At 71.4% G+C, this 56,805-nt stretch carries 52 protein-coding genes and 2 pseudogenes (1 of these 54 only partly in view); 32 read left to right on the top strand and 22 right to left on the bottom strand.

The features are described 5' to 3' along the window. The 6 genes from dnaK to JL475_RS24085 form a co-directional block, all read left to right on the top strand. Positions 1-133: the final stretch of a molecular chaperone DnaK gene (gene dnaK / locus JL475_RS24110; protein WP_202280007.1), read on the top strand. It extends 1,718 nt beyond the left edge of the window; the window shows 133 of its 1,851 coding nt (coding positions 1,719-1,851); its start codon lies off the left edge, out of view; its stop codon occupies positions 131-133. Next, a complete protein-coding gene (gene grpE / locus JL475_RS24105) occupies positions 130-801 on the top strand; it encodes a nucleotide exchange factor GrpE (protein ID WP_109377146.1) in 672 nt (223 codons plus the stop codon). Before dnaK ends, grpE begins: the two co-directional genes overlap by 4 nt. Positions 802-891: 90 nt before the next feature. Next, entirely contained in the window at positions 892-2,082 is a 1,191-nt protein-coding gene (gene dnaJ / locus JL475_RS24100) for a molecular chaperone DnaJ (RefSeq protein WP_202280006.1), read from the top strand. A 5-nt stretch (positions 2,083-2,087) separates the two neighbouring features. Beyond that, positions 2,088-2,540 carry a heat shock protein transcriptional repressor HspR gene (locus tag JL475_RS24095; RefSeq protein ID WP_202280005.1) on the top strand — a complete coding sequence of 151 codons (453 nt, stop codon included), beginning with the start codon at positions 2,088-2,090 and terminating at the stop codon, positions 2,538-2,540. 343 nt (positions 2,541-2,883) lie between these two features. Further along, a complete protein-coding gene (locus tag JL475_RS24090) occupies positions 2,884-4,002 on the top strand; it encodes a sugar ABC transporter substrate-binding protein (protein WP_202280004.1) in 1,119 nt (372 codons plus the stop codon). Positions 4,003-4,228: 226 nt separating this feature from the next. Beyond that, positions 4,229-5,260: a helix-turn-helix transcriptional regulator gene (locus tag JL475_RS24085; protein WP_202280018.1), complete on the top strand. Its 1,032-nt coding sequence runs from the start codon at positions 4,229-4,231 to the stop codon at positions 5,258-5,260. Here the strand turns inward: JL475_RS24085 and JL475_RS24080 are convergent. After that, the gene (locus tag JL475_RS24080; RefSeq protein WP_202280003.1) at positions 5,223-6,218 is read right to left on the bottom strand and encodes a LuxR C-terminal-related transcriptional regulator; all 996 of its coding nucleotides are present in this window, start codon (positions 6,216-6,218) and stop codon (positions 5,223-5,225) included. The genes JL475_RS24085 and JL475_RS24080 overlap by 38 nt on opposite strands. 23 nt (positions 6,219-6,241) lie before the next feature. Further along, positions 6,242-7,228, bottom strand: a complete 987-nt coding sequence (locus JL475_RS24075) for a helix-turn-helix transcriptional regulator (protein ID WP_202280002.1) — start codon at positions 7,226-7,228, stop codon at positions 6,242-6,244. Positions 7,229-7,384: 156 nt separating this feature from the next. Between JL475_RS24075 and JL475_RS24070 the strand changes: the two genes are divergently transcribed. The 4 genes from JL475_RS24070 to JL475_RS24055 all read left to right on the top strand — a co-directional run bounded on the left by JL475_RS24070 (position 7,385) and on the right by JL475_RS24055 (position 11,829). Next, positions 7,385-7,540 carry a hypothetical protein gene (locus tag JL475_RS24070; protein ID WP_202280020.1) on the top strand — a complete coding sequence of 52 codons (156 nt, stop codon included), beginning with the start codon at positions 7,385-7,387 and terminating at the stop codon, positions 7,538-7,540. Positions 7,541-7,545: 5 nt separating this feature from the next. Then, the gene (locus JL475_RS24065) at positions 7,546-7,881 is read left to right on the top strand and encodes a hypothetical protein (protein WP_202280001.1); all 336 of its coding nucleotides are present in this window, start codon (positions 7,546-7,548) and stop codon (positions 7,879-7,881) included. A gap of 652 nt (positions 7,882-8,533) precedes the next feature. Then, on the top strand, positions 8,534-11,131 hold the full coding sequence (gene clpB / locus JL475_RS24060) for an ATP-dependent chaperone ClpB (protein ID WP_202280000.1): 2,598 nt from the start codon (positions 8,534-8,536) through the stop codon (positions 11,129-11,131). Between the two features lie 173 nt (positions 11,132-11,304). Beyond that, positions 11,305-11,829 carry a YbjN domain-containing protein gene (locus JL475_RS24055; RefSeq protein ID WP_202279999.1) on the top strand — a complete coding sequence of 175 codons (525 nt, stop codon included), beginning with the start codon at positions 11,305-11,307 and terminating at the stop codon, positions 11,827-11,829. A 122-nt stretch (positions 11,830-11,951) separates the two neighbouring features. Here the strand turns inward: JL475_RS24055 and JL475_RS40225 are convergent. The 5 genes and pseudogenes from JL475_RS40225 to JL475_RS24035 all read right to left on the bottom strand — a co-directional run. Next, positions 11,952-12,335: pseudogene (locus tag JL475_RS40225) on the bottom strand (serine hydrolase); the annotation flags it as partial. Further along, complete coding sequence (locus tag JL475_RS40220; RefSeq protein WP_237408091.1) at positions 12,308-12,661, bottom strand: serine hydrolase domain-containing protein; 354 nt, start codon at positions 12,659-12,661, stop codon at positions 12,308-12,310. The pseudogene JL475_RS40225 and the gene JL475_RS40220, both read right to left, overlap by 28 nt. A gap of 97 nt (positions 12,662-12,758) precedes the next feature. Further along, a pseudogene (locus JL475_RS24045) lies at positions 12,759-13,193 on the bottom strand (aminotransferase class I/II-fold pyridoxal phosphate-dependent enzyme); the annotation flags it as partial. A 41-nt stretch (positions 13,194-13,234) separates the two neighbouring features. Beyond that, positions 13,235-14,548, bottom strand: coding sequence for an SWIM zinc finger family protein (locus JL475_RS24040; RefSeq protein WP_202279998.1), 1,314 nt, complete (start codon positions 14,546-14,548; stop codon positions 13,235-13,237). Continuing rightward, entirely contained in the window at positions 14,545-17,388 is a 2,844-nt protein-coding gene (locus JL475_RS24035) for a DEAD/DEAH box helicase (protein WP_202280017.1), read from the bottom strand. Before JL475_RS24035 ends, JL475_RS24040 begins: the two co-directional genes overlap by 4 nt. 295 nt (positions 17,389-17,683) lie before the next feature. On the opposite strand from JL475_RS24035, the gene JL475_RS24030 reads away from it, so the two are divergent. Next, positions 17,684-19,855, top strand: a complete 2,172-nt coding sequence (locus tag JL475_RS24030; RefSeq protein ID WP_202279997.1) for a plasmid pRiA4b ORF-3 family protein — start codon at positions 17,684-17,686, stop codon at positions 19,853-19,855. A gap of 69 nt (positions 19,856-19,924) precedes the next feature. Here JL475_RS24030 and JL475_RS24025 read toward each other — a convergent pair whose 3' ends face one another. The 4 genes from JL475_RS24025 to JL475_RS24010 form a co-directional block, all read right to left on the bottom strand. Further along, on the bottom strand, positions 19,925-20,185 hold the full coding sequence (locus JL475_RS24025; RefSeq protein WP_067029017.1) for a Txe/YoeB family addiction module toxin: 261 nt from the start codon (positions 20,183-20,185) through the stop codon (positions 19,925-19,927). 9 nt (positions 20,186-20,194) lie between these two features. Then, positions 20,195-20,452, bottom strand: coding sequence for a type II toxin-antitoxin system Phd/YefM family antitoxin (locus tag JL475_RS24020; RefSeq protein WP_037676836.1), 258 nt, complete (start codon positions 20,450-20,452; stop codon positions 20,195-20,197). A 164-nt stretch (positions 20,453-20,616) separates the two neighbouring features. Continuing rightward, positions 20,617-21,810 (bottom strand): pyridoxal phosphate-dependent aminotransferase, encoded by a 1,194-nt coding sequence (locus JL475_RS24015; RefSeq protein ID WP_202279996.1) that lies wholly within the window; start codon positions 21,808-21,810, stop codon positions 20,617-20,619. A gap of 388 nt (positions 21,811-22,198) precedes the next feature. Further along, on the bottom strand, positions 22,199-23,449 hold the full coding sequence (locus JL475_RS24010) for a hypothetical protein (RefSeq protein ID WP_307825141.1): 1,251 nt from the start codon (positions 23,447-23,449) through the stop codon (positions 22,199-22,201). Between the two features lie 586 nt (positions 23,450-24,035). Here JL475_RS24010 and JL475_RS24005 point away from each other — a divergent pair. From JL475_RS24005 to JL475_RS23970, 8 genes are all read left to right on the top strand, one after another. Next, positions 24,036-24,290 (top strand): hypothetical protein, encoded by a 255-nt coding sequence (locus JL475_RS24005; protein WP_202279995.1) that lies wholly within the window; start codon positions 24,036-24,038, stop codon positions 24,288-24,290. Positions 24,291-24,654: 364 nt separating this feature from the next. Further along, entirely contained in the window at positions 24,655-25,173 is a 519-nt protein-coding gene (locus tag JL475_RS24000) for a DUF2617 family protein (RefSeq protein WP_202279994.1), read from the top strand. A gap of 89 nt (positions 25,174-25,262) precedes the next feature. Beyond that, complete coding sequence (locus tag JL475_RS23995) at positions 25,263-26,873, top strand: polyamine aminopropyltransferase (RefSeq protein WP_202279993.1); 1,611 nt, start codon at positions 25,263-25,265, stop codon at positions 26,871-26,873. 96 nt (positions 26,874-26,969) lie between these two features. After that, positions 26,970-27,848 carry an SRPBCC domain-containing protein gene (locus tag JL475_RS23990; protein ID WP_202279992.1) on the top strand — a complete coding sequence of 293 codons (879 nt, stop codon included), beginning with the start codon at positions 26,970-26,972 and terminating at the stop codon, positions 27,846-27,848. Between the two features lie 72 nt (positions 27,849-27,920). Next, entirely contained in the window at positions 27,921-28,736 is an 816-nt protein-coding gene (locus JL475_RS23985) for an aldose 1-epimerase (RefSeq protein ID WP_202279991.1), read from the top strand. Positions 28,737-28,756: 20 nt separating this feature from the next. Further along, positions 28,757-29,305: an orotate phosphoribosyltransferase gene (gene pyrE / locus JL475_RS23980; RefSeq protein WP_202279990.1), complete on the top strand. Its 549-nt coding sequence runs from the start codon at positions 28,757-28,759 to the stop codon at positions 29,303-29,305. A gap of 179 nt (positions 29,306-29,484) precedes the next feature. Continuing rightward, entirely contained in the window at positions 29,485-30,516 is a 1,032-nt protein-coding gene (gene fbaA, locus JL475_RS23975) for a class II fructose-bisphosphate aldolase (RefSeq protein WP_202279989.1), read from the top strand. Positions 30,517-30,579: 63 nt separating this feature from the next. Further along, a complete protein-coding gene (locus JL475_RS23970) occupies positions 30,580-32,112 on the top strand; it encodes an MFS transporter (RefSeq protein WP_202279988.1) in 1,533 nt (510 codons plus the stop codon). A 21-nt stretch (positions 32,113-32,133) separates the two neighbouring features. Here the strand turns inward: JL475_RS23970 and JL475_RS23965 are convergent, their stop codons facing one another. After that, complete coding sequence (locus JL475_RS23965) at positions 32,134-32,556, bottom strand: DUF3151 domain-containing protein (RefSeq protein WP_202279987.1); 423 nt, start codon at positions 32,554-32,556, stop codon at positions 32,134-32,136. 16 nt (positions 32,557-32,572) lie between these two features. Next, positions 32,573-33,772 (bottom strand): PP2C family protein-serine/threonine phosphatase, encoded by a 1,200-nt coding sequence (locus tag JL475_RS23960; protein ID WP_237408089.1) that lies wholly within the window; start codon positions 33,770-33,772, stop codon positions 32,573-32,575. Between the two features lie 171 nt (positions 33,773-33,943). Between JL475_RS23960 and JL475_RS23955 the strand changes: the two genes are divergently transcribed. From JL475_RS23955 to JL475_RS23935, 5 genes are all read left to right on the top strand, one after another. After that, positions 33,944-34,774, top strand: a complete 831-nt coding sequence (locus JL475_RS23955) for a tryptophan 2,3-dioxygenase family protein (RefSeq protein WP_202279986.1) — start codon at positions 33,944-33,946, stop codon at positions 34,772-34,774. Beyond that, positions 34,767-35,981, top strand: a complete 1,215-nt coding sequence (gene kynU / locus JL475_RS23950) for a kynureninase (RefSeq protein WP_202279984.1) — start codon at positions 34,767-34,769, stop codon at positions 35,979-35,981. The genes JL475_RS23955 and kynU overlap by 8 nt, the downstream gene beginning before the upstream one ends. 213 nt (positions 35,982-36,194) lie before the next feature. Further along, the gene (locus JL475_RS23945; protein ID WP_202279982.1) at positions 36,195-37,064 is read left to right on the top strand and encodes an alpha/beta hydrolase; all 870 of its coding nucleotides are present in this window, start codon (positions 36,195-36,197) and stop codon (positions 37,062-37,064) included. 130 nt (positions 37,065-37,194) lie between these two features. Next, positions 37,195-38,556 (top strand): sensor histidine kinase, encoded by a 1,362-nt coding sequence (locus JL475_RS23940; RefSeq protein WP_202279980.1) that lies wholly within the window; start codon positions 37,195-37,197, stop codon positions 38,554-38,556. Then, positions 38,553-39,233, top strand: a complete 681-nt coding sequence (locus JL475_RS23935) for a response regulator transcription factor (RefSeq protein ID WP_202279978.1) — start codon at positions 38,553-38,555, stop codon at positions 39,231-39,233. The genes JL475_RS23940 and JL475_RS23935 overlap by 4 nt, the downstream gene beginning before the upstream one ends. Here the strand turns inward: JL475_RS23935 and JL475_RS23930 are convergent. Beyond that, positions 39,203-39,643, bottom strand: coding sequence for an ATP-binding protein (locus tag JL475_RS23930; protein WP_202279976.1), 441 nt, complete (start codon positions 39,641-39,643; stop codon positions 39,203-39,205). The two genes, JL475_RS23935 and JL475_RS23930, sit on opposite strands and share 31 nt — an antisense overlap. A gap of 226 nt (positions 39,644-39,869) precedes the next feature. Here JL475_RS23930 and JL475_RS23925 point away from each other — a divergent pair, with 226 nt between their 5' ends. The 4 genes from JL475_RS23925 (at position 39,870) to JL475_RS23910 (ending at position 43,164) form a co-directional block, all read left to right on the top strand. Next, positions 39,870-40,721 (top strand): helix-turn-helix transcriptional regulator, encoded by an 852-nt coding sequence (locus tag JL475_RS23925; RefSeq protein ID WP_202279974.1) that lies wholly within the window; start codon positions 39,870-39,872, stop codon positions 40,719-40,721. After that, positions 40,721-40,909 carry a DUF397 domain-containing protein gene (locus tag JL475_RS23920; protein ID WP_202279972.1) on the top strand — a complete coding sequence of 63 codons (189 nt, stop codon included), beginning with the start codon at positions 40,721-40,723 and terminating at the stop codon, positions 40,907-40,909. Before JL475_RS23925 ends, JL475_RS23920 begins: the two co-directional genes overlap by 1 nt. After that, entirely contained in the window at positions 40,906-41,844 is a 939-nt protein-coding gene (locus JL475_RS23915) for an aminoglycoside phosphotransferase family protein (protein ID WP_307825139.1), read from the top strand. Before JL475_RS23920 ends, JL475_RS23915 begins: the two co-directional genes overlap by 4 nt. Before the next feature lie 99 nt (positions 41,845-41,943). Then, positions 41,944-43,164 (top strand): cytochrome P450, encoded by a 1,221-nt coding sequence (locus tag JL475_RS23910; protein WP_202279968.1) that lies wholly within the window; start codon positions 41,944-41,946, stop codon positions 43,162-43,164. Positions 43,165-43,371: 207 nt separating this feature from the next. Here JL475_RS23910 and JL475_RS23905 read toward each other — a convergent pair whose 3' ends face one another. The 4 genes from JL475_RS23905 to JL475_RS23890 all read right to left on the bottom strand — a co-directional run bounded on the left by JL475_RS23905 (position 43,372) and on the right by JL475_RS23890 (position 48,662). Next, positions 43,372-44,310, bottom strand: coding sequence for a sigma-70 family RNA polymerase sigma factor (locus tag JL475_RS23905; RefSeq protein WP_202279967.1), 939 nt, complete (start codon positions 44,308-44,310; stop codon positions 43,372-43,374). Positions 44,311-44,320: 10 nt separating this feature from the next. Further along, complete coding sequence (locus JL475_RS23900) at positions 44,321-45,511, bottom strand: NAD(P)/FAD-dependent oxidoreductase (protein WP_202279966.1); 1,191 nt, start codon at positions 45,509-45,511, stop codon at positions 44,321-44,323. A gap of 500 nt (positions 45,512-46,011) precedes the next feature. After that, positions 46,012-47,673, bottom strand: coding sequence for an ABC transporter permease (locus JL475_RS23895; protein ID WP_202279965.1), 1,662 nt, complete (start codon positions 47,671-47,673; stop codon positions 46,012-46,014). Then, positions 47,670-48,662, bottom strand: coding sequence for an ABC transporter ATP-binding protein (locus JL475_RS23890; protein WP_202279964.1), 993 nt, complete (start codon positions 48,660-48,662; stop codon positions 47,670-47,672). Before JL475_RS23890 ends, JL475_RS23895 begins: the two co-directional genes overlap by 4 nt. Positions 48,663-48,765: 103 nt before the next feature. Here JL475_RS23890 and JL475_RS23885 point away from each other — a divergent pair, with 103 nt between their 5' ends. Then, complete coding sequence (locus JL475_RS23885; protein ID WP_202279963.1) at positions 48,766-49,275, top strand: GbsR/MarR family transcriptional regulator; 510 nt, start codon at positions 48,766-48,768, stop codon at positions 49,273-49,275. 73 nt (positions 49,276-49,348) lie between these two features. Continuing rightward, positions 49,349-49,939 carry a Uma2 family endonuclease gene (locus tag JL475_RS23880; protein ID WP_202279961.1) on the top strand — a complete coding sequence of 197 codons (591 nt, stop codon included), beginning with the start codon at positions 49,349-49,351 and terminating at the stop codon, positions 49,937-49,939. A 9-nt stretch (positions 49,940-49,948) separates the two neighbouring features. Here the strand turns inward: JL475_RS23880 and JL475_RS23875 are convergent, their stop codons facing one another. Continuing rightward, positions 49,949-50,806, bottom strand: coding sequence for a diacylglycerol kinase family protein (locus JL475_RS23875; RefSeq protein WP_202279959.1), 858 nt, complete (start codon positions 50,804-50,806; stop codon positions 49,949-49,951). A gap of 185 nt (positions 50,807-50,991) precedes the next feature. Between JL475_RS23875 and JL475_RS23870 the strand changes: the two genes are divergently transcribed. Beyond that, the gene (locus JL475_RS23870) at positions 50,992-52,275 is read left to right on the top strand and encodes an adenylosuccinate synthase (protein WP_202279958.1); all 1,284 of its coding nucleotides are present in this window, start codon (positions 50,992-50,994) and stop codon (positions 52,273-52,275) included. Between the two features lie 101 nt (positions 52,276-52,376). Here JL475_RS23870 and JL475_RS23865 read toward each other — a convergent pair whose 3' ends face one another. From JL475_RS23865 to JL475_RS23855, 3 genes are all read right to left on the bottom strand, one after another. Further along, on the bottom strand, positions 52,377-53,027 hold the full coding sequence (locus tag JL475_RS23865; RefSeq protein ID WP_202279956.1) for a hypothetical protein: 651 nt from the start codon (positions 53,025-53,027) through the stop codon (positions 52,377-52,379). A gap of 211 nt (positions 53,028-53,238) precedes the next feature. Then, positions 53,239-53,964, bottom strand: coding sequence for a GntR family transcriptional regulator (locus JL475_RS23860; RefSeq protein WP_202279954.1), 726 nt, complete (start codon positions 53,962-53,964; stop codon positions 53,239-53,241). A gap of 148 nt (positions 53,965-54,112) precedes the next feature. Continuing rightward, on the bottom strand, positions 54,113-55,468 hold the full coding sequence (locus JL475_RS23855) for an aspartate aminotransferase family protein (RefSeq protein ID WP_202279952.1): 1,356 nt from the start codon (positions 55,466-55,468) through the stop codon (positions 54,113-54,115). Positions 55,469-55,774: 306 nt separating this feature from the next. Here JL475_RS23855 and JL475_RS23850 point away from each other — a divergent pair. Continuing rightward, positions 55,775-56,805 (top strand): serine/threonine-protein kinase (locus JL475_RS23850; RefSeq protein WP_237408097.1); only part of this gene is annotated, 1,031 nt, incomplete at its 3' end.

The following is a 56,805-nucleotide window of genomic DNA, read 5'->3' as shown; positions in this document are numbered from 1 at the left end:
GTACGCCGACGCCCAGGCGGCCCAGGCCGCGGGTGGCGCCGGAGCCGACGCGGGTGCCGGCGGGGCCAGGGCGGACGACGACGTGGTCGACGCCGAGATCGTGGACGACGAACGTAAGGACGGTGCGGCGTGACCGAGGAGACCCCGGGCTTCGACGAAAAGTCGCAGCAGCCCGACGTCCCCTCAGGCGTTCCGGCCGACGACGCCGAGCCGAAGGCCGCCACCCCCTCCGCGGAGGAGGCGGCGGCCCCGGCCGGGGACTCGGGTCCCGACGCCGGGCTGGTGGCCCAGCTGGACCAGGCTCGTACGGCGCTCGGTGAGCGCACCGCGGACCTCCAGCGGCTCCAGGCCGAGTACCAGAACTACCGCCGCCGGGTCGAGCGCGACCGGATCGCGGTCAAGGAGGTCGCCGTGGTGAACCTCATGACCGAGCTCCTGCCCGTGCTCGACGACGTCGGCCGCGCACGGGAGCACGGCGAACTGGTCGGCGGGTTCAAGTCCGTCGCCGAGTCGCTGGAGTCGACCGTGGCGAAGATGGGCCTGCAGCAGTTCGGCAAGGAGGGCGAGCCCTTCGACCCGACGATCCACGAGGCCCTGATGCACTCCTACGCCCCGGACGTCACCGAGACGACGTGCGTGGCGATCCTGCAGCCCGGGTACCGCATCGGTGAGCGCACCATCCGCCCCGCGCGGGTGGCCGTGGCCGAACCGCAGCCGGGCGCTCAGCCGGGCAAGCCGGCCGAGGAGGAGACCGAGGCGGCCGCGGACGAAAAGGAGACCGGTGGCCCTCAGGAGGGCTGACGCCTCAGCGGGCGTGAGGAAGCCGGGGCGGGCCGGGCAGGCAGGACCTGCCGGGCCGCCCCGGCGGGCAAGGAAGGAGGGACGTCGGGGATGAGCACCAAGGACTTCATCGAGAAGGACTACTACAAGGTCCTCGGCGTGCCTCAGGACGCCACCGAGGCCGAGATCAAGAAGGCGTACCGGAAGCTCGCCCGCGAGTACCACCCGGACGCCAACAAGGGCAACGCCAAGGCGGAGGAGCGGTTCAAGGAGATCTCCGAGGCGAACGACGTCCTCGGCGACCCCAAGAAGCGCAAGGAGTACGACGAGGCCCGGTCGCTCTTCGGCGGCGGCGGCTTCCGGCCGGGACCGGGGGCGGGCGGCGCCGGGTCGTTCAACTTCGACCTGGGTGACCTCTTCGGAGGCGGCCAGGGAGGACAGGGCGGCCAGGGCGGCGCCGGCGGGTTCGGCGGCGGGATCGGCGACGTCTTCGGCGGGCTGTTCAACCGCGGCGGCACCGGCACCACGCGGACCCAGCCCCGGCGCGGCCAGGACATCGAGTCCGAGGTCACCCTGAGCTTCACCGAGGCCATCGAGGGGGCGACGGTCCCGCTGCGGATGTCCTCCCAGCAGGCCTGCAAGGGCTGTTCGGGCACCGGCGACAAGAACGGCACACCGCGCGTGTGCCCGACCTGTGTCGGCACCGGGCAGGTCGCCCGGGGCAGCGGCGGGGGTTTCTCGCTCACCGACCCGTGCCCGGACTGCAAGGGCCGCGGCCTGATCGCGGAGAACCCCTGCGACATCTGCAAGGGCAGCGGCCGGGCCAAGTCCTCGCGGACGATGCAGGTGCGCATCCCGGCGGGCGTCAGCGACGGCCAGCGCATCCGGCTGCGCGGCAAGGGCGCACCGGGCGAGCGCGGCGGCCCGGCGGGCGACCTGTACGTCGTCGTGCACGTCGGCAGTCACCCGGTGTTCGGCCGCCGGGACGACAATCTCACCGTCACCGTTCCGGTCACCTATCCGGAGGCGGCCCTCGGCGGGGAGATCCGCGTCCCGACGCTCGGCGGTCCGCCGGTCACGCTGAAGCTGCCCCCGGGCACGCCCAACGGGCGGACCATGCGGGCCCGCGGCAAGGGAGCGGTCCGCAAGGACGGCTCGCGCGGCGATCTGCTGGTCACCGTCGAGGTGAGTGTTCCCAAGGACCTGCCGGGGAAGGCTCGTGACGCACTGGAGGCGTATCGCGAGGCGACCGCGGATGAGGATCCGCGGGCGGAGCTGTTCCAGGCAGCGAAGGGAGCTTGATGGAGATGGACGGTCGTCGACGCAATCCGTATGAACTGACGCAGGACACGCCGGTCTACGTCATCTCGGTGGCGGCTCAGCTCTCCGGCCTGCATCCGCAGACCCTGCGCCAGTACGACCGTCTGGGGCTCGTCTCGCCGGACCGCGCCGCCGGCCGGGGCCGCCGCTACTCGGCCCGTGACATCGAGTTGCTCCGTCAGGTGCAGCAGCTGTCGCAGGCGGAGGGCATCAACCTGGCCGGCATCAAGCGCATCATCGAACTGGAGAACCAGGTCGCCGCGCTGCAGGCCCGGGTGGCGGAGCTGGAGGGCGCGCTGGACGGCGCGGCGGCGACCATGCGGCAGCGCGAGGCCGCGGTGCACGCGTCGTACCGCCGGGACCTGGTGCCGTATCAGGAGGTGCAGCAGACCAGCGCGCTGGTGGTGTGGCGGCCGAAGCGTCAGCAGCAGCCCGACTGACCCGACCGAGCGGTCCGGCTGACGGGAAAGTTCCGTTTGGCTGAAAAGTGAAGTGTCCTGAAGGGCCCGGAGGTTCGTCCGAACCTCCGGGCCCTTCACGCGTGTGCGCACGGATGACGCCCCCTCACTCCCCGTCCCGTACGCCCCGCGTACGCCTGTGATCAGCGGATGTGTGCGTCTCCAGGAGATCTGTGCGAGTCTTTCGCCGGCCCCTCACGACTTCAGCGCACCGTGTTGTGTTCATCTCGTTAAGTAGTTGGTCTTGACGCCAGTGGTAGCTGAAGCGTTGGCTTTTCAGTCACATGGGCCGCAATGTTGTGCCCACGTCCAAAACGCACCTGAAGTGAGCCCTCGCATGCGTCGTATCGCCATATCAGTGGCCGCCACCTCGATGTCCGTCATGCTTGCCGGTTGCGGCGTACTCAACGCGACAGGGAGCAGCGACGACGCGAGCCCCACGAAGGGGAACGACATCACGGTCGGACTGCTTCTCCCGGAGAAGGCCAACACCCGGTACGAGCAGTTCGACTACCCCATCTTCAAGAAGAAGGTGGAGTCGCTCACCAACGACAAGGGGAAGGTCGCCTACGCCAACGCCGAGTCGGACGCCGGCAAGCAGTCGAGCCAGATGCAGCAGATGATCGACGACAGGGTCGACGTCATCGTGCTGGACGCGGTCGACTCGAAGGCCATCGCCGAGGACGTGAAGAAGGCCAAGGACGCGGGCATCCCGGTCATCGCCTACGACCGGCTGGCCGAGGGCCCGATCGACGCGTACATCTCCTTCGACAACGAGCTGGTCGGCGAGGTCCAGGGCCGTTCCCTGCTGGAGAAGCTCGGCGGCGACAAGGCGGCCACCAGCAAGATCGTCATGATGAACGGCTCCCCGACCGACCCGAACGCGAAGCAGTTCAAGGCCGGCGCGCTGTCGGAGCTCAAGGGCAAGGTCACCATCGCCAAGTCCTACGACACCAAGGACTGGGCGCCGGAGAACGCCGAGGCCAACATGGTCGAGGCGATCAACGTGATCGGCAAGGACAACATCGCCGCCGTCTACTCGGCCAACGACACCATGGCGGGCGCCATCGTCAAGGCGCTCGAGACCGCCGGTGTGACCGAGCTGCCCCCGATCACCGGCCAGGACGCCGAACTGGCGGGAGTGCAGCGGATCATCGCGGGCGAGCAGTTCATGAGCGTCTACAAGTCCTACCCGCTGGAGGCCGACAACGCCGCGGAGATGGCCGTGGCGCGGGTCCAGGGCAAGGGCATCCAGTTCGACGCGCTGACCCGCGAGCGGGTGGACAGCCCCACGGACAAGGACATCCCGGCGCAGCTCGTGCCCGTGGTGGCCCTGACGAAGGACAACATCAAGGACACGGTCATCGCCGACGGGTTCTACAAGGTGGCGGACATCTGCACGGCGGAGTACAAGGAGGCGTGCGCCGCGGTCGGCCTGAAGTAGCCGCCGGCCGCCGGGTACTTCGCCCGGGATGCGTGGACGTTCCGCCGGGGAGCACGGATCACCGTGCTCCCCGGCGGTGTTGTCCCGTCACCGCCCCGAGTCCCGCCCCGTTCCCCGGGTTTCCGGGTTCTCGGCTGCCGCGCCGACCGGAGCCGTGTTGCGGAGCCGGGTGCGGCCGCGCATAGTGGCGCATCGGAAAGTGGCAGAACCGGGGGTGGGACGGGCGATGGCCGGGCGCGGGACGGACGAGCATCCACACGGTGCTGACCGGCTGTGCGACTCCGGGGACCGCGTGTACTCCCGGGCCGTACGGCGCGGACGGGTGCCGCGCCGGGACGCGGAGCCGGTGCCCTGCCTGCTGGACCTGGCCCTGCTGCATCCGGACCCCGACGACATGGACTGGCTGGTGCCGACCGCCCCGCAGGAGGTCATGACCCGGCTGCTGCGCGGGATGCACGAGGAGGTCAGCGCGAGCCAGCGCCGGGTCGGCTCGGTCGTCGCGGCGTTCGAGCGGTACGCCGGCCTGGGCCGCCAGGTGCCCGCCTCCCGCTCGGCCGCGGAGGGCCCGGCGATCAGGGTGCTGGACGGGCTGGCCCGCATCCAGGCCTCGATGGACGAGGCGACGCAGGCGTGCACCACCGAGGTGCTCACGGTCCAGCCCGGCGGTATCCGGCGCGAGGCGGAGCTGTCGGAGGGCCTGCACCGGGCGACGGCGCTGCGCGGGCGCGGGGTGCGGATGCGGGACCTCTACACGCATGTGGCCCGGCACGGCCAGGGCCTGCACACCTACCTGGAGCTGATGGGCGACGCGGTGGAGGCGCGGACGCTGGACGAGGTGATCGAGCGGCTGATCCTCTTCGACCGCACGGTCGCCTTCATCCCCGCCAACTCCGAGCGCACCATGGCGCTGGAGCTGCGCCACCCGGCGCTGGTGTTGTACCTGGGCACGGTCTTCGAGCGCCTGTGGCGCCTCGCCATCCCGCTGACCGCCCCGCTGCCCGACACCGGCATCGAGGGCATCTCGCACCGGGAGCGGTCCATCGCGGCGCTGCTGGCGGAGGGCCACCAGGACGCGGTGATCGCGGAACGCCTCGGCATCAGCGTGCGCACCTGCCGGGCGCACATCGCCCGCCTCTCGGAGACGCTGGGCGCGACCAGTCGCACCCAACTGGGCGTCCGTATCGCGCAGGTCGGCCTGGACGACGCGCGCCGGGCGGTAGTCACTCCTCCCGGTCGAGGATCCCCGAGCGCGCGATGAGATAGCCGAGCTGAGCACGGCTGCCGCTGCCGAGGGTGGAGGCGAGCTTGGCGATGTGGACACGGGCGGTGCGGACGTTCATGCCGAGGCGGTCGGCGATGACGGCATCCGTGTGGCCTTCGACGAGGAAGCGGGCGATCGCTCGCTGGCGGGCGGTGATGCCGTTGAGGGACGGCGGCTGGACTGCCTGGGGGTGCATGGGAGTGGCCAGTCGCCAGAAGCGGTCGAACATGTTGACCAGATAGGTGATGACGGCCGGGTGCCGGATCTCCAGCGCAACGCTGCGTTCCGCTTCTCGGTCACCGGGGATGTAGGCGACCGTCCCGTCGATGATGATCAGGCGGCCGGCGACCTCGTCCAGGGTGCGTGCCTGAGCGTCGCCCTTCAACTGCTCGTAACGGGCGACGACCAGGGGTATGTGCCGCTGCGTATGCGGGTAGAGCACGCGGATCCTGCCGCCGCGGTCGAGGAACTCCTGGTCACGAACCATGGCCGCGGCTTGAGCCGTTCTCGCGTCCTCGGACGTGTGGTAATGGCTGTGGGGCTGTATGCAGAGGAGCTCCGTCTTCCCTTCCGCCAGTGCCTCGGCGATGGCGCCGTTGATCCGCTCCTGGCCGTTGAGAACACTGAGCGCGGGGGCTCCCGTCTCCTCCGCGCACGGTTCACCGATCCGTATGAGCTGCTGGAAGACCTCGGTCAGCCGTTCCTCGCGCCGCCGCTGGGCCGCGACGCGTTCTCCGGAGAATCGCAGCAGTCGGTGCAGGGCGACCGTCGGTGGGACGGGCACCAGCCGGCCGGGGTCGTCAAGGGAGGGGCGGAGCAACCCGGTGTCGACCGGGCAGGGCGTCTCGCGAGCCTCTTCGGCGGACAGCGGACCGTCACGCAGTGCCCGGGCGTACAGTTCGGCGCCCGCGTCGCACAGTTCCTCCGTTTCGTGATCACGCGTACATGCAGTCACGCCGGGCTTGCACCTCCTGGGCTTCACTGGTCCTGGTTGAGAATTCCCGACTGGGCGATCAGATAGCCGAGTTGGGCCCGGCTGCCGCTGCCGAGGGCGGAGGCCAGCTTGGCTATGTGGGCGCGGCAGGTGCGTACATTCATGCCGAGACGGCGTGCGATCGCCTCGTCGACGTGGCCCTCGACGAGCAGTTTCGCTATGGAATGCTGGATCTCGGTGATGCCGTCGGGGGCGGTCTCGTAGGGAGCACCGGCACTGAGCGGGACGGCTCGGTTCCACATGAACTCGAAGACCTTGACCAGATAGCGGACCAGACCGGGGTGGCGGAGTTCGAGGGCCACCTGCCGGTCCTCGCGGATGGGGATGAAGGCGACGGTCTCGTCACAGATGACGAGCCGCTCGACGAGTTCGTCGATGGTGCGGTACTCCACCTTGCCGTCGGTGAAATGGTCGACGTAGGCCAGCCGGTCCGGGCTGAACCGGGCGGTGTGCTGGTAGAGCGTCCGGATCCGCACCCCGCGTTCGATCAGCGGTCGGTCCCGTTCCAGCGCCTCCAGGAGCCGGTTCTCGGGGCGGCGACGGCCGCTCGGCTGCACCGTGAGCATCTCGGAGTGGCACTGGGCGGTCGCCAGGTCGAGTGCGGTGTTGATTCGGTCGAGGCCCTCCAGCACGGTGAGGGAGTGGGTGGGGCCCGTCTCCTGGGTGCTGATGTCCATGAACGGCTCGAAGGCCTCGGCGAGCGTGATGGACAACCGCCGCTGCTCGGTGATCTCGCGTTCGATGGGGTTGAGCCGCTGGGCCAGGGCGACCGAGGGCGGTACCGGCCGCAGATGGCTCGGGTCGTCGGGATCGGGATGGAGAAGAGCGAAATCCATCAGGCAGGGGGCGGCCTCGACGTCCGTACGCGGTATGTGTCCGGTACGAAGGGCGTCCGCGTAGAGGCGGCTTCCCTCCGGGCACAGCTCGGTCACCGGATGGGGATGTGTCGCCTTAGTCCCGTTTGTTGTCAAATCTCCACCCCCCAGGGTCCTGAACGTGCAGGAACATGATGCACCGATTGTGTGGCCATGACGTGCCTGAATGAGCCATCGTCTTATCGGACGGGGGATAGAGGGGACCTTCAAGTGAGGACGAAGCCGACTATGCGTAAGAGAATGCTTCGCTCGGTGCTTGTCGCCGCCTTTTCCGCCGTTGTGGCTTTCGGCACCCTGGCCGGCCTCTCCGGTGCGGAGAGTGACGCGCATCACGTGAGCGACGCTCAGTCTTCTGTGGTCGTCACGGACGAGCCGCTGGCCTTCCCGGCCGACAGCACCTGGGACTGATGGCAATGACCACACCACCCGACGACCGATCTTTTCGCAGGGAGATGGCGACCGCCTACCGATCCGGTTGGCACTTCATCGACCTGGTCACCGCCATCCCCCACAGCGGTGATTCGCTGATGGTGACCGTGTTCGGTGAACCGGTCGTCGTCACGCGGGACGAGGACGGAGACGTACGGGCGTACCGGTGCCTGCGGCGCCCTCGGGGGGCGCCGCAGCCCGTACGGTGTGCCATCCGGTACGGAATGATCTTTGTGAACCTGGACCAGCGGGACCATGAGCAGGTGGAGTCCGACTCCTCTGCCCACCGGACCATCTCAGCCACCCCCCGCAGTGCCTGACGCGATTCCCCCGTCGTAAAAGATCGCGCAGGTGCTTCCCCCCGCAGTGGCGTCACCGTGACCTGAACACGGTGACGCCACTGCAGTTTTCGGGGATATCTCCGGGTGTGGGCAGGATCGAGCGATGGCCGAAACCGGCCGTCCGGCCGTACCGACTCCCACCTCGGACTCACTCCTGCCTTCTCGCGCGTGTGAGCGTGCCCTCCATGCCCCCGCGCCGCCGGATCGAGCGACGGTGGCGTTCCGTCTGTGACGCTCCGGCCCCACCACGCCCTCGGCCCCCGCCCGTGTCGCCCCCGTCGTCGGCCGTCCTTCTGTTCCCGGGCCCGTTCTGTTCCCCGGGTCCCTCTCGGCTCGGGTGGGCACGTCCGGCCGACGCCTCGCGCCTCCCGTCTCACACTTCTCGTCTCTCCTCTCGCGCCGCTGCGTCAGCGGCCCCCGTCCGTCATCGGCGTGCGCGGGGCGTGGTCGCACCGGAAGGTGGAAGGTCGGGGAGGTCCGGGAAGCGGGAACAGGGACCCGTCGACCCTCCCATCACCACCTTGAGTGGAATAGACTCAAGTTTGTGTACGCTGACCGAGTCAGCCAGGCCGGGCTGCCGCGCCGGCCATGAGGGCCGCTGGACGGTCGTCGCAAGGAGGAGAACGCGAACGTGGACGCCGAGCTGACCAACCGGAGCCGGGACGCGATCAACGCCGCCGGAAACCGGGCCGTAACCGAGGGGCACCCCGACCTCACCCCCGCCCATCTGCTCCTCGCCCTGCTGCAGGGCCAGGACAACGAGAACATCACGGACCTGCTCGCCGCGGTCGACTCCGACCAGGCGGCCGTACGGGCCGGAGCCGAGCGCGTCCTCGCCGGCCTGCCGAGCGTCACCGGGTCCACCGTCGCGCCGCCCCAACCGAACCGCGAACTGCTCGCCGTCATCGCCGACGCCCAGTCCCGCGCGCGTGACCTGGGGGACGAGTACCTCTCCACCGAGCACCTGCTCCTCGGCATCGCCGCGAAGGGCGGCGCCGCAGGCGAGGTGCTGACGGGGCAGGGCGCCACCGCGAAGAAGCTGCAGGATGCCTTTCAACAGGCGAGAGGAGCACGCCGGGTGACGACAGCCGACCCGGAGGGCCAGTACAAGGCCCTGGAGAAGTTCGGGACCGACCTCACGGAATCCGCCCGCGAGGGCAGGCTCGACCCGGTCATCGGGCGGGACCAGGAGATCCGGCGGGTCGTGCAGGTGCTGTCCCGCCGCACCAAGAACAACCCGGTCCTCATCGGTGAGCCCGGCGTCGGCAAGACCGCCGTCGTCGAGGGGCTCGCCCAGCGGATCGTCAAGGGCGACGTGCCCGAGTCGCTGAAGGACAAGCGGCTCGTCGCGCTCGACCTGGGGGCGATGGTCGCCGGGGCCAAGTACCGCGGCGAGTTCGAGGAGCGGCTGAAGACCGTCCTCGCGGAGATCAAGGACTCCGACGGGCAGATCATCACCTTCATCGACGAGCTGCACACGGTGGTCGGCGCCGGAGCCGGCGGCGACTCCGCCATGGACGCCGGCAACATGCTCAAGCCGATGCTCGCCCGCGGTGAGCTGCGCATGGTCGGCGCCACCACCCTCGACGAGTACCGCGAGCGGATCGAGAAGGACCCGGCGCTCGAGCGGCGCTTCCAGCAGGTGCTGGTCGCCGAACCGTCCGTCGAGGACTCCATCGCCATCCTGCGCGGCCTGAAGGGCCGCTACGAGGCCCACCACAAGGTGCAGATCGCCGACAGCGCCCTGGTCGCGGCGGCGAGCCTCTCCGACCGCTACATCACCTCCCGCTTCCTGCCCGACAAGGCCATCGACCTCGTCGACGAGGCGGCTTCCCGGCTCCGTATGGAGATCGACTCCTCGCCCGTCGAGATCGACGAACTCCAGCGCGCCGTCGACCGGTTGAAGATGGAGGAGCTGGCGATCGGCAAGGAGACCGACGCCGCCTCCCGCGAGCGCCTGGAGAAGCTGCGCCGCGACCTCGCCGACAAGGAGGAGGAACTGCGCCACCTCACCGCCCGCTGGGAGAAGGAGAAGCAGTCCCTCAACCGCGTCGGCGAACTGAAGGAGAAGCTCGACGACCTGCGCGGACAGGCCGAACGGGCCCAGCGCGAAGGCGACTTCGACACCGCCTCCAAGCTCCTCTACGGCGAGATCCCGGCCCTGGAACGCGACCTGGAAGCCGCCTCCGAGGCCGAGGAGGAGGTCGCCAAGGACACCATGGTCAAGGAGGAGGTCGGCTCCGACGACATCGCCGACGTCGTCGCCTCCTGGACCGGCATCCCCGCCGGCCGCCTGCTGGAGGGCGAGACGCAGAAGCTGCTGCGCATGGAGGAGGAGCTGGGCAAGCGGCTCATCGGCCAGCTCGAGGCCGTACGGGCGGTGTCCGACGCCGTGCGCCGCAGCCGCGCCGGAATCGCCGACCCCGACCGGCCCACCGGCTCCTTCCTCTTCCTCGGCCCCACCGGCGTCGGCAAGACCGAACTGGCCAAGGCGCTCGCCGACTTCCTCTTCGACGACGAGCGGGCGATGGTCCGCATCGACATGTCGGAGTACAGCGAGAAGCACAGCGTGGCCCGCCTGGTCGGTGCCCCGCCCGGCTACGTCGGCTACGAGGAGGGCGGCCAGCTCACCGAGTCCGTGCGCCGCCGCCCGTACAGCGTGGTGCTGCTCGACGAGGTGGAGAAGGCCCACCCCGAGGTCTTCGACATCCTGCTCCAGGTCCTCGACGACGGGCGGCTCACCGACGGCCAGGGCCGCACGGTCGACTTCCGCAACACGATCCTGGTGCTCACGTCCAACCTGGGCAGCCAGTTCCTGGTCGACCCGATCAGCACCGAGGAGCAGAAGAAGGAGCAGGTCCTGGAAGTGGTCCGGTCCTCCTTCAAGCCGGAGTTCCTCAACCGGCTCGACGACCTGGTCGTCTTCTCCGCGCTGACCAAGGCCGAGCTGGAGCGCATCGCCGCACTGCAGCTCGACCGGCTGGGCCGACGCCTCGCCGAACGCCGGCTCACCCTGGACATCACCCCCGAGGCGCTGGCCTGGCTGGCGGAGGAGGGCATGGACCCGGCCTACGGCGCCCGTCCGCTGCGCCGACTGGTACAGACCGCCATCGGGGACCGGCTCGCCAAGGAGATCCTCTCCGGCGAGATCAAGGACGGCGACACGGTCCGCGTGGACCGCTTCGGCGAGGGCCTCCTGGTGGGCCCGGCCACGGGCAAGACGCTGTAGCACCCCGGGCGACGGTCTCCATGGTCACCGAGATGTGATCATGGAGACCGGACCGAGCCGGAAGCCCGTCGGCCAGGCAGGTTGCCCGGCACGGGCCAAGAGAGAGAGGGTGGGGAATACGTCTGGTCCCACATCCACGGCCGGACGCCAGACGACCGCAGGAGTGTCCCAGCATGTCCATCGACCCGTCCTCGATTCCCAATTTCGGGGGCCAGCCCGAGCCGCAGCCCCAAGGACCGGCGGGCCCCGTCGTCCCGGATCAGGACCTCGTGAAGCAGCTCCTCGACCAGATGGAGCTCAAGTACGTCGTCGACGACGAGGGTGACCTCGCGGCGCCGTGGGAGCAGTTCCGCACCTACTTCATGTTCCGTGGGGAGGACGACCAGCAGATCTTCTCCGTGCGGACCTTCTACGACCGCCCGCACCAGATCGAGGAGAAGCAGCAGCTGCTCGAGTCGATCGACGACTGGAACCGCCGCACTCTGTGGCCCAAGGTCTACACCCACACCCACGACGACGGCACCGTCCGTCTCATCGGTGAGGCCCAGATGCTGATCGGCATGGGCGTCAGCCTGGAGCACTTCGTCTCCTCGACGGTCAGCTGGGTGCGGGCCGCGATCGAGTTCGACAAGTGGCTCGTCGAGCAGCTGGGCCTGGAGCAGGAGATCAACGACGCGGAGAAGCCCGACGACGAGTGACGAGTAGGGAGCCCTTTCCCCACGCGTACGCGTGAAGGAGCCCGGATCCGGAGCGACCCCACGGTCACCCCGGAGCCGGGCTCCTTCGGTTTTCCCGCCGGGCCGTGCTGTCCGATCGCTTCTCACACGGGACGGCAGAGGGCGCGGTCGACGAGGTCGCGCAGGATGTCCTCCTGGCGGTCCGCCGTGTCCGGGTCTCCCGGGCGGCTGTGCGCGGAGACGGTGATGCTGCGGCGGCCGTCGGTCGTGGTGGCGGCCCGGACGAGGTGGCCGAACCCGCTTCCCCCGTGGCCGAGGTATCCGCCGCCGCAGGACAAGGGCGTGAAGAACAGTCCCAGGCCGCTCCGGGTGCCCGCGGGATGCCCGCTGTCCTGGGGCATCGGGACGGTGCTCCGCAGGGCGGAGAGGGCGGCGGGTTCCAGCAGCCGTCCGCGGGTCAGGGCGGTGAAGAAGCGGTTGAGGTCGCGGGCCGTGCCGGTCATCGCTCCACCGTCTGGTCGAGCGTCAGCCTCCCCTCGTCCACCAGTTGCAGCACGACGGTCGCGACGAACGTCTTGGTGACACTGCCCAGACGCAGATGGCCGTCCTCGGGAACCGGGCGGCCACTGGCCAGGTCACCCACACCGGAGCGGGCGGTGACGGTCCCGCGGGGGGTTTCCAGGCGGACCGAGACCCCCGTGACCCCGGCATCGCGCAGCGCGTCGGCGTCCTGCTGCACGGAGCGGCTCACGACGGAAGGACGCGGCGCGGGTGGTGAGGCCGCCGCGGACGGGACGGCCGACACGGCCAGCGCCAGAACGGCGGCGGACAACGACAATCGACGAAGAAGCATGTCCCGAGGCTAGGAACGCCCCGTCCCACCGGCCATCCGGACCGCCCCCCGGCGCAACGGGGGTCACCGGGATGGACGCGTCCCCTACGGGCTTCGCCTAACGCTGCCCCACCGCCTGCAGCCGGGAGGCCGCCTCCTCCAACACGCTCTTCTGCTTGCAGAAGGCGAAGCGGATGTACGGGGCGCCTGCCTTCCGGTGGTCGTAGAAGACCGAGGTGGGGATGGCGACGACGCCGGCGCGTTCGGGGAGGGCGAGGCAGAAGGCTTCGCCGTCGGTCTCGCCCAGGGGGCGGATGTCGGCGGTGATGAAGTAGGTGCCGGCCGGGCGGAGGACGTCGAAGCCCGCCTCCGTCAGGCCCTTCGCCAGCAGGTCCCGCTTGGCGCGCAGGTCCGCGCGCAGCTCGGTGAAGTACGCGTCCGGCAGGGCGAGGGCCTCGGCGACAGCGTGCTGGAAGGGGCCCGCGGAGACATAGGTCAGGAACTGCTTGGCCGAGCGGACCGCCGTCACCAGCGCGGGCGTGCCCGTCACCCAGGCCACTCCTTATTCGTACACCTAATAGCCCGCGGCGCGGGTCAGGTCGCGAGGAGGGCGGTCAGGACGACGGCAGGGTCGGCGTCGGGTGGTCCGGCCGGCCACCAGGTACCTCGGTCCTTGGTGTACGGGTACCACAGTCCGTCGCGGCCCAGCCGCAGTTGGCTGTCGCGGCCCTCGACGGTCCAGCGGTTGCGCCAGGAGCGGAGCCGGGGTGGTCTGCCGTCGGCCCAGTCTGCGCGCAGCGCCTCGCGGGCGCGTTCCAGGCGGGAGGTGGGTGGGTTCCAGGGGCTTTCCAGTACGTCCAGGGATGCTGCGCCGCCGTATCGCCACGCACGGGTGGCGGCTGCGAGTTCGCTGGGGGTGCGGCCGCAGTTCGAGGCGATCCTGGCGAAGACGTCCGTGGTGGGGTGAGTGGCGGCGAGACGGACGGCGTCCTGCCATTCGGTGAGCGGGGCGGGTGGGGCGGTATCGGCGTGCCGCGCGCCGAGAGCTCCGGCGAGGAAGTGATGGGCACGCGTCGCGGTGTCGACGGCGAGCAGTTCCAGGGCGGCCGGGTCCACACCGGGCTCCGGGACGGCGGAATCCACCAGCGAGGGGCCGCGGCCGGGCCGATCGGGGAGCGGTGGCGGGCCGGGCAGAGGCGGTAGCGCGGTACGGGAGGCGAAGGCGGGCCCGGCTGGATCACCGGGCCGGGCCGGGAGCGCGGCCGGAGCCGCGCCTGCGGTCGCTGCGGACGCGGCGGCTTCAGCGGAGGCGCGGGCGGTGTTGCGGCGGCCGAGCTCGTCCATCAGCTCCCGCTCGCCGCGACCCCGCAGGAGCAGCAGCACGAAGGGGTCGCGGTCCAGGAGTCGGGCGACCTGGTAGCAGAGGGCGGCGGCGTGTTTGCAGGGGTAGCCCCAGTCGGGGCAGCTGCACTCGGGGTCGAGGTCCCGGGGGCCGGGCAGCAGCGGAACACCGGCGGCTGCGGCGTCGTCGGCGAGCCCGGTGGGCATCTCGCCGTCCAGCAGCGCGGCGATGTTGGCGGCCCGCTCGGCGATCATGTCGAGCAACTGGTCCCACTGCCGATCCGTCAGCTGCTCGACCTGGACCGTGGAGCGGTACGGGGTGCGGCGGCTGCCCTGCACCGGGGCGGCGGCCGAGCCGGGAGCGACGGTGACCGGTCCGACCGCGCCGCCGCGCGCGTAGGTCCGGCCGCGCGAAAGGCGGCCGGAGTCCAGGGAGGACTCCTCCAGGGAACGTAGCCATTCGCGACCCCACCAGGACTCGGCGAAGGGTGCACGGCTGCCCTTGGCCGGCGGGAGTGCCTCGAAGGTACGGGCGGCCGACTTGTCCGGCCGACTACGCCTGGTCATCGTCCCGTCTTTCGCAGTGTGACCAGTTCGGCCAGTTCGCTGTCGCTCAGTTCGCTGAACGCCGCCTCGCCCGAGCCGAGCACCGAGTCGGCCAGTTCCCGCTTCTGCCGGAGCATCTCGGCGACCCGGTCCTCCACGGTGCCCTCGGCGATCAGCTTGTGCACCTGGACCGGCTGGGTCTGTCCGATCCGGTAGGCGCGGTCGGTGGCCTGGTCCTCCACGGCCGGGTTCCACCAGCGGTCGTAGTGGATGACGTGTCCGGCCCGGGTCAGGTTCAGACCGGTCCCGGCGGCTTTGAGGGACAGCAGGAACACCTTCTTCTCGCCGGTCTGGAAGGCGTCGACCATCTCCTCGCGGCGTTTGACCGTGGTGCCTCCGTGCAGGAACAGGGTGTCCACACCGCGGTCGGCCAGGTGGCGCTCGATCAGCGTGCCCATGGCCACGTACTGGGTGAAGACCAGGGCCGACCCGTCCTCGGCCAGGACGGTGTCCAGGAGTTCGTCCAGGAGTTCCAGTTTCCCCGAGCGGCCCGGGAGCTTGACGTTCGCGGGTTCCTTCAGGAACTGCGCGGGGTGGTTGCAGATCTGCTTCAGGCCGGTGAGGAGCTTCATCACCAGGCCGCGCCGGGCGATGCCCTGCTTCTCCTCGATCTCGGCCATGAGCTCGCGTACCAGCGCCTCGTACAGCGAGACCTGTTCCTTCGTCAGGGACACTGGCTGGTCGGTCTCGGTCTTGGGCGGCAGTTCGGGCGCGATGCCGGGGTCGGCCTTGCGCCGGCGCAGCAGGAAAGGGCCGACCAGCGCGGCCAGCCGCCGGGCGGCCTGCTCGTCGCGGTCGCCCTCGACGGCCGTGGCGTAGCGGTCACGGAAGGAGGTGAGCGTGCCGAGCAGGCCGGGGGTGGTCCAGTCGAGCAGTGACCACAGTTCGGACAGGTTGTTCTCGACCGGGGTGCCGGTCAGCGCGACCCGCCCCCGTGAGGGGATCCGGCGCAGGGCCTGGGCGGTGAGCGAGTGCGGGTTCTTGACGTGCTGGGCCTCGTCGGCGACGAGCAGGCCCCAGGGCTGCTCGGTGAGGCGTTCGGCGTCGCGGCGCATGGTCCCGTAGGTGGTCAGGACGAAGCCGCCGTCCGCTCCGCCGTCGAGGCCGGCCAGGTCGCGGTCGGGGCCGTGGAAGCGGCGCACCGGGGTGGCCGGTGCGAAGCGCTGGATCTCGCGTTCCCAGTTGCCGAGCAGCGAGGCGGGGCAGACCACCAGGGTGGGGCCGGCGGTGGTTTTCTGTTCCTGGCGACGCAGGTGGAGAGCGATCAAAGTGACGGTCTTGCCCAGGCCCATGTCGTCGGCGAGGCAGCCGCCCAGGCCGAGCGAGGTCATCCGGTGCAGCCAGTTCAGGCCGCGCAGCTGGTAGTCGCGCAGCGTCGCGGCCAGGGCTTTCGGCGGCCCCTGGGGCTCGCGCGCGGCGCGATCCTCGGGGGCGGCGATCCGGGAGCGCAGCTCCTCCAGTACGCCGCTCGCAGTGACCGCCACCTGTTCGCCGTCCACCTCGACGCTGCCGGTCAGCGCGGCGCCCAAGGCGTTGATGGGGGTGAGCGAGGTCGTCCTGGACTGCGTGGCCCGTCGCAGCCGGCGGACCAGCTCCGGGTCCACGACCACCCACTGGTCGCGCAGCCGCACGATCGGCCGGTGCGCCTGGACCAGCCGCTCCAGCTCCTCCTCCGTGAGCTCCTGGTCCCCGAGGGCGACCCGCCAGCGGAAGTCCAGCAGGCCACCGGAGGACAGGAAGGACGCGGCCGAGGACTGCGTCCCCTGGCGGCGTACGGGTTCCAGGACGCCGGAGGCGGTCAGTTCGCGTACCAGCTCCTTGGGCCAGTGCACGGCGACGCCGGCGGCGGCAAGGCTTTCGGCCGCGTCGCCCAGCAGCGACTGGGCCTCCTCGTCGGACAGCTCCAGACCGGCAGGGGCGGCGGAGTCCAGCATCCGGCCGGCCGGGGGCCAGGCGCGGGCGGCCCGGCGCAGCGTCAGCAGCGTGTCCACCTTGGCCCGTGGACCGAACAGTTCGGGGGCGGTGGCCCTGCCGGACCACAGGTCCGCGGCGTCGGCGAGCACCGTGGGATCGGCCAGGCTGCGCAGTTGGAGCACGGCCCGGAAGGAGTCCGCGCGGCCCAGTTCCAGTCGCAGCGACACCGCCAGCCCCGCGTCGCGGCCGGCGGCGACCTCCGCCGCCCAGCCTCGCTGCTCGGGCACGGACTGCGGAACTCGGACCGCGAACGCCGGTCCGCCAGTCACCTGGTGGGCGGCGGGAGGGCGGGCGAGGGAATCGGCCACGGCGTCCAGGAAGGCCCGCAGCAGCGGCTCGGCCGCCGGAAGCGTGAGGGGGGAGAGCCCGGGAACCGCGACCGAGCGGGCCCAGGGAGGCATGGTGGCGGCCAGGGAAGCCAGCCACTCGTGGTCCTCGGTGTCCAGCGGGCCGATCCGCCACGCGTCGAATCCTTCCGGCGACACCCCGGGCAGCATCCGGCCCCGGGCGAGCAGCCGCAATCCCAGCAGGGTCGCTGTGCCCCAGAACGCGGTACCGGCCGACGCCCGCCCGCTGCCGTCCGCACCGAGTGCCCGGCAGCGGGTCAACAGCGGCAGCGCCTGCTCCACCGGCAGCAACACGGCGACCACCCGCGCCCGGCGCACGGACGAACCGTGCGGGCGAACCACGGTGAGTTCCTCGGGTTCCACCCCGAGGTCCGGCGGCTCACTCCCGGGCGTCCAGAACGCCATCCGTCCCATCCGGGGCGGATCCGCGGGAAGGAACACCGCCTCGCCCCGGGCGAGCTCCGGCAGCCAGGAGACCATCCGTTCCCAGTCCGGAGCTGTCGACTCGTGCTCCGCCGACGGGTAAACCTTCGCCACTACGCCCACTCCTGGCACAGGCTCCTGCAACTGTTCGGGAGGGCGCAGGTCACCCGCGAGCCCTCGGCGGGGCAAGGCTATCCCCGCAGACGGGCAGCGCGTGCCGGAAGCGCTTCGCCTCACTCGGCGCAGTGCGGGAAGATACCACTGGCGCCCACCAGGGACGGCCGCGACGCCTTTGCGGTTGTGACCCCTTATCGGTGCCGGAATCCGTCTCCGCATCGAGGGACCCTTCGCCGTGATCGACAAGCTCGTGCCGACCTACCAGTTGAAGATCGCCCTGCGAGACACCAGCCCGCCGATCTGGCGCCGGGTCACCCTGCCCGCCGACACCTCGCTCGGCTGCCTGCACGACATCATCCAGGCATGCTTCGGCTGGGACGACTCGCACCTGCATTCTTTCACCGAACCTTCTTCCGGCCGCCAGTTCGTCGACTTCGACGGGCCGTTGGACCATGATCCTCTCCGCGACGCCGACGAGGAGTCCGTGACCGTGGCCGAGGTACTGCCCTACGAAGGCGGCCGGCTGGAGTACACCTACGACTTCGGTGACGACTGGCGGCACCGGATCACCCTGGAGAAGACCCTCCCCGCCTCCACCCCTGACCGACGCGTCCGCTGCACCGGTGGACGCCGCGCCATGCCCTATGCCGAGGACACCGGCGGCGCCTGGGGGCTGCAGGCCGTACTCGACGCCGTCGTGGACCGTGGCGCACCGGCCCCCGAGCCATGGACCGACCTGGTCGAAACCCTGCGCGAGGAGGGGTTCGACCCCGCCTGCTTCGACCGTGACGCCCTGGACCGGGAACTGGCCGAACTGGACCCGCGGCCGCCCGCGGCCACCCCGGCACAGTGGGGAAAGCCCAGCCTGGCCGAAGCCGCTCCCACCGGGCGGCGCTGTTCCTGTGGCGAGGTCCACGACGACGAGTACGACGAGGACCTCGCCGTGGAGCTCGTCCCGGTGCGACCCGTCTCCCTGGCACCGCGCGCGGAGCTCGCCGCAGCCGCCCGGCAGGTTCCGCTGATCGCCTCAGCGCTCCGCCTGGCCCACTGGTGCCAGGGCGGACGAGCCGTCACGTCCCGGGATGTGCTCAAGCCCGCACTGGGCCGCCTGGCTGTCCAGGAACTCGAGCTGTGGGCCCAGGACGACGAGCTGAGAGAACTGCGGCCCGTGGAGCGCGACGAGCGGCTGGCCCGCCTGCGCAGCTCTGGCGACCTGCCCTGCCTGGACGGTCCATGGCAGCTCGCTCTGTACGCGGACCTGGTGGGGATCAGCGCGGGCACCGCCCGTCCCGGTGCCGACCTGCCCGCCACCGCGGGGGACGAGGGAGTGCTGAAGATCTGGTGTCAGGCGCTCGAGGACGAACTCGACGCCCTGAACGAGCTCGAAAACCTCGGTCTGCCTCCGTGGCTGCCGGCCGCGCTGGGCATGCAGGACGAGGACGGCGACGGCTTGGCAGCGGTGGTGGTGCGGGCACTGTACGAGGTTCCCGACGGCGAATGGCTGGACCCGGCGCTGCTCGTCGGCGCACTCCGCGAGGGCCTCCCGAAGCCGGAGGCACGGCTGGTCGAGCTGTTCCTCCTGCAGATCCTCGACCAGGCGGCCCTCATCCTCACCGAGTACCAGGCAGCGGAGGTCGAGACCGGCCCGGAGACGAACCGGCAGCGCGATCACATCCTCCTCGGCATCCTCGGCATCGAGGCGAGCACCGAAGGCAGCGACGGCACTCCGCCGGCCGGGGCACGGCTCAGGCTCACGCCACTGGGACGCCACGGACTGCGTGAGTACCTGCTCGCCGAGGGATTCCAGGCCCCGCTGATCGGCGAACTGGCCGACGCCGACGCCCCGACGCTGCTGGACGCCCTGCTCGACTACGACCAGGACGCCGCCCACGCCGAGATCACCGGATGGATCAGCCATCGGGGCCAGGGCCCGGCCGCTGTACAGCTCATCGACGCCTGCGCCGGGTTGGAGGCCGATGCGGCCCTCCGGCGCCTGGCCGCCCCGCCGGTGCTCGCAGAACTCGATGAGCCCAAGGCGCTCGCCGTCCTGCGTAAGGCCGCGGCCTCACAGGTCCCCGGCTGCGCCGAGACCGCCGCGATCGCGCTGGCCGGCCGTGGTGAGATCCCCGAGGGGCAGGGTCGGGAACTCCAACTGTGGGGGCTCGTGGACCATCTGTGGGGCCCGCTGGGCGTAGCGGACGAGGCGCTTGCCGCGTTCCTGGACCAGGAGGAGGACTTGGTGCTGCCCCTCCTGGAGCAGGCCGCCGACGATCTGTGGCGCTGCGACCATCCCGCCACCGGGGCCGTCCTGGAAGCGGCAGGTCGACAGCTGAAGGATCGGGACAAGGCGCTTGCCAAGCGGCTGCGCAGGTCCGCGACCAAAGTCGGATCCCAGCGCCGACGATGAGGTGCCGGCACGGGTGAGCGCTGAGCGACGATGGTGCCGGCAGGGGCTGTGCCCGATCCCTGGGTTCTGTCAGCTCTCGTAGTGGTAGCGGCACTGTGCGATCAGGACGCCGTCCTCGGTGGCCTTGTAGATCAGTCGGTGTTCGTCGTTGATGCGGCGCGACCAGTAGCCCTGGAATCCGTGCTTGAGCGGTTCCGGTTTGCCGATCCCCTCGTTGCCGTTCCGGGCAATGTCCGCGATGAGCGTATTGATGCGCTTCAGGATCTTCCGGTCCTGAAGCTGCCACCACAGGTAGTCCTCCCAGGCGCGGGAGGAGAAGGTGATCTTCATTCGCGGCTCTTATTCGTCGGTCGCCAGCTCGCGTACGGTGCCGCCGCCGTTTTCCAGCTCGTCGATGGACGCGAGCAGGCGTCGGGCGTTCGCCGGGCTCCGCAGCAGGTACGCCGTCTCCTTCAGGGACTCGTAGTCCTCGAGGGAGACGATGACGACCGGCTCATGTCCGGCCCGGGTGATGACGACCTCCTCGCGGTCGTCGGTGACGGAGTTGAGCACCTCGGCGTACCGTGCGCGCGACTCGGAGTACGTCATGGTCTTCACGATCGACCCTCCTTCTACGTACAGGAAATTGTACGTCGATCCCTGTGGTGCGGCAAACACCGGAATGACGACCGCGACCGGGCGGCCGACGGCGCGAAAGTTTCGGGCGGGTGAGGTGCGGCAGGCAACGAGGAATGCAACGACCGGCCCCGCAGGGCGGCAGGTCAGTGCTCGAATGCCTTGCGGAGCCGTTCCGTCGCGCATGCCAGCACATCGACGCGTTTGCAGAACGCGAAGCGGACGTAGGGTGCCCCGGCCTCTTTGTGGTCGTAGAAGACCGAGGTGGGGATGGCGACGACGCCGGCGCGTTCGGGGAGGGCGAGGCAGAAGGCTTCGCCGTCGGTCTCGCCCAGGGGGCGGATGTCGGCGGTGATGAAGTAGGTGCCGGCCGGGCGGAGGACGTCGAAGCCCGCCTCCGTCAGGCCCTTCGCCAGCAGGTCCCGCTTGGCGCGCAGGTCCGCGCGCAGCTCGGTGAAGTACGCGTCCGGCAGGGCGAGGGCCTCGGCGACAGCGTGCTGGAAGGGGCCCGCGGAGACGTAGGTCAGGAACTGCTTGGCCGAGCGGACCGCCGTCACCAGCGCGGGCGTGCCCGTCACCCAGCCGACCTTCCAGCCGGTGAACGAGAACGTCTTGCCCGCGCTGGAGATGGTCACCGTGCGCTCCCGCATGCCGGGGAAGGTGGCCAGGGGGATGTGTTCGGCGTCGTCGAAGACCAGGTGTTCGTAGACCTCGTCGGTGATCACGAGCAGGTCGCGTTCGACGGCCAGCGCGGCGATCGCGGACAGCTCCTCGCGGGTGAGGACGGTGCCGGTCGGGTTGTGCGGGGTGTTGATCAGCAGCAGGCGGGTGCGGTCGGTGACGGCGTCGCGCAGCTCGTCGAGGTCGAGGCGGAAACGGCCCTCGCGCGGACGCAGGGTGACCGGCACGCGGGTGGCGCCCGCCATGGCGACGCAGGCCGCGTACGAGTCGTAGTACGGCTCCAGGGCGATCACCTCGTCGCCGGGTTCCAGCAGCGCGAGCAGCGCGGCGGCGATCGCCTCGGTGGCGCCCGCGGTGACCAGGACCTCCGTGTCGGGGGCGAAGGACAGGCCGTAGCGGCGCCGCTGGTGCGCGGCGATCGCGGTGCGCAGCTCGGGGACGCCGGGGCCGGGCGGGTACTGGTTGCCACGGCCGTCCCGCAGCGCCCGCACCGCCGCCTCCCTGATCTCCTCGGGGCCGTCGGTGTCGGGGAAACCCTGGCCGAGGTTGATGGAACCGGTCCGCAGGGCCAGGGCGGACATCTCCGCGAAGATCGTGGTCCCGAACTCGGAGAGCCGACGGTTCAGGAGGGGGCGCGCGCTGGAGGTCATGCCGGTCATCCTGCGCCGAACCTCCGGAGTTCCTCAACACTGCTTCACTGATCGGCACCTGCGCCGGTACCCGAAGCACCATCGCTGAGCAGGGGAAGGGCTGTCGTCGACTGTCGTCATCTGTCGTCGTCGGCCGTCCTCGGGCGGCCCGCAGACGGCCCGGCGAGGTCGGTGCAGTGCCCGTTCGGAAGATCGCGTGCGCGGACGGGCGCTGACCTGTTCGTAGATCCGAGCGGCATTCGGCGCACGGGCGAAGAACGCCCAGTCACCTTCGGGTGGCAGGTCGTGCCCGAAGTTCCGGTACCACCCCGCAGACGCGGCGACCCAGGCTTCCGGGGCTTCCAGGAACCTCTCCAGAGTCGGGTTCTCCCAGCCCCGACAGGAGTCGGCCCCACGTTCACTGCCGCCTACGACGTGCCTGGCCGTCCTGGCCGTCCTGGCCGGGGGCGGAGGGCACGGAAGGCGGGGAGAGCGGGGACGGCGTGGCAGCGGACAGTGCGCCGAGCACGTAAGGCAGGTCCTCGCTGCCCGCGCCGATCAGTACTCGCGCGCCGGGCACCGGCCCGCCCAGGGCCTCGCACTCGGCGACGAGCGCGAGCTGTGCCTCCTCCGCCCCGTCCGTACGCCGGTAGCGGCCGAGCCGCAGCTGCAGCGGGTCGTCCCGGTGCGGTGGCCGCACCCCGACCAGGCGCAGAGCCCCGGGGAAGGGCCGCACCCCGAAGCTGCCGGTACCCGAGGCCGGTCCGGGTACGGCGGCAAGTCCCTGCGGGCCGGTCCGCAGCCACCCCATCGACAGCATCTGCCACGGGCCCGGGCCCCACACGGTGCCCAGGAAGTGGCGCTCGGTCACCGGCGCGACGGGCTCCATCCGCTCCAGTGCCGGCAGCGTGCGCCGCACCAACCGGTACGCCCAGCAGGCCATGCCCACCGCGCTCACCGCACCCACGACACCCGCGGTCCACGCCATCGTCCAGGGCGAACGCACCGTGAACATCGCGCCGAAGGCCCCACCCAGCCCTGCCAGGGTGAAGGTCACCCCCGGCACCGTCGTCTGCCACGGCCAGTTCAGCCGGGACACGCCCCCACGCACGATCCGCCACAGCCCCGACCACAGGAACGCCGCGCTCAGCCCGGCGAGGACCGACCCGAACGCGGCAGGGAACACGGACTCCCGGCCCGGATAGTGCGCTGTGCGCAGCATCCGCTGTTCACCGCCCGCCGACACCTCCAGCAGCCGCACCGAATCGCGCCACCAGTACAGGGTTGCCTTTCCGTGCCTGCCGGCGGCTTCGACAAGGTCCTGGTCCGCGGAGTCGATGTCCAGCTTGAGGGCCAGCGTGCGCCCACCGGACCGGCCGAACTCGAACTGGTAGCGGGCCCCGCTCTTCTTGTTCAGCTTCAGCAGTACCTCGTCCACCGCCACATGCTCCGCCCGCAGGCAGAACGGCTCCTGGTACCGGTCCCCGCACACCTTCAGGCTGCCCGTGTCCCGCCCCTGAGCGTCATGTATCTCCAGGCGTGGGAAGTCGAGGTCGACAGAGCGAGCACGCTCCGCGCCCCGTGCCAGCTGCCACGCCGCCCCCACCAGCACGACGGCCAGTACCACCCGCACCGTCCCCCACACCGCGTCATGCATCCGCCCGCGCACAGACCACACCTCCCTGCCCCCCCGGACGCCCCTCGCGCCGGTGCGGCAGATCGGAAGTCTGCCACCGGTCGGCGACGGCGCCCCCCGCCGTCCCGGTGCCGACCGATCCCCCGCCGGAGGCATTGCCTCGACCGCGGGCCGCTCTGTGCGGTGATCGGCCCGTGGCCACCGGTCCCGTCCACGTGTGGGCGCGCGTCGGCGCAGCGTGCGCGGAACGCGCCCGGCGGAGCGGAGCCGGGGCTTCAGGACGAGACGGAGGATCTGGCCGAGAGCGGCCTGGAGCCGTCCGGCCGGCGCGTGCGGCTCTCCGGTGAACGCGTAAGTATCAGCGCCGACGGTGTAGTGGTGGAACAGTGCCGCAAGCCCGCAGGAAGCGCGCGACGGCGCTGAGGAGTCTCGACGGTCGTCGCGCACAGGCGTAGCGAGCTGCCGTAGGCCGCACTTTTCCCCGTGCGGGATCCTCAGAACTTGCTCAACTCTGCTTTGGCCCGTGCGGGCAGCGGGCATCTCCCGTCCACACGCGTGAGAGAGGCACCCACGGGGGGCTGCTTCGGGGGATTCACGGGGACGAAAGGACGGTGGCGCCATGGCCATCGGCATCACCTTGGTTCTGCTCTTCGCACTGGTCTTCGTGCTGTACAAGATGTTCGCGGTGGCACCGGCGCGCCCTGCCGGCCGCCGGGCCGGGGCGTCCAGGAACCGGCGCGGCAGCTGGTGGGCCGGCGAGGGAGGGGGGAGTTCCGGCGGGGCGTCCTGCGGAGGTGACTCGTCCTCCGGCGGCTCGTCCTGCGGGGGCGGGTCGTCGTGCGGGGGCGGCGGCGGATGCGGTGGAGGCAGCTGACGGGGGGCCCGCCTCCGTACGGGGGCGACGCGTCCGCGACGGTGGGGTCCGCGCCTGGGGCGGGCCCCACCGTGCAGTGCGCCCGCGTACGCGCCCGCGTGTGGGTCAGGTGTGCGCTGGGTTGAACAGGTGATCTGGAGAGCCCCCGAGGGGATGGAAAGCCCACGAAGTTGGGTAAAAACGCTGTGGCAGCAGCACAGTTCGTGATTCCCTCTGAATCACCGGCACAGCCCTCGGACTCCCCGCGGATCCCCTTTCCGACCGGCCGACCGGGCTGACGGGCCGAACTCCCCGGCGTGACCGGGGTGCGGCGGTCCCTCACCTCCCTCTCCTGCCCCTCCTTGTCCGCTTGCGGAGCCGATTCATGCTCACGACTCTGACCACCTCCTACACCGACACGCGCGCGGCCGACCTCGCCTGGGCCCTGGGGCGCGAGCCGCTTCCCGCGCTGGCCACGCTCGACCTCGAACTGACCGGGGCCAAGGTCCAGTTGAGGCTCCTCGGCGCGTCCCACCAGGTGCTGCTGGAAGAGGATCGGGGGGTCTGTTCGGAGACGGTGGCCTGCCTTCCGGGCAGCAGTACGCCCCTTCCGCTGGGCGTCGCCAAACAGGTGGGCGACTGGGAGTACGAGTTCGCCGCCCGTGTGGAGATGCTCTCCCCCGGTTCCTTCGGGGGCCGCGCACAGGAGTTGCTCGCCCTGGTCTCCGACCATCCGCACGGTCTCGCCGGGGTGTTCCCCGGGAGTCCGCACGCGTTCACCGCGATGCTCGCCCAGCGCCACGAGAACCAGGTCCACTGGCGGACCTGGCACGCCTATCCCCAGGACGGCCAGTTGGTGATGACCCGGACGAGGGTGGGCGTACGGGTGAAGGCGACCGTCTGAGACGCATGGCAAGGGCTCCGTCAGCATTAAACAAACACCACACGTGTGGGTGACGGTCCGCACCGGAGGCGTAACGTAACGTCGCAGGGGTGATCGAACCGCAGGCCCTCGCCCCGTCCCGCCCCGCGCAAGCCCGGGACAGGCCGGGCGGTAACGGCGGCAGCCCCTCGGACGGCTCGCTGAAGCTGCCGGTGCGGCAGGCCACCGGCCGGTTCCTGGTTCTCGTCGGCGTGTTCGTCTGTGCGGCCTGCGGCCTCGTGTACGAGCTCGAACTCGTGGCGCTCGCCTCGTACCTGATGGGCGACTCGGTGACCCAGGCGTCCGTCGTGCTGTCCGTCATGGTCTTCGCCATGGGGATCGGCTCGCTGGCCGCCAAGCGGCTGCGCCGGCACGCGGCGGCCGGTTTCGGCGCCGTCGAGGCCGCGCTCGCCCTGGTCGGCGGGTGCAGCGCGATGGCCCTGTACGCCGTCTTCGCCTGGACCGGTTCCTGGGGCGGTCCGTGGGCCCACGGACCGCACGTTCTGCTGGTCGCCTTCTCCCTCGCCGTCGGCCTGCTGATCGGGGCCGAGGTGCCGCTGCTGATGGAGCTGATCCAGCGGATCCGCCGCCAGGACGCGGGCGGCGCGGTGGCCGACCTGTTCGCCGCGGACTACGTCGGCGCTCTCGTCGGCGGACTCGCCTTCCCCTTCCTCCTCCTGCCGTTCCTGGGCCAGTTGACGGGCACGCTGATCACCGGCGCGGTCAACACGGTGGTCGGCGGTGCGCTGGTGCTCGGTCTCTTCCGACAGGATCTGACCCGCCGTGCCCGTCGGTTGCTGCTGATCGCCAACCTCTGCGTGCTGGCCGTCCTCGCCTCGGCCGTTCTCCTCGTCGACGACTTCGAACGGGCCGCCCGCCACGCCATGTACGGCTCGGACGTCCGGGTCGCCCTGCAGACCGAGGTGCAGGAAGTGGTGCTCACCGGCGGCCTCGACGGCCGGCCCCTGGACCTGTTCCTCGACGGCCGGCTGCGGACCGGCAGCCGGGACGGACTCCGCTACCACGAGGCGCTCGCGCACCCCGCGATGACCGGTCCGCACACGCGCGTGCTCGTCCTCGGCGGCGGCGACGGACTGGCCGTCCGCGAGGTGCTGCGCCACCGCGACGTGCGGCGGGTCGACGTCGTCGCGCTCGACGCGGGCGTCGTGCGGCTGGCCCGCCGTGACCCGGCCCTGTCCGCGCTGAACGACCACGCCCTCGACGACCCGCGCGTACGCGTCAGCACCGCGGACGCCTTCGACTGGCTGCGCCGGGCGCCCCCGGCGGCGTACGACGTGGTGGTCTCCGACCTGCCGCGCCCGGAGGCCACCGAGAGCACCAAGCTGTACTCGCAGGAGTTCTACGGCCTGGCCCGGCGCGTCCTGGCGCCCGGCGGGCGGCTCGCGGTGCACGCCGGGCCGGTGGTGTCCCGGCCCCGGGCGTTCTGGACGGTGGAGTCGACGGTCCGTTCGGCCGGCTTCCGCACCAGCCCGTACAGCAGGGGCGACCGGGGCTTCGTCCTGGCCGCCCGCACCGTCCCCGAGCTGCGCCTGGACCCGTCCGGCCCCCGTCCGCGCACCCTTACCGACGGCTCCCTCGCGGCCGGCGCGCGAGCCGCCGCACGCACCCGTGTCCCCGGCCTGCCGCCGTCGACGCTGCTGCACCCCAGGTACGCCCGCTGAGCCGGCTCGCCTCCCGATGTACCGCTGCACCGCTGTACCGCTCTTTCGCGCCGACGGGGATACAGCCCGGCGTCGCCATGGGTAGGCTCCGCAGTCATGGAGCACGAGGTGTTCGTTCCGGTTCCGGTGGAGCGGCTCAGGGAGGCGCTGGACGACCCCGCGCGGGTCGCCCGCGCGGTGCCGGGGCTCCAGCACGACGCCGGTGCGGACCCGGTCGCCGGGCGGCTGAAGCTCCGCGTCGGCAGCCACTCCATCACCTACCGGGGCTCCGTACGGGTGTCCCGGCGCGAGGACGGTTCCTACGCCGTCGAGGGCGACGCCGTCGAGACGCGCGGCACCGGCGCGGTGAAACTGGCGCTGCGGCTGCGCCCGCTGGCCACGGAGGGCGGTGCCACGCTCACCGTCGACGGCACGGTGACGGCCGACGGCCGGGTCACGGAGCTTCCGGCGGACGCGGTGGCGTCGGCGGTGGTCCGCCTGCTGAACCGTTTCGCGGAGAACCTGGGAACGGCGGCGGGGGAGCCCTCCGCACCCGAATCGCCCACGGACGAGCCTCCGGCCCCCGTCTCCGACATGGAGGTCCCCCTGCCGTCCCTCGACGCCGAGATCCAGGACGAGGCCGGGTACGACGTGGGTGATGTGGACGACGCGGACGACACAGATCTCACAGACGTGACGGACGACGTGGACGAGGTCGCCAGTGTCGACGACATCGACGACATCGACGGCGCCGACGAGATCGACGAGATCGACGGCGCCGACGACACCGTCGTCGAGGCGGCGCACGCGCGGCGCACGATGATCGGCCGCAGCGCCGAGGAGGTGGACCACGCCCCGCCCCGGGGCCGTTACGCCCCCGTCCCCGCCCCGCAGACCGTCTCCACGGCCGCCCCCCTGCGCTGGGCCGCCCCGGCGGCCGCCCTGGCGGTGGCCTCGGCGATCGTCGCCGTGCGGGCACTGCGCAGACGCCGCTGACCCGGTCCCGGGGCGCGCGGGCCCGTCCCGAACCTCGGGAGGCCCTCTTGATCACCCCAGTAGGGTCGTGCCGTGAGCAACAAGGACATCACTCTGACCGCGGGCGACGCGGAGGTCACCGTGCGGCCGGAAAACGGCGGGCGGGTCTCGGGACTGCGGGTCGGGGGCGTCGAGCTGCTGCGCCAGGGCGACCGCTACGGATGCTTCCCGATGGTCCCCTGGTGCGGACGGATCCGGGACGGCCGGTTCCGGAACGGCGCCACCGTCCACCGGATGCCGCTGAACGCCCCGCCGAACGCCATCCACGGCACCGCCCGTGACACCGCCTGGCGTACCGCCCGCGCGAGCGGGAACGAGGCCGTGATCACGTACGACCTCGGGGAGCCCTGGCCGTACTCCGGGCGGGTGACGCAGGTGATCACGCTCGGCGCGGACTCCCTGACCCTGGCCATGGCGGTCGAGACGTACGAGTCCTCCTTCCCGGCGCAGATCGGCTGGCACCCCTGGTTCAACCGCGCCCTCGGCGGCACGGACGCAGCGGGCACGGCGGACGCAGCGGATGCACGCATCGACTTCACGCCCGCGTGGCAGGAGGAGCGCGGCGACGACCACCTGCCCACCGGCCACCGGATCGACCCGAAGCCCGGCCCCTGGGACGACTGCTTCGGCATGCCGGGCGGCGTCGACGTCACCCTCACCTGGCCGGGGCGGCTGGAGCTGAAGGTGACCAGCCGCGAGGAGTGGGTGGTGGTCTACGACGAGCAGCGCGAGGCCGTCTGCGTGGAGCCGCAGACCGGCCCGCCCGACGGGCTGAACACCCACCCGCGCCTGGTCACCCCGCTGGAGCCGCTGGAGGCCACGACCACCTGGACCTGGCGCAGGCTCTGAGGCCGTCTACCCTGGCTGCCATGAGTGAGGTACGCAACGCACTGCTGCAGCAGATCAAGGACAAGGCCGTGGTGCACGGCAAGGTGACCCTCTCCTCGGGTCTCGAGGCCGACTACTACGTCGATCTGCGCCGCGTCACCCTGGACGGCGAGGCCGCCCCGCTGGTCGGCCAGGTGCTGCTGGACCTCACCGACGGGCTGGAGTTCGACGCGGTCGGCGGGCTGACCATGGGCGCCGACCCGGTGGCCGCCGCCATGCTGCACGCCGCCGCCGCGCGCGGCCGGAGGCTGGACGCCTTCGTGGTCCGCAAGGCGGCCAAGGCGCACGGCCTGCAGCGGCGCGTGGAGGGGCCGGACATCAGGGGCCGCCGGGTCCTGGTCGTCGAGGACACCTCCACCACCGGCGGCTCCCCGCTCACCGCCGTCGAGGCCGTGCGCGAGGCCGGCGCCGAGGTGGTGGCCGTCGCGACCATCGTCGACCGGGCGACCGGCGCCGCCGAGAAGATCCAGGAGGGCGCCGGGGTGCCGTACCTGTTCGCCTTCGGCAAGGACCAGCTCGGCCTGGACTGAGGTCGCGGCCGACCGGCCGGTTCTCCGTCCGACATCATCCGACATAACGACTTGACCTGCGCCGTCGACCAACCGGGCAAGTCTGGGAGGATGGGGCCGACAATGACGTCGCATCCAAGGTTCCAGGTCAGGGCCGACAGCACCCAGTACGCCACACCGCACGCATAAGGAGCGGACAGATGCCCATCGCAACTCCCGAGGTCTACAACGAGATGCTGGACCGGGCGAAGGCAGGAAAGTTCGCCTACCCGGCCATCAACGTCACCTCGTCCCAGACCCTGCACGCGGCACTGCGCGGCTTCGCCGAGGCGGAGAGCGACGGCATCGTCCAGATCTCCACGGGCGGCGCCGAGTTCCTGGGCGGCCAGCACAAGAAGGAGATGGTGACCGGCGCGGTCGCCCTGGCCGAGTTCGCGCACATCGTCGCCGAGAAGTACGACGTCAACATCGCCCTGCACACGGACCACTGCCCGAAGGACAAGCTCGACGGGTACGTCCGTCCGCTGCTCGCCGTCTCGGAGGAACGGGTCAAGGCCGGCCGCAACCCGCTGTTCCAGTCCCACATGTGGGACGGCTCCGCCGAGACGCTCGCCGACAACCTGAGCATCGCCCAGGAGCTGCTGGAGCGCGCCCGCGCCGCGAAGATCATCCTCGAGGTCGAGATCACCCCGACCGGCGGCGAGGAGGACGGCGTCTCGCACGAGATCAACGACTCCCTCTACACCACGGTCGACGACGCGATCCGTACGGCGGAGGCGCTCGGCCTCGGCGAGAAGGGCCGCTACCTGCTGGCCGCGTCCTTCGGCAACGTGCACGGTGTGTACAAGCCGGGCAACGTGGTCCTCCGTCCGGAGCTGCTGAAGGAGCTCAATGAGGGCACCGCCGCCAAGTACGGCAAGCCGGCCGGCTCGCAGCCGTTCGACTTCGTCTTCCACGGCGGCTCGGGCTCCAGCGAGCAGGAGATCCTGACCGCCCTGGAGAACGGCGTGGTCAAGATGAACATCGACACGGACACGCAGTACGCCTTCACGCGTCCGGTCGCCGACCACATGTTCAAGAACTACGACGGTGTCCTGAAGGTCGACGGCGAGGTCGGCTCCAAGAAGACCTACGACCCGCGCACCTGGGGCAAGCTGGCCGAGGCGTCGATGTCCGCCCGCATCGTCGAGGCCTGCCGGAACCTGCGCTCCACGGGCACCCGGATCAAGTAACCCGCTCGTACGCGTCGAGCCCGGCACCTGCTCAGGTGCCGGGCTCTTCCGTATGCTCCCCGTATGCCCGATGTCCGGCTGGCCTCCCCGCAGGGCAAGTGGATCCTGCTGACCACGGTGCTCGGTTCCAGCATGGCCCTGCTGGACTCCACCGTCGTCAACGTCGCCCTTCCGCGCATCGGCCGCGACCTCGACACGAGCCTCGCCGCCCTGCAGTGGACGGTCAACGCGTACATGGCCACGCTGGCCGGGCTGATCCTGCTGGGCGGTGCGCTGGGGGACCGGTTCGGCCGCCGGAAGGTGTTCGTCGTCGGGGTGCTGTGGTTCGCGACGGCCTCCCTGCTGTGCGGTATCGCCCCGAACGCCGGTGTGCTGATCGCCGCCCGCGCACTGCAGGGCGTCGGCGGCGCGCTGCTCACGCCCGGCTCGCTCGCCCTGATCCAGGCGTCCTTCCACCCCGACGACCGGGGCCGGGCGGTGGGCCTGTGGTCCGGCTTCGGCGGGATCGGCGCGGCGGTCGGTCCGTTCCTCGGAGGCTGGCTGGTGGACGGGCCGGGCTGGCGCTGGGTATTCCTGATCAATGTGCCGCTGGCCGTGGTGTGCGCCCCGATCGCCGTACGCCACGTACCGGAGTCGGACGGCGGGCAGCAGGCCACCGGCCGCTTCGACGTGCTCGGCGCGGTCCTCGGCGCGCTCGCCCTGGCCCTGGTGACGTACGCGCTGATCGAGGCCGGTGAGGGCTCCCTCGTGGTCGCGTTCGCCGCCGTCGCCGGACTGGCCGCCGCCGTCGCCTTCGTGGCCGTCGAGAAACACCGCGAACACCCGATGATGCCGCTGGACATCTTCGCCTCCCGCCAGTTCACGGCGGTCAACGTCGTCACGCTGTGCGTGTACGCGGCCTTCGGCGGCTTCTTCTTCCTCGCCGCGCTCCAGCTCCAGGTCGCCGTCGGCTGGTCCGCGCTCGCCGCCGGTACGGCCCTGCTGCCCACGACCGCGATGATGCTGCTGCTCTCCGCCCGCTCCGGCGAACTCGGCGAGCGCATCGGGCCGCGCATCCCGCTCACCGTCGGACCGCTGCTGTGTGCCACCGGGATGCTGCTGATGACGCGGGTGGGGCCGGGCGCCTCGTACCTCACCGATGTGCTGCCGGCGCTGCTGGTGCTGGGCCTCGGCATGGTCACCCTGGTGGCGCCGCTGACCGCGACCGTCCTGGCCGCCGTGGACACCGCGCGGGCGGGCCTGGCCAGCGGCATCAACAACGCGGCGGCCCGCGCGGCCGGCCTGGTGGCGGTGGCCGCGCTGCCGCTGCTGGTCGGGATGGGGCCGGAGGCGTACCGGGAGCCGGACGCCTTCAACGACGCGTTCCGGCAGGCGATGGTGCTGTGCGCCGGGGTCCTGGTGGTCGGCTCGGCCCTCGCCTTCGCGACCGTACGGCGTCCTGCGCCGGGCTGTCGGCGCCCGGAATGCCACACCCACGGCAGCGTGGCCGTGCCCCCGCTGGAACCCGAGACCGAACTCGCACCCGAGATGGGGCGGAAAGGTGGTGTTTCACGTGAAACACCACCGCCGCCCGGGCCCCGGGAGCCCGGAACCTGAGAGCCCCGGGAGCCCGGAACTCTAAGCCCGCTTCAGCTCCTCGTACGCCTCGGCGCTGCTGTCCTGGAGGAACTGGCGGCACCGCTCCGCCTCGTCCTTCTCGTCGATCGCTTCGGCGGCGCGGGCGAGGGCGGCGAGGCAGCGCAGGAAGCCGCGGTTGGCGCGGTGGCTCCACGGGATCGGGCCGTGGCCCTTCCAGCCGGACCGGCGCAGCGCGTCGAGCCCCCGGTGGTAACCCGTTCGGGCGTACGCGTACGACTCCACCACTCGCCCCGCCTCGAAGGCGTCGTCGGCGAGCATGGCCCAGGCCAGCGAGAAGGTGGGGAACTTCGCCACCACCTCGGCCGGCGGCAGGGAGTCCTCGGCGAGCAGGCGGTACGCCTCCTCGTTCTCCGGCAGATGCGTGGGGTCCGGGCCGCCGAGCAGGTTCTTCTGAGTGGTCATGCCGCCAGTCTGCCACCTACGGCGAGACGTCCTTCCGGGGCCGTGCGGTGGAGCCGGGCGCGTCCAGGGCGATGGCGCCCGACGTGTCCGAGGCGGTCGGCGCGGGCGGGTCCAGGGTGACGGCGAAGAGGGCGGCGTCGTCCTGCAGATGTCCCCCAGCGTGCCGGAGGGCGGCGTCGAGGACGGTGCCGAGGACCGCGTCCGGGTCGGGCGGGAGAGGCCGGGACAGCACCGGAACGGGGTCGAAGAAGACTCCGTCCGCGTCGCGGGCTTCGTTGATGCCGTCGGTGTACAGCACCAGCGTGGCCCCGACGGGCAGGTCGAACAGGTCGACCGGGACCTCGTCGTCGACGGCGAGGACGTCAAGGCCCAGTGGCAGGGCCGGTGTGGTCGGTTCCAGTGGGATCGCCTTGCCGTCGTGGACCAGCAGGGGCGCTTCGTGGCCCCGGTTGGCGACGCGGAGCACGGAGTAGTCGGGGGGAAGCTCCGCGAGGACGGCCGTGGCGAACGACTCGGCTTCCGCTCCACTCGCGTGTCTGAGGCCTGCCTGCATCCGGCCCTCCAGCTGCCGGACGACGCCCGGCAGATCCGGTCGGTGGTCGCTGGCCTCATGGAACGAGCCGAGCAGGGCGTTGACCGTACGGGCCGCCTCGATCCCCTTGCCGCGCACATCGGCGATGAGCATCCGGATGCCGTGGGGCGTCTCGTGGATCGCGAAGAGGTCACCGCCGATGGCCGCCTCCTTGTGGGCGACCTCGTACCGGGTGGCCACGGCCAGCCGTCCCACCCGGTCGGGCAGGTCCGGGAGCACCGCCCGCTGCAGCACGGCCGCCACCTCGCGGCTCGTTCTCAATTCCGCCCGGTCGCGGGCCAGCAGCACGTTGAGGAACGCTGCGATGACGGTGAGAACGACCAGGCTGCTGAACGGGACGAGTTCGTCGGCGGTCGGCTCTCTCTTCAGGAGCACGAGGCCGAGCCCCACGAGGTTCGCCGCCGCGCCGGTGGCGATCGTCCCGCGCAGGGAAAGAAGGGGCGCGGCCACTACCGGGGCGGCCACGAGCAAGGGGAACGTGTTGAGGCTCCCCCGGGTGAAGAAGCTGAGGACGAGCGCGGCCACGATGATCGCGGCGGGCAGCCGGCGCAGCCGCCGCCCCCTTTCCGTCGGCTCTTCGCGACCGTCCGACTCCTTGCGACCGTTGCGCATTCCGCGGCCCATGACCCGATCGTCTCAGGGAATCGGACCCCCGGCAGGCCCGGTGAGGTTCGCACCGGGCAGATCTTGCGGTGGTGGGGGACCATTACGGAAGATGCACCGTGGGGACCGGGGCCCCCGTGTCGGTAACGGCAGGGGCGGACCGCTACCCGGAGTACATTTCAGGAGACAGCGATGTCCCACGAGGCTTTTGAGCCGGAGACCCCGCATCTCGACTTCGAGGGCACGACCCCCTACGAGGACTACGTCAGGGCGGACGTCCTCACCCACCTCCAGCACACCCTCTCCGACGATCCCGGAGAGATGGTCTTCCTGGTCACGACCCAGGTGATGGAGCTGTGGTTCACCGTCATCGTGCACGAGTGGGAGACGGCGGCGAACGCGCTGCGGGGCGACGACGTACCGACCGCGATCGACGCGCTGAAGCGGTCCGTGCGGGAGCTGGAGGCGCTGAACGCCTCCTGGAAACCACTCGGACAGCTCACTCCCGCCCAGTTCAACGCCTACCGCGGCGCGCTCGGCGAGGGCTCCGGCTTCCAGTCGGCGATGTACCGGCGCCTGGAGTTCCTGCTCGGCGACAAGTCCGCGTCCATGCTGGTCCCGCACCGGGGCGCGCCCCGGGCGCACGCCGAGCTGGAGAAGGCGCTGCACGAGCCGAGCCTGTACGACGAGGTGCTGCGGCTGCTCGCGCGGCGCGGGCACGCGATCCCCGAGGGCGTGCTGCGGCGTGACGTGTCCCGGCGGTACGAGCCGTCGCCGGAGGTGGAGTCGGTCTGGGCGGCCGTCTACGCGGGTGACGAGCGGGACGAGGTGGCCCGCCTCGGCGAGGCGCTGACCGATGTCGCCGAGCTGGTGTGGCGCTGGCGCAACGACCACCTGGTCGCCACCCGCCGCGCGATGGGCGCCAAGGCGGGCACCGGAGGCTCCGCCGGGGTGGCCTGGCTGGAGAAGCGGGCGCAGAAGAACGTGTTCCCCGAGCTGTGGACGGCGCGATCCCATGTCTGAACTGGTCACGAAAGCGGAGAAATTGGACGCGGCTGACGAACTGGCCGTCAAACGCGTGGAGTTCGTGCTGGAGGAGGGCGGCGACACCGTTTACCTCGACGGCAACTCGCTGGGCGCGCTGCCCGCCGCCGTCCCCGGCCGGATCGAGGACGTGGTCCGCCGGGAGTGGGGCGAGCTGCGCATCCGGTCCTGGACGGAAGAAGGCTGGTGGACGGCGCCCGAGCGGATCGGCGACCGCATCGCGCCGCTGGTCGGCGCGGCGGCCGGGCAGATCGTGGTCGGCGACTCCACCAGCGTCAACGTGTTCAAGGCGCTGGTGGCCGCCGTGCGGATGGCGCGGCGGACGGATCCGGGGCGGAACGAGATCGTGGTCGACGCGACCACGTTCCCCACGGACGGCTACATCGCCGAGTCGGCGGCCCGGATGACCGGCTGCACCCTGCGCCCGGCACCGCCGTCCGAGGTGGCGGGCGCGCTCGGCCCCCGTACCGCCGCCGTACTGCTCAACCACGTCGACTACCGCACCGGCCGGCTGCACGACCTCCCCTCGCTCACGGCCACCGTGCACATGGCGGGGGCGTACGTCGTCTGGGACCTGTGCCACAGCGCGGGCGCGCTGCCGGTCGGACTGGACGCGCATGGCGTGGACCTGGCGGTCGGCTGCACCTACAAGTACCTGAACGGCGGACCCGGTTCCCCGGCGTTCCTCTACGTGCGCGAGGACCTGCAGCACCTCTTCGACTCCCCGCTGCCCGGCTGGAACTCCCACGCGGATCCCTTCGGGATGCGCCCGGACTACGAACCGGCGCCGGGCGCGCTGCGCGGGCGGGTCGGCACCCCGGACATCCTCTCCATGCTCGCCCTGGAGGCAGCACTGGAGGTCTGGGACGGCGTCACGGTCAAGGCGGTGCGGGCCAAGTCCCTCGCGCTGACGGACTTCTTCCTGGAGTGCGTCGAGGCGTACGTCCCCGAGGGCAGGGTCGCGTGCGTGACCCCGCGTGCGCACCGGGAGCGGGGCAGCCAGATCGCCCTGCGCTGCCCGGACGCCGATGACGTGATGAAGCGGCTGATCGAGCGCGGGGTCGTCGGCGACTTCCGCCGACCGGACGTGCTCCGCTTCGGCTTCACCCCGCTGTACGTCGGCTTCGCGGACGTGGAGCGGGCGGCGCGGGTCCTGGCGGACGTCCTGGCGGAGACCGGAACCTAGGCGACGGCCCGGCCGGGACGGTGCCCGCGCGGTGCGGGTGTGGGTGCGGGCGGAGATCGGTACGGCACGGTGTGCTGCCGAACCACTCCGCAGGGTGTTCACCGAGCGTGATATCCCCATGTCCATGCCTGTCGTCGGGCTGATACCGTCCCGGCCAACGGCCGAAGTCTTCTCTCGTCCGCCAAGTACGTTTCATCGCTGAGAGGTTGGAGCATGTCGGACGACTCCGCAGCCGCCCGGGCCGCCGCCGAGGAGGAGTCGGCCTTCTCCCACCCGCCCGTCGAACCCGACGCCACCGCGGTCTACGGCGACCACCCGGACCAGCTGATCGACTTCTACGCGCCGCGCGGCGAGGGCGGACCCGCTCCGGTTGTCGTCGTCCTGCACGGTGGCGCCTGGCGCGCCCCCTACGACCGTCGCCACATCAGCCCGTTCGCCGCGTTCCTGGCCCGCCGGGGTTTCGCCGTGGCGAGCGTCGAATACCGGCGCGGTGCGGGGGAGTCCGGCGGCGGTGACCCGGTCGCGGGGCGGTGGCCCGACACCTTCGACGACGTCTGCGCGGCGCTGGACGCGCTGCCCGAGCTGGCCCGCCGGCACCTGCCGGCGGCCGACCCGCGCCGCATGGTGCTCACCGGCCACTCGGCCGGCGGCCATCTGGCGCTGTGGGCCGCCGCCCGGCACGTCCTGCCCGCCGACAGTCCCTGGCGCACCGACCGTCCCGCCCCGCTGCGCGGAGTTGTCGCGCTCGCCCCGATAGCCGACCTCGCGGTCGCCGACAAGCTGGACGTCTGCGGCGGCGCGACCCGCCAACTCCTCGGCGGTGAAGAGGGGTTCGCGGAGCGCCAGCCGTACGCGGACCCGGCGCTGCTGCTGCCCACCGGTATCGCCACGGTCCTCGTCCAGGGCCGGGACGACAGCGACGTCCCGCAGGCGGTCGCCGAGTCCTACGCGGAAGCGGCGGCGAAGGCCGGTGAGGTGGTCGGACTGACGCTGCTGGCGGACGCCGGTCACTTCCCGCTGATCGACCCGGCGGCGGACGCCTGCGCGGTGGTGGCGGAGGAGATCGCCCAACTCGCCTGGTGAACCGGGCCACTGGGTGCCCGGTCGTACCCGTCGCGACGTCCGGTGCCGCCTCGTAGTACTTGAGACGGATGCCCCGGAACCCCTCTCACCGGGGACGACGACGGTCCCCCGACCGGCCTAACGTGGCATCGTGACCGAGACCACCCACACCCACCCCGCGGCCCCGCCGTCCGGGGACGGGACCAAGAAACGCAGCCCGGAGTACCGGCTGGCCCGGAACGTCCTGCGCGGGCTGCGCCAGGACCTGATCCACGACGCGTTCGCCTACCGCCCCCTCCCGCGCCGCGAGACGAACGGCCGCCTGGTACGGCTGCTGCCCGGCCGCCTGCGGGAACACGCGGGCTGGGCGCCGCACGCCCTGATCGTCGCGCTCGCCCTCCTGGCGTTCAGCGTCGCCGGCGGTCCCTTCGGCGTGATCCTCGGTCTGCTCGCCGGGATCCCGGTCCTGATGACCCTCGTCCGGCCGGTCGGCGCGTTCTGGCTGTCCATGGGGGCCACCGTCGTCTCCGCCCTGTTCGGCGGCACCTGGGGCGACTGGCCGTGGTCGCCCGGCGCCATCGTCTGCCACCTCACGGTGCTGACCGTCGTCGCGCTGCGCACCAGGCCCCGCACCACCGCCTGGATGTGGGTGCTCACTGCCCTGTACGGGGGCCTGGCCGAGGCCCTGTTCGGCCCGGCCGGTCCGGTCGGGCCGTACTATCACAGCACCAACACCGCCCCCGTGCTGGTCTACTCCGCGCTGATCCTGCTGTGCGTGGCCGTCTGGCACATCCGGCGTTCGGCCGAGGAGGAGGTGACCGCCCAGCAGACGGTCACCGCGCACGAACGCTCCCGGCGCACGCTCCTCGAGGAGCGCACCACGATCGCCCGCGAGCTGCACGACGTGGTCGCGCACCACATGTCGGTGGTCGCCATCCAGGCCGAGGCCGCCCCCTACCGGGTGGAGAACCCGCCGCCCGAGCTGGAGCGCGCCTTCGCCACCATCCGGGAGAACGCGGTGGCCGCACTCACCGAACTGCGCCGGGTCCTCGGCGTGGTCCGAGCCGAGGAGGCCGATGACTACACAGCTCCCGACGCCCCGCAGCCCACCCTCGCCGACCTGGACGCCCTGCTCGCCAATGTGCGGGACACCGGTCTGGACGTGGAGAAGGTGGTGACCGGCGCGGTGCGCGAGCTGCCGCAGGGCGTGGAGCTGTCGGCGTACCGGATCGTGCAGGAGGCCCTGAGCAACAGCCTGCGGCACGCGCCCGGAGCGAGTGCCCGGGTCGAGATCGGGTACGTCCTCGGCGGCCTCGGCCTGCGCATAGTCAACGGTCCGGTCCCCGCACCGAACCTGGTGAAGCCCTCGCCCGGCGCCGGGCACGGCGTCACCGGCATGCGCGAGCGGGTCACCATGCTGAACGGCGAGATGACGGCCGGTCCGACCGACGACGGCGGCTACGAGGTCGCGGTGTTCCTGCCGGTCGCCTCGGCGAACGAAGGTGACGCATGAACGACGACGACCGCACCATCCGCGTCCTGATCGCGGACGACCAGATGATGGTGCGCGAGGGCTTCTCGGTCCTGCTGAACGCGATGCCGGGCATCGAGGTCGTCGGTGAGGCCGTCAACGGCCGGGAGGCGGTGGAGCGGGTTCGCGAACTCGCCCCCGACGTCGTCCTGATGGACATCCGCATGCCCGAGCTGAACGGCATCGAGGCGACCCGCGAGATCGTCGCCGCCGACGGCGCCGCGAAGGTGCTGGTGCTGACCACCTTCGACCTCGACGAGTACGTCTACCAGGCGCTGCGCGCGGGCGCTTCGGGCTTCCTCCTCAAGGACGCCTCGGCCCGCCAACTCGCCGACGGGGTAAGGATCGTCGCGTCCGGAGAGGCGCTGCTCGCCCCCACGGTGACCAAACGGCTGATCACTGAGTTCTCCAAACTGTCCGAGGCCCCGCGCCTGATGCCGTCCGCGCACGCGGCGTACGGCGACCTGACCGAGCGGGAGACGGAGGTCCTGGTGCTCATCGCGCAGGGCCTGTCGAACTCGGAGATCGCCGGGCGGCTGGTGGTCGCCGAGTCGACGATCAAGACCCATGTGAGCCGCATCCTGGTGAAGTTGGGCCTCCGCGACCGCACCCAGGCAGCCGTCTTCGCCTACGAGGCCCGGCTGGTGACACCGGGCTGACCGGGCTGACCGGAGAGCTCGCACCACACGTACTTGCCCCGGTTGCCGAACCGGGAGAGCGGATGCCAGCCCCACAGGTCGGAGCAGGCCCTGACGAGGGCGAGCCCTCGACCGTCCTCGTCGGTGCCGTTGCCGCTCAACCCGACGGGAGCGAGCGGCGGTTCGGGGTCCGCGTCCCACGCACCGATCCGCAGCACGCCGACCGACCAGCGCACCCGCAGCGCGGCGGGCCCCTTGGTGTGCAGCACGGCGTTGGTGATCAGCTCCGTCGCCAGCAGTTCGGCGACGTCGACCAGGCGGATCAGGCCGTGCATCGTGAGGATGAGGCGGAGGGTGCGGCGACTGATGGTGACGGCACGCGGGTCGTTCGGGATGTACAGGGAGTACTCCCAGGGCTCGTCTTCGGGCATGCGTCGACTCCGTTCGGTGAGGTGAGGGGCGTCGCAGCCACCGGGCGGTGTCATTGCCGCAGCCGTCATGACAGGACGAAGCGGTGCACTTCCGGTGCCCCGGTGTTTCACAGCGTGTGCGTCGCGTCACTGACGGTAGAGGAGTAATTTCTCCTCTCGCAAGCTGTTGCCATAATTCGACACTCGAACGTGGCACGTACGCAGAGGTGTTGGGGACGGAGAACGTATGGCGCCGAGAAGTAATCCCACCGCTCGGCAGGTGCGGCTGGGGACTGAGTTGCGCAAGCTGCGCGAGGCGACGGGCATGAAGGCGCGCGAGGTGGCGGCGTTCCTGAACTCGACTTCGGCGCAGATGAGTCAGGTGGAGTTGGGCATCTCAGGCGTCAGCGCGGAGCGCGTTCGCCGGCTGGCAGCTCATTACGGCTGCGGGGACGAGGCGTTCATCGACGCTCTGGCGTCCTTGGCCAGTGAGCGGTCACACGGCTGGTGGGACGACTACCGAGGAGTCCTGCCGCAGGTGAACATGGATGTGGCCGAGGTGGAACATCATGCGACCTTCCTGCGGGAGGTTGTGATCACGCACGTTCCCGGGCTTCTCCAGACCCCGGACTACGCTCGGGCGGTCTTCAGGTACATGCGCCCTGATCTGCCCGAGAGTGAACTGGCGCCGCGCGTGGAGCACAGGATGAGACGGCGCAAGGCGATCGAGGGTGACAGGCCGACCCCGTACGAGACGGTGATTCACGAGTTCGCCCTGCGTATTCGTGTGGCCGACCGCCAGACGGCCGTGTCTCAGCTTCGGCTCATCCTGGACGAGATCGAAGAGGGCCACGCCGCCGTGCGGATCGTCCCGGTCGACCGGGACGGCTTCGCTGGTGCTGACGCATCGATGATGTACCTGGGTGGGCCGGTGCCCAAGTTGGACACGGGGCTCCTCGACGCACCCACGGGCACCCTGTTCATCGATGCGGCAGCCCACTTGGATCGGCTCCGAACGCTTTTCTGCACAGTGAAGAAGTCGTCGCTGAACCCCTCGGAGTCACGGGACTTCGTTCACCGCTTGACGAAGGAGCTTTGATGAACTGGCGGAAGTCCACCTACTCCGGCGGCGGTGAAGGCAACACCTGTGTCGAGATCGCGGAGGTGCACCCCCGCATAGCCATACGCGACTCCAAGGCCCCCGCCCGCGCCACCCTCTTCGTCCCCGCCGGCTCCTTCACCGCCTTCGTCGAGTCCGTGAAGCGACACCCTCGGCCAGGGGCGTGAACCCGCTCGGTCAGTCACCTGCGGGGGATGTGCCGAGGGAATTGGCCCACGTCACTCCAGAGGTCCGGGACCGGCTCGCTGTTCGGTTCGGAGCCGAAGTGCTCCGTTGGTGTGACGAGTTGCCCGATCTCGTCAGGGAACTCGCTGCTCGTTGGGATCTGGAACCGGTCGCGGCGGGTGGCGGAGGCACCTCGCGGGTGTTCCGCTGCGTGAGACGTGACGCCGGTGCCTCGGTGTGGCTGAAGCTCACGCCGGAGTCCGCGCTTGCCCGCGAGGAGGCCGAAGCACTGCGGGCCTGGGCAGGGACGCCGTCGGTCGTCACGCTGCTGGCAGAAGACGCGGTCGCCGGGGCCCTGTTGCTGGAGGACGTGGAACCGGGAGTGCCCGTGCGGCAGTCGGCTTGGAACCTGCCCGAGGTCGCGGCCCTGCTGCGCGACCTGCGGGTCTCGCCCCCTGGGCCGGGGGAGTACTCGGTGGTGCGGCCGCTTACGCACCGGATCGGCTTTCTGTTCGACTTGGTCGACCGCAGGCTGACGGCGACCCGCGTGAACGGCCTGGATGTCTCTGCGGTGCTGGGACGGGCCCGCGCGAGCGCCCTGGAACTTGCCGCCGGCGGACCCGTGGCACTCGTGCACGGTGATCTCCATCCGGCCAACGTGCTGTCCGGTCCGGGCGCCCGCATGGTGGCGATCGACCCGAGGCCGGCGTGGGGCGACCCGGACTTCGACGCCGTGGACTGGGTGCTCGACGGGGTTGCGGATCCGGCCGTGCTGGAGCGGAGGGTCGCGAGGCTGGCGGCGCTGGTTCCCGGCATGTCTCCTGAGCGCGTGCTGGGTTGGTGCGGGGCCCTGTCCGCCCTCATCGCGGTCCCCGGAGTGTGTGCGGGACGGGACGACGCGGAAACCCGGTTCCTCATGACCCTGGCCGGCGGCTGATCCGCCCGCCGGCTGCGGCGGGCCCCGTACCGCAGTCAGGGGAAGCCGCTTCGAGGGCGGCTCTGGGCACAGGGCCGGTCGGCGGCTTATGGTCCGGGCATGACGGCTGAAACCGACCTCGCGTTCGACCCCTGGGACCCGGCGTTCGTCGCCGATCCGTATGCCGGCTATGCCGAGCTGCGGGAACGGGGGCGGGTGCACTGGTTCGAGCCGACGAACCAGTGGCTGGTGCCGCACCACGCGGACGTCTCGGCGCTGCTGCGCGACCGGCGGCTGGGGCGGACGTACCAGCACCGCTTCACCCACGAGGAGTTCGGCCGGACGGCCCCTCCGCCGGAGCAGGAGCCGTTCCACACCCTCAACGACCACGGCATGCTCGACCTGGAGCCGCCGGACCACACCCGGATCCGACGCCTGGTGTCGAAGGCGTTCACCCCGCGCACGGTGGAGCGGCTCAAGCCGTACGTCGAGGGGCTGGCGGCGGACCTGGTGGCCGCGCTGGTCGACGCCGGCGGCGGTGACCTGCTGACGGACGTCGCCGAACCGCTGCCGGTCGCGGTGATCGCCGAGATGCTGGGCATCCCGGAGTCCGACCGGGCCCCGCTGCGCCCCTGGTCGGCGGACATCTGCGGGATGTACGAGCTGAACCCGTCGGGGGATTCGGCGGCGAAGGCCGTCAGGGCGTCGGTCGAGTTCTCGGAGTACCTCCGCGAGCTGATCGCCGAGCGTCGCGAGAAGCCCGGCGACGACCTGATCTCGGGGCTGATCGCGGCCCACGACGAGGACGACGACCGGCTCACCGAGCAGGAGATGATCTCCACCTGCGTGCTGCTGCTGAACGCGGGCCACGAGGCGACGGTGAACTCCACGGTCAACGGCTGGTGGGCGCTGTTCCGGAACCCGGACCAGCTGGCCGCCCTCCGTGCGGACCACTCCCTGGTCACCACGGCAGTGGAGGAGCTGATGCGCTACGACACTCCGCTCCAGCTCTTCGAACGCTGGGTCCTGGACGACATCGAGATCGACGGCACGGTGATCCCCCGGGGTGCGGAGATCGCCATGCTCTTCGGCTCCGCCAACCACGACCCGGCCGTGTTCGCCGACCCCACCCGTCTGGACCTCACCCGCGCGGACAACCCGCACATCTCCTTCAGCGCCGGCATCCACTACTGCATCGGCGCACCCCTGGCCCGTATCGAACTCGCTGCGTCCATGACGGCGTTGCTGGAGCAGGCCCCGATGCTGGGCCTGGCCAAGGAGCCGAAGCGCAAGCCGAACTTCGTGATCCGGGGGCTGGAGGGGCTGGCGGTCGAGGTCTGAGCCCGCCGCCTCGAACCGCGCCATCCCTGGGCGGACGGGGCACCGGGTGTGACTTCGAGCGACAGATGGCCATCGGGATCCGAACGGCATGGCCGAGTCCGGTTCGGGAGACCGACGTGCTTCGGCCGCCGTGCCGTTGTGCGGCGCGGGGGCCGAAGGGGCGCCGTCCCGGCTCCGACTCAGGTCACTGGATTCCGGTGGCTCCGGTCACCATGCGCTGATGACCGGTGCGTCGGGTTCGTGCTGCCGCCAGGCCTCGTCGAGGCGCGCGAGCCGGTCCGCGGCGGCGATGCCGCACAGGGACGCGACCTTGCCGTCGCCGACGTCGAACGCCACGGCGCCCACCACCCGGCCGTCGACCACGGCGAGGACGGCCGGGGAGCCGTTGACCAGCGCGATGTGGATCGCAGGCGAGCCGCCGGCCAGCCGCCGCTTCGCCGGCGTGGGCTTGAAGCCGGCCCGCACGAAGGAGGCGACCCGCTCGCGCGTCTCGTACCGCAGCAGCCGCCTGGCCAGTCCGGCGCCGTCCGAGACCATGGTCGCGTCTTCGGTGAGCAGTTCCACCAGCCGTTCGGTGCGCCCCGACGTGGCGGCGGCGAGGAACTCCTCGACGACCCGGCGCGCGGACGCGAGGTCCACCTCGTCGCCGCGGCGGCGTTCGGCGGTGACCCGGCGTCGGGCCCGGTGGACGTGCTGCTGGCTCGCGGACTCGGTGATGTCGAGGATCCGGGCGATCTCGGCATGGGGGTACGAGAAGGCCTCACGCAGGACGTAAGCGGCCCGTTCGACCGGCGAGAGGCGCTCCATGAGGAGCAGTACGGCCAAGGACACCGATTCGCGCTGCTCGAAGGTGTCGGCCGGGCCGAGCATCGGGTCACCCTCGAGGAGCGGCTCGGGCAGCCAGGCACCGGCCGCTCGCTCGTGGCGCGCCTGCGCCGAGCGGAGCCGGTCGAGGCAGAGATGGGTGACGACCTTGGTCAGCCACGCCTCCGGCACCTCGATGCGTTCGCGGTCCGCGGCCTGCCAGCGCAGGAACGCGTCCTGCACGGCGTCCTCGGCGTCGGCCGCCGAGCCGAGCAGACGGTACGCGAGCGAGGCCAGCCGGCCCCGGCCGGCCTCGAAGCGATCGATGGCTGCGCTGTCCATGCGGAGCAGCCTAGGCGGCGGCCCGCGCACCGGACCGGTCCGGTGCGGTGGTCAGGCGGCGCTTGCGCTTCGGCATGCCGAAGGTCGGGTGGGCGATGCTCCACCCGGACCCCTTGAGCACGCCCGCCTTGAACCACGCGGCGGTCCGGCCGCCCAGGTACCAGGACTTCGACCGAACGTCTCCGTCCACCATCTGGACGATCGCGTCCCGCCGCCCGAGGCTGATGTGGTTGCCGTAGTACTTCAGCCCGGTGGTCGAAACCCCGCTGCCGGTCAGGCGCGCGATGATCGAGGCGGTCGCCTGCATGTTGGTGAAGCCGGCCGAGGCGCAGGACATCGGCAGCGGCCGGCCGTTCTCGCCGATCGCGTAGGCGCAGTCACCGGCGGCGTAGACGTCCGGGTGCGAGACCGAGCGCATGGTGCGGTCGACGACGATCTGGCCGGTCTCGGCGACCTCCAGGCCGCCGGCGGCGGCGATGGGGTGCACGGCGAACCCGGCCGACCACACGGTCACGTCGGCCGGGATGGACGTACCGTCGGCGGCGATCGCCCGGGTCGGCTCGACGGCTTCGATGCCGGTGTGCTCGTGGACGGTGATGCCGAGCCGGTCGAAGGCCTGGCGCAGGTGGCGGCGGGCCTTCGGGGAGAGCCAGGCGCCCAGCTCACCGCGGGCGGCGAGCGCGACCGAGAGGTCGGGCCGGGACTCGGCGAACTCGGTGGCGGTCTCGATGCCGGTCAGCCCCTCACCGACGACCAGCACGGTGCCGCCCGCGCCCAGGCCGGCCATGCGCTCGCGCAGACGCAGCGCCGAGGACCGGCCGGTCACGTCGAAGGCGTACTCGGCCACGCCGGGGACACCATGGTCGGCGACGGAGCTGCCGAGCGCGTAGAGGAGCGTGTCGTACGCGAGCTCGCCCTCGCCGTCCTCACCGGTCACGGCGACGGTCCTGCGCTCGGGGTCGACGCCGGTGACGCGCGCCAGACGCAGCCGCACCCCGGTGCCCGCGAACACGTCGGCGAGCTTGCGGACCGCGAAGTCCTGGCCGACCGCGAGCTGGTGGAGCCGCATCCGCTCGACGAAGTCGGGCACGGCGTTGACGACGGTGATCTCGGCGTCGGCGGGGGAGAGCCGGCGGGCCAGGTTTCCGGCGGCGTAGGCCCCGGCGTATCCGGCGCCGAGGACGACGATGCGGTGCTTCATGGCGATGCTCCTGTCTCGTTCGCGTGCCCCTTGGACGAGATGGCGACCCGATTGCTGACAGGAGTTGGATGTGACGTGGGTCACCGAAACGGGGCGAGCGGTTGAGCCTCCGAAGGGTGCTCGGGTGACTGGAAACCGCACTTCCTGCGTCTTGCGCGTACACCCCCGAAGGGATCGCGTTCGTGCGATGAACGGTGTCCCGCCGGGTGGTGTGGGGGATCTTCGCGGTTCCTGCGCCCCGGGGCCGGAGACGGGTGTCGTGCCGAAAACCTTGAGCAGTCGACGGCCATGTGTCACTTAAGCGCTCAAATGAGCAGGATCGGGACGGTTTTCGCCAAAGTGCTCACGGTTTTGGGATGGTGTGTCCTCCCCGGGGCGTGGGCGCGTGTCCCGGCATCGTCCACATCGAGGCCGCCGAGCAGCGCGACCAGCCCCGACACGCGCCGGCCCACCCTGCCCGGAGAAGGCGCGTACCCACCGGGCAGGGGGCTGCGGCGCGGTCACTTCGTCTCCAGGTCCCGTCGTCGGAAGCCCGTCAGGCCCAGCCACACCAGGCCGGCGGCGACGAGGGAGAGCAGGAGCAGGGGGAGCCAGTCCATGTCCGCGGCGGGGAGCCGGGGGACGTGGCCGAACGGGGAGAGGTTGTTCATCCAGGCCGGGAACCGGAGGATCTGGCCGAGGTAGCCGACCACGAAGGCGTACACCGGCACGATCCAGGCCGCCTGGCTCGCCCGGGGGAACCAGCCGAAGAGCACCACGGCCACGCCGATCGTGACCCACAGGGCGGGCGCGTACGCGAGGGCCGCCCCCACCAGCTTCGGGAGCAGTGAACCGTCACCGGTCGAGGCCGCGCCCGCGATGCCGAAGCCGAGCCCGGACAGCAGCAGCACGACCGTACCGCCGCCCATGGCCACGGCCAGGTGGCCGCCGACCCAGCGGGTGCGCGAGAGGCCGGTGGCGAGGAGGGGTTCGGCGCGGCCCGCCGTCTCCTCGGAGCGGGGCCGCAGGGCCGCCATGACGACGTACACCGCCGCCACGACCGTGAGGACGACCATGACCATGGAGGCGAAGGGCTCGGCGACGCCCGCCCCGCCGATGCGGTCCAGGGCCTCCTGGATCTCGTCGATGCCCTTCAGCATCTCCTCGGCGTCCCCGAGGATCGATCCGTACATCGCGCCCATCAGGAACAGGCCCGCGCCGAAGCCGATCAGCATGCCGCGGTGCAGTCGCAGGGCGAGGCCGAGCGGTGTGGCGAGCGCGTCGGAGGCCGTGGGGCTGCCCAGCTTCTCCGGACGCAGGCCCGCGCCCACGTCGCGGCGGGTGGAGAGCATGAAACCCGCCGCCGCGCACAGCACCGCGAACACCAGGCAGAGCAGCAGCGGCCACCAGCGGTTGTCGACGTACGGGTAGCTGCGCTGCACCCAGCCGATCGGGGAGAGCCAGGACAGAGTGCCGTTCGCGCCGCTGTCGCCGGCGGCGCGCAGCACGTAGGCGACGCCGATGACCGCGAGGGCCATGCCGGACGCGCCGCGGGTGTGCGCGGTGAACTGGACGGTGACCGCGGCGACGGCGGCGAAGACGAGACCGACGGCGGCGTGGGCGAAGCCGTAGAGCAGCGAGCCCGCCGTGCCGCCGTCCTCCAGCCCCGTCCCGGCCAGGCCGAAGGCCAGCAGCAGGGCCAGGGCGAGGTTGGCCAGGACCGCGACGGACAGGGCGGCGGCGAGGTGGGCGTGGCGGCCCACCACCGTCGAGCGCACCAGCTCGGCGCGGCCGGTCTCCTCCTCGGCGCGGGTGTGCCGGGTGACGATCAGCACGCTCATGAGGCCGACCAGGACGGCCATGAAGCCGAGCATCTGATGGCTCAGCATGGAACCGAAGCCGTAGTCGTCGAGGTAGTGGCGGGGGCCGGACATGGCGAGGCCGGCCGGGCTGTCCATGCTCCGGACGGCGTTCGCCCGGTCCTCCGGGCTGCTGTACAGCGTCTTGAAGCTGTTCGCCGTGGAGAGCGTGCCGAGGAACAGGGCCAGGATCCACACCGGGAGCCGGACACGGTCCCGGCGCAGGGCGAAGCGGATCAGCGTCCGGGTCCCGGCCAGCGCGTTGCCGCCCGCGACCGGTTCGGCGGGGGCCGGCGCCTCGGGGGCGGCGGTCGCGGTGGTCATCGCGGGTCTCCGTTCGTGCCCTGTCCTGCCTGTTCGGTCTGTCCTGCCTGTTCGGCCTGTCCGTCGGCGCGCCCGGTGTCGTGCCCGTTGGCGGCGAGCTCGCTGCCGTAGTGGCGGAGCATCAGCTCCTCCAGGGTCGGCGGGTGGCTGATGAGGCTGCGGATGCCGAACTCGGTGAGCCTGCGGACCGCCGCGTCGACCTGGCCGCCGTCGACGGCGAAACGGACCCGGCCGCCGGCCTCGTCGAGGGTCTGCAGGCCGTGCACGCCGGGCAGCCCGGCGAGGCCGGTGGCGGGTCGCTCGGTCTCCGCCTCGATGGTGGTGCGGGTCAGGTGGCGCAGCTCGCCGAGGGTGCCGGACTGGACGGTGCGGCCCAGCCGGATGATGCTCACCCGGTCGGCGAGCTTCTCCACCTGGGCCAGGATGTGGCTGGAGAGCAGGACGGTCCTGCCTGCCGCCTTGGCCTCGCCGATGACGTCCTGGAAGACGACCTCCATGAGCGGGTCCAGGCCCGCGGTCGGCTCGTCGAGCAGCAGCAGCTCGGCGTCGGAGGCGAGCGCGGCGACGATGGCGACCTTCTGCCGGTTGCCCTTGGAGTAGGCGCGGCCCTTCTTGGTCGGGTCCAGGTCGAAGCGCTCGACGAGCTCGGTGCGCCGCTTCCTGTCCAGGCCGCCGCGCAGCCGCGCCAGCAGGTCGATGGCCTCACCGCCGGTCAGGCCCGGCCACAGCTCGACGTCGCCGGGGACATAGGCGAGGCGGCGGTGCAGCTCCACGGCGTCCGCCCACGGATCGAGGCCGAGCACCCGGGCGGCGCCCGAGTCGGCACGCAGCAGACCGAGCAGGACGCGGATGGTGGTCGACTTGCCGGAGCCGTTCGGGCCCAGGAAGCCGTGGACCTCGCCGGACTCGACGTCCAGGTCGAGGCCGTCGAGTGCGCGCGTGCGACCGAACGACTTGTGGAGTCCGGACACGGTGATGGCCTTCGTCATGACGACGAACGTACATTTCTTTCAGAATTTTGTGAAGTTAAGGAACCGTATGAACGGCGGCTAGACTGGCGAACGGTGTCTGAACAGGGGAGATGATCGGGTCATGGCGGAACCGAGCGTGACGGACCGGGATCCGGAGGCCGTCTCACGGTTCGTCGAGCACTTCGCGGCGCAGCTGGTGGAGGCCGGACTGCCGCGCATGCCCGCCCGGGTCTTCGCCGCGCTGCTCTCCTCCGACACCGGTGTCATGACCTCCGCCGAACTGGGGGAGCGGCTGCGGATCTCGCCCGCCGCGGTCTCCGGCGCGGTGCGCTATCTGGCGCAGCAGCACATGGTCTCCCGTGAGCGCGAGCCCGGCTCGCGCCGGGAGCGGTACCGGGTCCGCGGCGACCAGTGGTACGAGGCCCTCACCAACCGCGAGGCCGTCATCCGGCGCTGGGAGGACGCGCTGCGCGAGGGCGTCACCAGCCTGGGGTCCGACACCCCGGCGGGCCGCCGACTGGCGGAGACCCTGGCCTTCTTCGAGTTCGTGGAGAAGGAGGTCGAGGGGATGATGGCGCGCTGGCGCGCGCAACGTGAGGAACGCTTCGGGCGGGGTGGGGCGGAGGCGTGAAAGCCGATCACGCCTCTGTGAATGATCGACTACGCTGAGTGGCGACTGGTCCGCATCAAAGGGAGGGCGCATCATGACAGTCATGGCAGAGCGACCGACGATAAGCGGCACCGAGTCCGGCAACTTCGAGGAACTGTTGGACCTTCTCGACGAGCTGCACCTGCGCGACGGCTTCAAGGCCGAGATCATCAGGGGGAACATCGTTGTGTCGCCGTGGTCGAAGGGCTACTACCAGCGCGTGATGCACCTGGTGTGCAAACAACTGGAGCCGCATCTTCCTGCAGGGCATTCCATCAGTTGCGGCCCGTTCCTGTATGTCTTTCCGGGGGACGAGTGCGCGTACGGACCGGATATCCATGCAGCGTCCGAACGTGCCTTCGAGACGACCAGTAACCGCCTGGACGGCGAAGCCCTCTCCTTCGTCGCCGAACTGACCTCCTCCTCCACCCGGGACGACGACCTGACGGACAAGGTCGAGGTCTATGGGCGAGCCGGTATCCCCGTCTACCTGCTCCTCGACATGCAGGAGGAGCAGGCCACGGTCTTCTCGATGCCCTCCGCCAAGGGTTACGAGGCTCGCTGTTCCAAGCCGTTCGGCGAGAAGCTGCCGATTCCCCAGCCGTTCGACTGCGTGCTGGACACGACCGATTTCAAGGCCCCCTGAGCCGGTCGGTCAGCTCTTCGGCAGGGTCAGCCCCAGGGCCCCCTCCAGCACCACCCACGTCCGGGTCCGCACCGGCCCCGACACCACCGCGTCCGCGCGGTAGCGGAAGTGCGCGCCCGAGACCGTCACCGCCCGCCCCTCCGCCAGCAGCGGGGAGGCCTCCGCGCCCACCGACGCCGGACGCACTTCGACCCTGGCCGCCCCGGAGGCGCCCGAAACGACCGACACGGCCTCCACCGGCTGGTGCAGGTCGACCAGGGTCTCTCCGTCGACCTCCACCCGCAGCCGGGAGGGATGCGCCTCGGTGACGGGAGCGATCTCGGACGGCCGGGCCGGCACCAGGGTCCGTACCAGGGACCGGCACGTCTGCAGCCAGGGGCGCCCCACCCCGCCGACCGTCTCCCGTACCGGCGTCACACCCCCGACCGGCGGGATCCGCACCGCGCCGAGCACCACCCCGTCACTGTCGTCCACCAGCAGGTCCATCCGCCGCTCGGCGCCGTCCAGCACGGCCCGCGCCGCCGCCACCGTCCCCGTGGGCACCCCCAGCGACCGGGCGAGGGACAGCGCGCCGCCGACCGGCACCAGGGACAGCGCGCAGCCGGTCAGCTCGCGCTGCCGGTGCAGCACCCCCACCGCCCGTGTCAGGGCCCGGTCGTCGCCGATCACCACCGGCCGCCTCGAACCCAGCCGGGCCAGCGCGCGGGCGAACTCCTCCGGCCCGTCCGGCAGGCAGACCTTCGTGCTCGCACCCCCGCTGAGCACGTCTTTCGCGATGCGCACGGACTCGCCGTCCCTGCGGCGGGCGACCGGATCGATGACCACCAGGAGCTGATCGGACGTCGGGGAAGTCGCCACCTCGGCCATGCCTCGCTTCCTCGGGTAGCATCTTTGTGCAAGAGCCCCTTTGCACTTTTGCGCAGGGGCTTCGTCTATTCCGGGGCACCCGGTCCGACGGTTGGCGGCCAACGGTGGTCGCGGTGCACGCGGCGGAGATCCACCGCGTACGCCCCTGACCCTGGACATGCCCCGCCCGGAAGGGGTGTACGCGCGTGCCCGCACTTGTGCTGCTCGGTGCTCAGTGGGGTGACGAAGGCAAGGGAAAGGCGACGGACCTGCTCGGAGGTTCCGTCGACTACGTGGTGCGCTACCAAGGCGGCAACAACGCCGGCCACACGGTAGTCGTGGGTGATCAGAAGTACGCCCTCCACCTGCTCCCTTCCGGAATCCTGTCCCCCGGCTGCACGCCGGTCATCGGCAACGGCGTCGTCGTCGACCCCTCCGTCCTGCTCTCCGAGCTGAGTGGGCTGAACGAGCGAGGCGTCGACACGTCCAAGCTCCTGATCAGCGGCAACGCGCACATCATCACGCCGTACAACGTGACCGTCGACAAGGTGACGGAACGCTTCCTCGGCAAGCGCAAGATCGGGACGACCGGTCGCGGCATCGGCCCGACCTACGCCGACAAGATCAACCGCGTCGGCATCCGGGTCCAGGACCTGTACGACGAGTCGATCCTCACCCAGAAGGTCGAGGCGGCCCTCGACGTCAAGAACCAGATGCTCACCAAGCTCTACAACCGGCGCGCGATCGCCGTGGACCAGGTGGTCGGGGAGCTGCTGGGCTACGCGGACAAGCTGGCGCCCTACGTCACCGACACCGTCCTGGTCCTCAACGAGGCCCTGGAGCAGGACAAGGTGGTCCTCTTCGAGGGCGGCCAGGGCACCCTGCTCGACATCGACCACGGCACGTACCCCTTCGTCACCTCGTCCAACCCGACCGCGGGCGGCGCCTGCACGGGCGCCGGCGTGGGCCCGACGAAGATCAGCCGGGTCATCGGCATCCTCAAGGCGTACACGACCCGCGTCGGCGCCGGCCCCTTCCCGACCGAGCTGTTCGACGAGGACGGCGAGGCGCTGCGCACCATCGGCGGCGAGCGGGGCGTCACCACCGGCCGCGACCGCCGCTGCGGCTGGTTCGACGCGGTCATCGCCCGCTACGCGACCCGCGTGAACGGCCTGACCGACTTCTTCCTCACCAAGCTCGACGTCCTCACCGGCTGGGAGCAGATCCCGGTCTGCGTGGCCTACGAGATCGACGGCAGGCGCGTCGAGGAGCTCCCCTACTCCCAGACGGACTTCCACCACGCGAAGCCGGTCTACGAGATGCTCCCCGGCTGGTCCGAGGACATCACCGGGGCGAAGTCCTTCTCCGACCTGCCGAAGAACGCCCAGGCCTACGTCAAGGCCCTGGAGGAGATGTCCGGCGCCCCGATCTCCGCGATCGGCGTGGGCCCGGGCCGCGACGAGACGATCGAGATCAACTCGTTCCTGTAGGGCCGGCCCTGCCGCACCCCGACGTCCCGGTGACCCGTCCAGGGGCACCGGGACGTTCTCGTCTCCGGGGCGTCCGGGGCGAGCCCGTGCCCGCCCGGGGGTCAGCTGAAGACGATCATCGAGCCCTGGGCCAGGCTGCGGGTCGCCGCCGCGTGCAGGCCGAGCCAGACGTGGCGTTCGCGGGCGAAGGGGCTGGGGTCGTACGGGGGCGGGACGGCGGGCTCCTCCAGCTCGGTCGGTCCCTGCGGGGGATCCGGCGTGGCCGGGGGGTTCGCGGGGTCGATGCCGAGGGCCGGGGCGACGACTTCCAGTTCCCGCAGCAGTGCGTGGGAGGAGCCCAACGGGCCTCCGCCGGCGAGGAGTTCGTCGCTGGAGAGCGGGGTCGGGAAGTCCACGGGGACGTACGCCCCGGCGTGGTCGTAGTGCCAGACCAGGTGCGACTGCTGGGCCGTCGCCTCGAACATCTCCAGCAACTGCTCGTAGTCACCGCCCAGTTCGCCCACCGGTGTGACCGGCAGCCCGGACACCTGCAGCAGATACGTGCGCCGCAGGAAGTGCAGCGCGTCGTAGTCGAAGCCCGCGACCGGGGCGACCTCACCGGACAGTCCCGGCATGTACTGGTACACCGGCACCGGCGGCAGCCCGGCCTCGGCGAGCACCTTGTTGTACTGCGCGAGTTCCTCGGCGAACGGATTGTCGGGCGTGTGGCACAACACGTCGACGAGCGGTACCAGCCACAGGTCACAGGCCAAGAGGGCTCCTCGCACAGCACGTAGGTCGAAGACACAGGGTCGAAGACACGTAGGTCGTCAGGGAAGAGAAGGGTATCGGCGCGGGGCGGGGGCGGCTCCCCTCGTGCAGGCCCCTACCCATACGAACACAGCCGACGCGGGCGCCGCGCCCCGGGCGCCGCGCCCCGGGCTCCGGTCGGTCCGGTCGGTCCGGTCAGTCCGGTCGGTCCGGTCAGTCCGGTCGGTCCGGTCGGTCCGGGGGGAGCCGCTCGATGAGGCTCAGGGCGTGGGCGTTGTACGACTCGATGATCGCGCGAGCGGAATCGGTGTCGCGGCGCGACAGGGAATCGACCAGATCGGTGTGTTCGGACCACAGCCGTCCCCGTAGATCGGGCAGCCGACGCAGATGCTGCACCGCGCACACCCAGGTCTGCACCCGGAGCCGGTGCAGGAAGGCGGTGAGGTAGGGGTTGCCGAACAGGGCCCCGAGTTCGCGCCAGAAGCGCAGGTCGTAGCCGATCAGAACGGTGAGGTCCCCGGCGAGGGCCGACCGCTGCGCCTCCTCGCCGCGCCGCCGGACCCCGGCGAGCGCGGCGGCGACCGGGGGCTCCTCGGGCCGCAGGGAGGACAGGCGTCCCTCGGGGTCGGTCAGGGCGTGGAACATCCCGTCGACCACCAGGCCGCGGGCCTCGATCATGCCGCGGAAGTCGTCGACGGAGTACTCGTGCACCCGGAACCCCCGGTGCTGGTCGGCGTCGAGCAGTCCCTGCGCCGACAGGTCGACCAGCGCCTCCCGCACCGGGGTCGCGGACACCCCGTACTGGTCGGCGATCTCCTTGACGGTGAACTCCTGCCCCGGCTGGAGCCGCCCGGCCAGCACCTCGTCACGGAGCGCGTCGGCGATCTGCTGCCGCAGCGTGCTGCGGGTCACCGCACCGTTGCCGCTGGTGCCGGGCATGGTCGGGCGTCTCCCTCATCGCGTTCGAATGACGTGCACACATCTGTCCACGGTGCCGCCACCTTACGCGTTCACCCTCCCGAGCCTGTTCGAGTGCCCGCCGGGGCCGGCAATCCCCGGCGGGCCCCCGGCGGGCACGGGCGTCAGGTCACTCCACGTGCTCGTCCGCCACCGACAGGGCCGAGTCCAGGGCCGCCAGGCCCTCCTTCAGCTCGGCCTCGGTCGTGTTGCACGGCGGCACCACATGGGTGCGGTTCATGTTCACGAAGGGCCACAGCCCGCCCGCCTTGGCGGCCGCCGCGAACGCGGCCATGGGGGCGTTCGCCTCGCCGGTCGCGTTGTACGGCACCAGCGGCTCCCGGGTCTCCCGGTTCCGCACCAGTTCCAGCGCCCAGAACATGCCGACCCCGCGGACCTCGCCCACACTGGGGTGCCGCTCCGCGAGTTCGTGCAGCGCGGGTCCGACGACCGACGTGCCGAGCCGCGCCGCGTTCTCGACGACGCCCTCCTCGGCCATGACGCCGATCGTCGCGACGGCCGCGGCGCAGGCCAGCGGATGCCCGGAGTACGTCAGCCCGCCCGGGTACGGCCGCTTCCCGAACGTGTCGGCGATCGCCCCGGAGATCGCGACGCCGCCGAGCGGCACGTACCCGGAGTTCACGCCCTTCGCGAAGGTCATCAGGTCCGGCACGACGTCGTACAGGTCCGCCGCGAACCACGTGCCGGTCCGGCCGAACCCGGCCATGACCTCGTCCAGGACGAAGACGATGCCGTACGTGTCGCACAGCTCGCGGACCCCGGCGAGGTAGCCGGGCGGCGGCGGCATGATCCCCGCCGTGCCCGGAACGGTCTCCAGGACGATCGCCGCGATCGTCGACGGCCCCTCGAAGGCGATCGTCGCCTCCAGGTGCTCGAGCGCCCGCGCGCACTCCTGCTCCTCGGTCTCGGCGTAGAAGCGGGAGCGGTACAGGAAGGGCGCCCAGAAGTGCACGACCCCGGCCGTGCCGCTGTCGGAGGCCCAGCGGCGCGGGTCGCCGGTGAGGTTCACGGCCTGCTGGGTGCCGCCGTGGTACGAGCGGTACGCGGAGAGCACCTTGGGCCGCCCGGTGTGCAGCCGCGCCATGCGCACGGCGTGCTCGACGGCGTCCGCGCCCCCGTTGGTGAAGAAGATCTTGTCGAGGTCCCCCGGCGTCCGCTCGGCGATCAGCCGCGCCGCCTCCGACCGCGCCTCGACGGCGAACGCGGGCGCGAACGTCGTCATCCGCGCGGCCTGCTCCTGGATCGCGGCGACGACCTTCGGGTGCTGGTAGCCGATGTTGGTGTAGACGAGGCCGCTGGTGAAGTCGAGGTAGCGGCGGCCGTCGTAGTCCCAGAAGTACGACCCCTCCGCCCCGGCGACGGCGAGCGGGTCGATGAGCTCCTGCGCGGACCAGGAGTGGAAGACGTGCGCACGGTCGGCGGCCTTCACGGCGGCCCCGACCTCGGGGTTCGGCTGAGGAGTCATGGCGCCGAGGGTAGGCCGTGGCACCGGCCGCGCGACATCGGCGGCCTGTCTGCGGTCCGCCGCTTTCCGCGACAGAGTGTCGACGGCCGTCGCGACGGGGAAGCCCCTCACCGACGACCGGTGAAGGTGCTCGGTGAGGCGGGGTTCGCACAGGCGGTCCACGCGCTGGAACGCCTGTCCGCCGTGCTCGACGGACTGGGCCCGCCTGTTACGGAACCGTAGACGAAGCCCTGGTCACCCCGGCCCCGGCCCGGTCTATTCTCGGGCTGTTGCTCACTGTGGGGGGAAGGCGGCGCAACGATGGAGATGCACGGGCCGGGGGGCGAGGCGACGGGGGCGCCGGGCGGCCGGCACCCGGGGAGAATCGGCGCGTACCGGCTGCTCGCCCGGCTCGGGGCCGGCGGGATGGGGCACGTCTACCTGGCCCGTTCCGACCGGGGACGCACCGTCGCCGTCAAGCTGGTCCGTGAGGAGCTGGCCCAACAGGAGGAGTTCCGGGCCCGTTTCCGCCAGGAGGTGCAGGCCGCACGGCAGGTCGGCGGCGCCTGGACCGCGCCGGTGCTGGACGCGGACACCGAGGCCCCGGTGCCGTGGGTCGCCACCGGGTACGTCGCGGGGCCCAGCCTCCAGCAGGTGGTCGGGCAGGACCACGGCGCGCTGCCCGAGCGCTCGGTACGCATCCTCGCCGCCGGTCTCGCGCACGCGCTGAAGGACATCCACGCCGCCGGCATCGTGCACCGCGACCTCAAGCCGTCCAACGTGCTCGTCACCATCGACGGGCCGCGCGTCATCGACTTCGGGATCGCGCGGGCGATGGAGACCGTGACCGACGGCGGACTCACCCGCACCGGCGCGCTCGTCGGTTCGCCCGGCTTCATGGCGCCGGAGCAGGTGCGCGGCGACCGCATCACCTCCGCCTGCGACGTCTTCTGCCTCGGCTCGGTGCTCGCCTACGCGGCCACCGGAGAGCTTCCCTTCGGCACCGCCAACAGCGGGGTGCACGCCCTGATGTTCCGCATCGCCCAGGAGGAACCCGACCTCGGCCGGGTCCCCGAGGGCCTCGCCGACCTGGTGAGGGACTGCCTGAGGAAGGACCCCGCCCAGCGGCCCACGCTCGACCGGATCCTGGAGCGCACCGGCGCCGAGGACACCGTCGTCGACGGCCGCTCCCGCGAGCCCTGGCTGCCGAGCGCCCTGGTCGCCCAGCTCGGCCGGCACGCCGTGCGGCTGCTGGACGTGGAGGACCCGGAGGCGCCCCCGGCAGCGGCGGCGGGGGCCGCCGTGCCGCCCGCACCGCCCGCGCTCCCCGGACCGGACGGCTCCGCGCCCGCCGCCAC

It is taken from the genome of Streptomyces sp. M2CJ-2 (assembly GCF_016757295.1).
Taxonomy (GTDB): Bacteria; Actinomycetota; Actinomycetes; order Streptomycetales; family Streptomycetaceae; genus Streptomyces.
Note: the sequence above shows the minus strand (reverse complement) of the source record. Positions and strands in the feature narration are given on the sequence as shown.

Bases quoted from the DNA above. Each gene is read 5' to 3' on its own strand.
- JL475_RS24055 (WP_202279999.1), top strand. From the start codon at position 11,305: ATGTCCATCGACCCGTCCTCGATTCCCAATTTCGGGGGCCAGCCCGAG.
- JL475_RS23925 (WP_202279974.1), top strand. From the start codon at position 39,870: ATGGCGCCGAGAAGTAATCCCACCGCTCGGCAGGTGCGGCTGGGGACT.
- JL475_RS23990 (WP_202279992.1), top strand. From the start codon at position 26,970: ATGGAGCACGAGGTGTTCGTTCCGGTTCCGGTGGAGCGGCTCAGGGAG.
- JL475_RS23880 (WP_202279961.1), top strand. From the start codon at position 49,349: ATGACAGTCATGGCAGAGCGACCGACGATAAGCGGCACCGAGTCCGGC.
- JL475_RS23960 (WP_237408089.1), bottom strand. From the start codon at position 33,772: ATGGGCCGCGGAATGCGCAACGGTCGCAAGGAGTCGGACGGTCGCGAA.
- JL475_RS23900 (WP_202279966.1), bottom strand. From the start codon at position 45,511: ATGAAGCACCGCATCGTCGTCCTCGGCGCCGGATACGCCGGGGCCTAC.
- dnaJ (WP_202280006.1), top strand. From the start codon at position 892: ATGAGCACCAAGGACTTCATCGAGAAGGACTACTACAAGGTCCTCGGC.
- pyrE (WP_202279990.1), top strand. From the start codon at position 28,757: ATGAGTGAGGTACGCAACGCACTGCTGCAGCAGATCAAGGACAAGGCC.
- JL475_RS24000 (WP_202279994.1), top strand. From the start codon at position 24,655: ATGCTCACGACTCTGACCACCTCCTACACCGACACGCGCGCGGCCGAC.
- fbaA (WP_202279989.1), top strand. From the start codon at position 29,485: ATGCCCATCGCAACTCCCGAGGTCTACAACGAGATGCTGGACCGGGCG.
- JL475_RS24005 (WP_202279995.1), top strand. From the start codon at position 24,036: ATGGCCATCGGCATCACCTTGGTTCTGCTCTTCGCACTGGTCTTCGTG.
- JL475_RS23875 (WP_202279959.1), bottom strand. From the start codon at position 50,806: ATGGCCGAGGTGGCGACTTCCCCGACGTCCGATCAGCTCCTGGTGGTC.
- JL475_RS24085 (WP_202280018.1), top strand. From the start codon at position 4,229: ATGGCCGGGCGCGGGACGGACGAGCATCCACACGGTGCTGACCGGCTG.
- JL475_RS24095 (WP_202280005.1), top strand. From the start codon at position 2,088: ATGGACGGTCGTCGACGCAATCCGTATGAACTGACGCAGGACACGCCG.
- JL475_RS23890 (WP_202279964.1), bottom strand. From the start codon at position 48,662: ATGACGAAGGCCATCACCGTGTCCGGACTCCACAAGTCGTTCGGTCGC.
- JL475_RS40220 (WP_237408091.1), bottom strand. From the start codon at position 12,661: ATGCTTCTTCGTCGATTGTCGTTGTCCGCCGCCGTTCTGGCGCTGGCC.
- JL475_RS24065 (WP_202280001.1), top strand. From the start codon at position 7,546: ATGACCACACCACCCGACGACCGATCTTTTCGCAGGGAGATGGCGACC.
- JL475_RS23965 (WP_202279987.1), bottom strand. From the start codon at position 32,556: ATGACCACTCAGAAGAACCTGCTCGGCGGCCCGGACCCCACGCATCTG.
- JL475_RS23955 (WP_202279986.1), top strand. From the start codon at position 33,944: ATGTCCCACGAGGCTTTTGAGCCGGAGACCCCGCATCTCGACTTCGAG.
- JL475_RS23905 (WP_202279967.1), bottom strand. From the start codon at position 44,310: ATGGACAGCGCAGCCATCGATCGCTTCGAGGCCGGCCGGGGCCGGCTG.
- JL475_RS23920 (WP_202279972.1), top strand. From the start codon at position 40,721: ATGAACTGGCGGAAGTCCACCTACTCCGGCGGCGGTGAAGGCAACACC.
- JL475_RS23935 (WP_202279978.1), top strand. From the start codon at position 38,553: ATGAACGACGACGACCGCACCATCCGCGTCCTGATCGCGGACGACCAG.
- JL475_RS23930 (WP_202279976.1), bottom strand. From the start codon at position 39,643: ATGCCCGAAGACGAGCCCTGGGAGTACTCCCTGTACATCCCGAACGAC.
- JL475_RS24035 (WP_202280017.1), bottom strand. From the start codon at position 17,388: ATGGTCTCCTGGCTGCCGGAGCTCGCCCGGGGCGAGGCGGTGTTCCTT.
- JL475_RS24015 (WP_202279996.1), bottom strand. From the start codon at position 21,810: ATGACCGGCATGACCTCCAGCGCGCGCCCCCTCCTGAACCGTCGGCTC.
- JL475_RS23910 (WP_202279968.1), top strand. From the start codon at position 41,944: ATGACGGCTGAAACCGACCTCGCGTTCGACCCCTGGGACCCGGCGTTC.
- JL475_RS23855 (WP_202279952.1), bottom strand. From the start codon at position 55,468: ATGACTCCTCAGCCGAACCCCGAGGTCGGGGCCGCCGTGAAGGCCGCC.
- JL475_RS23895 (WP_202279965.1), bottom strand. From the start codon at position 47,673: ATGACCACCGCGACCGCCGCCCCCGAGGCGCCGGCCCCCGCCGAACCG.
- JL475_RS23970 (WP_202279988.1), top strand. From the start codon at position 30,580: ATGCCCGATGTCCGGCTGGCCTCCCCGCAGGGCAAGTGGATCCTGCTG.
- kynU (WP_202279984.1), top strand. From the start codon at position 34,767: ATGTCTGAACTGGTCACGAAAGCGGAGAAATTGGACGCGGCTGACGAA.
- JL475_RS24040 (WP_202279998.1), bottom strand. From the start codon at position 14,548: ATGACCAGGCGTAGTCGGCCGGACAAGTCGGCCGCCCGTACCTTCGAG.
- JL475_RS23885 (WP_202279963.1), top strand. From the start codon at position 48,766: ATGGCGGAACCGAGCGTGACGGACCGGGATCCGGAGGCCGTCTCACGG.
- JL475_RS23860 (WP_202279954.1), bottom strand. From the start codon at position 53,964: ATGCCCGGCACCAGCGGCAACGGTGCGGTGACCCGCAGCACGCTGCGG.
- JL475_RS23945 (WP_202279982.1), top strand. From the start codon at position 36,195: ATGTCGGACGACTCCGCAGCCGCCCGGGCCGCCGCCGAGGAGGAGTCG.
- JL475_RS24025 (WP_067029017.1), bottom strand. From the start codon at position 20,185: ATGAAGATCACCTTCTCCTCCCGCGCCTGGGAGGACTACCTGTGGTGG.